We start from the raw sequence: 54,272 nt of genomic DNA on the forward strand, positions 1-54,272 counted from the left end.
TGGAGGATTAGCTCAGCTGGGAGAGCATCTGCCTTACAAGCAGAGGGTCGGCGGTTCGAGCCCGTCATCCTCCACCATATTTATTCTTACATAATGTTAGGATAGATAAAGCCGGTGTAGCTCAACTGGTAGAGCAACTGACTTGTAATCAGTAGGTTGGGGGTTCAAGTCCTCTTGCCGGCACCACTTTCATATGGTAAGATAGACAAGTCGCTTTAAAAGCGAGCCATTAGCTCAGTTGGTAGAGCATCTGACTTTTAATCAGAGGGTCGAAGGTTCGAGTCCTTCATGGCTCACCATTTTCATGCGGGTGTGGCGGAATTGGCAGACGCGCTAGACTTAGGATCTAGTGTCTTTATGACGTGGGGGTTCAAGTCCCTTCACCCGCATTGCCAAACAACATAAAAAAATCCTGTAATGCGGAAGTAGTTCAGTGGTAGAACACCACCTTGCCAAGGTGGGGGTCGCGGGTTCGAATCCCGTCTTCCGCTTATACCATCCACGCCGGGGTGGTGGAATTGGCAGACACACAGGACTTAAAATCCTGCGGTAGGTGACTACCGTGCCGGTTCAAGTCCGGCCCTCGGCATTATAAAATAAGCGCCCGTAGCTCAATTGGATAGAGCGTTTGACTACGGATCAAAAGGTTAGGGGTTCGACTCCTCTCGGGCGCGCCATTAAGATCGGGAAGTAGCTCAGCTTGGTAGAGCACTTGGTTTGGGACCAAGGGGTCGCAGGTTCGAATCCTGTCTTCCCGACCATCTTTTATGGGGCCTTAGCTCAGCTGGGAGAGCGCCTGCCTTGCACGCAGGAGGTCAGCGGTTCGATCCCGCTAGGCTCCACTGGGACGTTTGGCACCAGATAAATGTGGAAATAATATTGTTAGTTGAGCGATTATCTTGAAAAATCGATCGAAAAAATTTATAGTAAGATTAAAGTCAAATATAGTCAAAGTCAATGGAGGAGGAGGCGGAGTGGCACAAAATATTTCTGATATCATCGAGCAGTATTTGAAGGAAGTCTTGGATCAGAATGGTCGAGAAATATTAGAAATTAAACGCAATGAAATTGCAGATAAGTTTCAATGCGTACCTTCACAAATTAACTATGTTATCAATACACGCTTTACGAGCGAAAGAGGTTATATCGTTGAAAGTAAGCGTGGCGGCGGTGGCTATATCCGTATCATTAAAGTCAAAATGAATGATGAAGTCGATTTATTGAACAACATTATTTCCCAAATATATCATCGTTTATCACAGGCTGCATCTGATCATATCATTATGCGTCTTGTTGAGAACAACATTTTATCCGAAAGAGAAGCAAAGATGATGATTAGTGTCATGGACCGTTCTGTTTTACACATTGATTTACCTGAACGAGATGAACTGCGGGCTCGGATGATGAAAGCGATGTTAAATGCTTTGAAATTAAAGTAAAGCGGGTGAAAAGATTGATTTGTCAAGAATGCAATGAGAGACCAGCCACTTTTCACTTTACGAAAGTAATAAATGGAGAAAAACAAGAAATGCACATATGTGAACAATGTGCAAAAGAAAACAGTGATTCATATGCTATGAGTGGAAACCAAGGTTTCTCGATTCACAACTTATTATCAGGCTTATTGAATATTGATCCTAGCTTTACCACAAGTGCGAATAAAGGATCATCTATTTTTCAAGAGGCAAGAGAAGTGGATCAATGTCCTAAGTGTGGCTTAACTTTTCAGCAATTCAGGAAAACAGGCCGTTTTGGCTGTGCAGAATGTTATCGAACCTTTGATCAGTATTTAAATCCTGTTTTAAGGAAAGTCCATAGTGGAAATACAGTCCATAATGGAAAAGTTCCTAAACGGATTGCCGGCAGTCTGCATGTTCGCCGGAAACTTGAGTTGATGCAGCAAGAACTGAAGCAGCTGATTGAACAGGAAGAGTTTGAAAAAGCAGCGGAAGTTCGAGATCAAATTCGTGCATTAGAGCATGAGCAATCTCAGCAGAGGGAGGGAGATTAACGACATGTCGCTCCAGCATTTTATTCAAGACGCATTAAGTCAATGGATGAAACAGAAAGGACCAGAAAGTGACATTGTTCTAAGCAGTCGTATTCGACTGGCACGCAATCTAGAGCATGTTCGTTTCCCAACTCAGTTTTCTCAAGAGGAGGCTGAAGCTGTTCTTCAGCAATTCGAGCAAAAGTTTGCGAGCCAGGAAGTGAAGGACATTGGAAACTTTGTTCTGATTCGAATGAATGACACGCAGCCTTTGGCTAAAAGGGTACTTGTTGAAAAGCATTTGATTAGCCCCAATTTAGCAGAATCAAGATTTGGTGGCTGTTTGCTTTCAGAAAATGAAGAAATCAGTGTCATGCTGAATGAGGAAGACCATATTCGTATTCAATGCTTGTTCCCAGGATTTCAGCTGGCTAATGCACTAAAAGCAGCTAACCAAATAGATGACTGGATTGAAGAGCAAGTGGATTATGCGTTTTCTGAAAAGCGAGGATACTTAACGAGCTGTCCGACCAATGTAGGTACAGGTATTAGGGCTTCAGTCATGATGCACTTACCAGCATTAGCCCTGACAAGACAAATGAATCGCATTATTCCTGCAATTAATCAATTAGGTCTTGTGGTCAGAGGAATTTATGGTGAGGGTAGCGAAGCAATAGGAAACATCTTTCAAATTTCAAATCAAATGACACTGGGTCAATCAGAAGAAGATATTGTAGATGACTTGAATAGTGTGACGGCACAGCTCATTGAACAAGAGCGATCTGCACGTAAGGCATTATATCAGACGTCTAAAATTGAACTTGAAGACAGAGTGTACCGTTCCTTGGGGATTTTGGCTAATTGTCGCATGATTGAATCTAAGGAAACGGCTAAGTGTTTGTCAGATGTGCGACTTGGAATTGATTTAGGTATCATTAAGGGGCTTTCAAGTAATATACTGAATGAACTCATGATTTTGACACAGCCTGGCTTCCTTCAGCAATATTCAGGAGGAGCCTTGGAACCAAATGAAAGAGATATAAAACGAGCAGCAATTATTAGAGAAAGGCTGCGCTTAGAAATGCATAGGAATGGACAGGAGGATGAAACGATATGATGTTTGGAAGATTCACTGAAAGAGCTCAAAAGGTATTAGCACTTGCACAAGAAGAAGCCATTCGCCTAGGCCATAAGAACATCGGAACAGAGCATATTTTACTTGGTCTTGTACGTGAAGGTGAGGGCATCGCCGCAAAAGCATTAGAAGCACTGGGCCTTGTTTCAGATAAAATCCAAAAAGAAGTCGAGAGCTTGATTGGAAGAGGGCAAGAGGTGTCTCAAGCTATTCCTCATTACACACCTAGAGCGAAGAAGGTTACGGAGCTTTCTATGGATGAAGCGAGAAAGCTTGGTCATTCCTATGTAGGGACAGAACATATTCTTTTAGGTCTTATTCGTGAGGGAGAGGGGGTAGCTGCCCGTGTCTTAAATAACCTCGGAGTAAGCTTAAATAAAGCACGCCAGCAAGTATTGCAGCTTCTAGGCAGCAATGAAACGGGTGCATCTGCGGCAGGATCTAATAGCAATGCCAATACACCAACTTTAGATAGCTTGGCAAGAGACTTAACGGCTATTGCGAAAGAGGACAGCTTGGACCCTGTGATTGGCCGTAGCAAAGAAATTCAGCGTGTCATTGAGGTCCTAAGTAGAAGAACAAAGAATAACCCTGTCTTGATTGGAGAGCCTGGTGTTGGTAAAACAGCGATCGCAGAAGGCCTCGCACAGCAAATTATTCACAACGAAGTGCCTGAAATTTTGCGTGATAAACGAGTCATGACACTTGATATGGGAACCGTTGTAGCGGGAACGAAATATCGTGGTGAATTCGAGGATCGTTTGAAAAAAGTCATGGACGAAATCCGTCAGGCTGGAAATATCATTCTCTTCATTGATGAGCTTCATACACTGATTGGTGCAGGAGGAGCAGAGGGTGCGATTGATGCCTCTAATATTCTAAAACCATCTTTAGCACGTGGTGAGCTTCAATGTATCGGGGCAACAACGTTAGATGAGTACCGTAAATATATTGAAAAAGATGCTGCACTTGAACGTCGATTCCAGCCAATTCAAGTGGACCAGCCATCTGTTGATGAAAGTATTCAAATTTTAAGAGGGCTTAGAGACCGTTATGAAGCACATCACCGTGTGTCTATTACAGATGAAGCCATTGAGGCGGCGGTAAAGCTTTCTGATCGTTATATCTCTGATCGTTTCCTTCCAGATAAGGCGATTGACTTAATTGATGAGGCGGGTTCAAAAGTTCGTTTACGTTCTTTCACAACACCGCCTAATCTAAAGGAACTTGAGCAAAAGCTGGATGAAGTACGCAAGGAAAAGGATGCAGCTGTTCAAAGTCAAGAATTCGAAAAAGCCGCTTCTCTTCGTGATACGGAGCAACGTTTGCGTGAAAAGGTAGAAGTGACGAAGAAATCTTGGAAAGAAAAGCAGGGACAAGAGAATTCAGAGGTTTCTGTGGATGATATCGCAATGGTTGTTTCTAGCTGGACGGGAGTACCTGTTTCAAAAATTGCTCAAACAGAAACAGATAAGCTTCTAAACATGGAACAATTGCTCCACTCTCGCGTCATTGGACAGGATGAAGCAGTTGTTGCTGTTGCAAAAGCTGTAAGACGTGCCCGTGCTGGACTAAAAGATCCGAAACGTCCGATAGGCTCCTTTATTTTCTTAGGGCCAACAGGTGTTGGTAAGACTGAGCTTGCAAGAGCACTCGCTGAGTCTATCTTCGGTGATGAAGAAGCGATGATTCGTATTGATATGTCTGAGTACATGGAAAAACACTCGACTTCAAGACTTGTTGGATCACCTCCAGGCTATGTGGGCTATGATGAGGGCGGTCAGCTGACTGAAAAAGTGAGAAGAAAGCCGTATTCTGTCGTGCTTCTAGATGAGATTGAAAAGGCGCACCCTGATGTGTTTAACATCTTACTTCAAGTGTTAGAAGATGGTCGTCTCACTGATTCTAAAGGTCGTACTGTTGACTTTAGAAATACGATTTTGATTATGACTTCAAACGTTGGAGCTAGTGAGCTGAAGCGCAATAAATATGTTGGCTTTAACGTGCAGGATGAAAGTCAAAATTACAAAGATATGAAAGGCAAAGTAATGGGTGAGTTGAAACGTGCGTTTAGACCGGAGTTCATCAACCGTATTGATGAAATCATTGTCTTCCACTCACTCGAAAAGAAACATCTAAAAGAGATTGTGTCTCTCATGTCTGATCAATTGACAAAACGACTAAAAGAGCAGGACCTTTCAATTGAATTGACGGAAGCAGCAAAAGCCAAGATTGCCGACGAAGGCGTAGATCTTGAGTATGGTGCTCGTCCGTTAAGAAGAGCGATTCAAAAGCACGTCGAGGATCGACTTTCTGAGGAATTGCTGAAAGGCAATATTGAAAAGGGCCAACATATCGTATTAGATGTAGAAGATGGAGAAATTGTCGTAAAAGCAACGGCTGCTACGAACTAATATAGTAAGAAAAAAGTGTGAGGCATACCAGTAAGTTGGATGCCTCCCTTTACTTATTTTCTGACCAGTATAAGGAGTTGTATTCTTCAATCTATGGCTAAGTCAAAATCAAAATTTATATGCCAATCGTGCGGTTATGAGTCAGCCAAATGGATGGGGAAATGTCCCGGCTGCGGCACTTGGAACAGTATGACAGAAGAGGTCGTTCGTAAAGAGCCGGCAAATCGTCGAAGTGCGTTTAATCATTCTGTTCAAACCATTCAAAAACCTTCACCTATATCTGCAATTGAAACATCCGAAGAACCCCGAATTAAAACGAATTTAGAAGAATTTAACCGAGTATTAGGAAGTGGAATTGTCAAAGGTTCACTCGTTCTTATTGGCGGTGATCCTGGGATTGGGAAGTCCACACTATTATTACAAGTTTCAGCACAGCTATCAGATCAAAATCAGAATGTGTTATACATATCTGGTGAGGAATCAATCAAACAAACGAAGCTTAGGGCGGACCGTCTCGGTATTGAAAGTGCCTCTTTACATGTTTTGGCTGAAACCGATATGGAGTATATAACGTCTGCTATACAAGAGATGAAACCCGCTTTTGTTGTGGTCGATTCAATTCAAACCGTTTATCAAAGCGATATCACGTCAGCTCCTGGATCTGTTTCTCAGGTGAGGGAATGCACTGCCCAGCTGATGAAAATTGCCAAGACGAATGGTATTCCTATTTTTATCGTTGGTCACGTGACGAAGGAAGGCTCGATTGCTGGGCCGCGCCTTTTAGAGCATATGGTGGATACAGTTCTTTATTTTGAAGGGGAGCGCCATCATACGTTTCGTATTTTACGGGCAGTGAAAAACCGTTTTGGTTCAACGAATGAATTAGGGATTTTTGAAATGAGAGAGGAAGGGCTCACAGAGGTATTAAACCCATCAGAAATCTTCTTAGAAGAGCGGTCAGCAGGTGTATCTGGATCGTGTGTTGTTGCCTCAATGGAAGGAACAAGACCTGTTCTAGTGGAGATACAAGCACTTATTTCACCGACGAGCTTTGGGAATCCACGGAGAATGGCTACTGGCCTTGATCATAACCGAGTGTCATTGCTTATGGCCGTTTTAGAAAAACGGGTAGGGCTGCTGCTGCAAAATCAAGATGCCTATTTAAAGGTCGCAGGTGGTGTGAAACTTGATGAACCAGCGATAGACTTGGCTATTGCCGTTAGTATTGCATCAAGCTTTAAAGATGCAGCGCCGCATCAAGCAGATTGCTTTATAGGAGAAGTGGGTCTGACGGGAGAAGTCAGAAGAGTATCAAGAATTGAACAGCGTGTGCAGGAAGCTGCTAAACTAGGATTTAAACGAATGTTTATTCCTCAGGCGAATATAGATGGATGGAAAAAACCGAGAGGGATTGAATTAGTCGGTGTAGAAAATGTAGCAGAGGCACTTCGTATTTCACTAGGGGGATCATAGAAATGGAAAAAGAGAAAAAAGGAGCGAGAGAAGTCGATCTCTTAGATATTGTCCAGTTTGTGGCACCGGGGACACCCCTGCGGGCAGGGATTGAAAACGTCCTAAGAGCCAATACTGGAGGGCTCATTGTTGTTGGTTATAACGATAAAGTGAAAAGTGTGGTAGATGGAGGATTTCATATTAATTCTGCATTCTCCCCAGCACATTTATATGAATTGGCGAAGATGGATGGGGCGATTATTTTAAGTGACTCTGGTCAAAAAATCTTGTATGCGAATACACAGCTCATGCCGGATGCAACCATTCATTCATCAGAAACAGGCATGAGACACCGAACGGCTGAACGTGTAGCAAAGCAGACAGGTTGCTTAATCATTGCCATTTCTGAACGTCGGAATGTTATTACCTTATACCAAGGGAATCGACGATATACGCTGAAAGATATTGGTTTTATTTTGACGAAGGCCAACCAAGCGATACAAACACTGGAGAAATATAAAACCATTTTAGATCATGCCATTTCTGCGTTAAGCGCCTTAGAATTTGAAGAGCTTGTGACCTTTGGTGATGTATTATCCGTGCTACATCGTTATGAAATGGTACTTAGAATCAAAAATGAAATCAATATGTATATCAAAGAGCTTGGGACAGAAGGACACTTGATCCGTCTGCAAGTCAATGAGCTGATTACAGATATGGAGCAGGAAGCGGCGTTATTTATTAAAGATTACGTGAAAGAAAAGATCAAAGATCCATATGTGCTGCTGAAACAGCTCCAAGATATGTCGAGCTTTGAACTTTTAGATGACTCTATTTTGTACAAGTTACTCGGCTATCCAGCATCTACAAATATTGACGAATATGTGTACACAAGAGGGTACAGATTACTTCATAAAATCCCTAGATTGCCTATGCCGATCGTTGAAAACGTGGTCGAAGCATTTGGTGTGCTAGATCGAATTATGGAAGCAGATGTACAAGATTTGGATGAAGTAGAAGGAATTGGAGAAGTAAGAGCGAAAAAGATAAAAAAAGGATTAAAAAGACTGCAAGAAAAACATTATATCGACCGTCAGCTATAAAAAGAGAAATTTTTCTTAAATACGGTTAAAAATGGATGAATATGGGTATATTAATGATGGTTTTGTTTTCTGTTCATGATGATAGGAAACTTAAGCATATATCAATGTCAGATGAAGGTGGATTGACAGATGAAAAATAAAGGAGGTGAAGGTATGTTAAAAAGAATCGTTCAGGCGTTTTTTATCATTTTCGGTGCAGTTGTAGGGATTTTTATCATTCCAGAGTTATTTCTGCTGTTAAATGTGAAGGACATACCTTTCATAACAAATGCTTACTCTTCAGCACTAATAGGAGCCGCTGTGTTCTTTATCATTGGTAAATGGTGCACAGGCTATGTGGTTAATTGGGTGAAATGGATCGAGGATTCTCTATTGAAGGCGCCTCTTCCTGATCTTATATCTGGAAGTTTCGGTTTAGTATTTGGACTTATTCTAGCATATCTTATTGTAAACGTGATCCCGCTAAACAATATCCCATATCATATTTTTGGTACCATTATTCCGATTTTCCTGGCTTTCTTTTTAGGATACCTTGGATTTCAGGTAGGGTTTAAGAAGAAGGATGAAATGATGGGGCTGTTCTCTCGATCTGCAAAGGTCACAAAGAAAAAAGGAGCAGCTGATGATGAACCTGAAATAGAAGATAAAAAGCTGAAAATTTTAGACACAAGTGTTATCATTGATGGAAGAATCGCAGATATTTGTCAAACTGGATTCCTAGAAGGTGTGATGGTCATTCCTCAATTTGTACTCGAGGAATTACAGCATATTGCAGACTCTTCTGATGTATTAAAGAGAAATAGAGGCCGAAGAGGTCTTGATATTTTAAATCGTATCCAAAAAGAACTGGATATTAAAGTTGAAATTTACGAAGGTGACTTTGAGGATATTCAAGAGGTTGACAGCAAGCTTGTGAAACTCGCTAAGTTAACTTCAGGTGTTGTTGTGACAAATGATTTTAATTTAAATAAAGTATGCGAACTTCAAAAAGTAGCAGTGTTAAACATCAATGATCTAGCCAATGCAGTCAAACCGGTTGTACTGCCTGGGGAAGAAATGAAGGTACAGGTCATCAAAGATGGGAAAGAGCATAACCAAGGTGTTGCTTACTTAGATGACGGTACGATGATTGTGGTCGAAGAAGGACGCAATTATATTGGAAAAGACATTGATGTGCTCGTCACGAGTGTGCTGCAAACTGCTGCTGGAAGAATGATTTTTGCGAAGCCAAAACTTCTGGAGAAGGCGCTCTAAAGGGAGAACGAACATGTATTATGAAGTAGTTATTCCGGCTGCGGGGCAGGGGAAGCGAATGAAGGCCGGCCGCAATAAACTTTTTATTGAATTGAAAAGAATGCCGGTCATCATCCACACACTGAAGGTGTTTGACGCTCATTCACAATGTAGACGCATGATCTTAGCGATCAATGAGGAAGAGCGTCGTGACTTTGAACGGCTACTGAAGGTACACGCTTTTCAAACGCCTGTTTCACTTGTCACTGGCGGTGAAGAACGGCAGCAAAGTGTATACGAAGGATTGAAGGCTGTGCAAGATGCGGACATCGTGCTTGTTCATGATGGCGCAAGGCCTTTTATTAAGCATACACAGATTGACTTGCTCGTTAAAGCAGCGATTGAAAAAGGCTCCGCAGTCGTAGCGGTACCAGTGAAAGACACAATCAAACGCGTTCAAGAAGGCAAAGTGGAACAAACCATTGAACGTCAGAGCTTGTGGGCAGTCCAGACCCCACAAGCTTTTCGTCATTCTATTTTAAAAGAAGCGCATGAACATGCGGAGCGGACAGGCTTTCTTGGAACAGATGACGCCAGTCTTGTGGAACAATTACACGGTGAGAGTGTGTATATTGTCCAAGGAGACTATACCAATATTAAACTGACAACACCGGATGATTTATTGGTTGCCAAGGCAATTATGGATGCGGAAAGAGGGTACTAGAACATGTTTAGAATAGGACAAGGTTTTGATGTACATCAATTAACAGAGGGAAGACCTCTTATTATTGGCGGTGTGACGATCCCTTATGAAAAGGGTCTACTTGGGCATTCAGATGCGGATGTACTGCTTCATACTGTGGCGGATGCCTGCCTAGGTGCGATTGCAGAAGGAGATATCGGCAGACATTTCCCAGACACGGATCCTGAGTTTAAAGATGCAGACTCTTTTAAATTACTTCAGCACGTGTGGGCACTTGTAAAAGAAAAAGGCTATACACTGGTGAATATCGATTGCACCATCATGGCGCAAAAACCAAAGATGGCACCATACATTCAGCCAATGTGTGAGAAAATCGCAGAAGCCCTTGAGGCAGATGTCACACAGGTGAATGTCAAAGCAACAACGACAGAGAAACTTGGATTTACAGGAAGAGGCGAAGGAATTGCCTCTCAAGCAACCGTACTTCTTCAGAAAAAGTAAAATCCATTTTGATGAGAATGGGTTTTGATGATAAAATACGTTTATAAAAAATTGGTGTCAGACAATATGATGCAGATGAAAGGAAGTTAAACTCATGGGAAATGAAGTGCGTGTTCGTTATGCACCGAGTCCAACTGGTCATTTACATATTGGGAATGCTAGAACGGCTCTTTTCAACTATTTGTTCGCACGCAGCCAAGGCGGCAAATTTATTATTCGAATCGAGGATACGGATCAAAAGCGTAATGTAGAAGGCGGAGAAGAAAGCCAGCTTCGCCACCTGCAGTGGCTCGGAATTGATTGGGATGAGAGCATTGATAAAGATGGGGGCTACGGTCCTTACAGACAATCAGAGCGTAATGATATTTACAAAAAATATTATGACGAGCTGCTAGAGAAAGACTTGGCGTATAAGTGCTATTGTACGGCTGAAGAACTAGAAGAAGAGCGTGAAGCACAAATTGCCCGCAGTGAAATGCCTCGATACTCTGGTAAATGCAGTCATTTATCAAAAGAAGAAGAGGACAAGCTGATTGCTGAAGGAAGAGAGCCAAGCATCCGCTTCCGAGTGCCTAAAGGAGAAATCATCAAATTTGACGATATGGTCAAAGGCGAGATTTCATTTGAAACAGACGGCATCGGTGACTTTGTTATTGTGAAGAAAGATGGTACGCCAACGTATAACTTCGCTGTAGCAGTGGATGATCATTTGATGAAAATGACTCACATTCTTCGTGGTGAGGATCACATCTCGAATACACCTAAACAAATTATGGTCTTCAATGCATTTGGCTGGGATGTTCCGCTGTTCGGACATATGACGCTGATTGTAAACGAGAACCGCAAGAAATTAAGCAAGCGTGATGAATCAATTATCCAGTTCATCGAACAGTATAAGAACTTGGGCTATTTACCAGAAGCTTTGTTTAACTTCATTGCACTACTTGGGTGGTCTCCAGTTGGTGAAGAGGAACTATTTACAAAAGAGCAGTTCATCGATATTTTCGATGTCAATCGACTTTCTAAGTCACCAGCTCTCTTCGATATGCATAAACTAAAATGGGTGAATAACCAATACGTAAAAGCACTTGATCTTGATCAAGTTGTGGCACTTACACTTCCACATCTTCAAAAGGCAGGTAAGGTAAGCGAGCAGCTGTCAGAAGAAGAAAACACGTGGGTGCGCAAACTCATTTCTCTATACCACGAGCAATTGAGCTACGGAGCAGAAATTGTTGAGTTAACAGAGTTGTTCTTTAAGGAACAAATTGAGTATAATCAAGAGGCAAAGGAAGTTCTTGCAGAAGAGCAAGTACCAGAAGTGATGGCTTCGTTTGCAGGTCAGCTTGAACGTCTTGAGTCTTTCACACCTGATGAAATCAAAGCTGCCATTAAAGCGGTACAAAAAGAAACAGGGCATAAAGGCAAGAAACTATTCATGCCAATTCGTGTGGCTGTCACAGGACAAACGCATGGCCCAGAGCTTCCGCAAAGTATTGAACTACTAGGTAAAGAGACGGTATTAAACCGCATTAAACAAATATAAGGAAAATCGTTGCGAGGGAGAAGTACAATGTTTTCGCCTATCACAGAAAGAGTCTTCACCGGCTGAAAGAGACTTATGGGCAGACGTTGGAAATGCACCCTCAAGACCCTTGAGGAACACGTATGTTAGTATGCAAGGGCGGTACCCTCCGTTATGGGATGAAGTTGAGAAGGCTGCGAAATGAGGGCTTTCTAAACAGAGTGGAACCGCGTTTTCAAAACGTCTCTGTCATATGGCAGAGGCGTTTTTTATTTGTCCAAAAAAGAGAGTAAGTCCTAAGAGAGATTGATGGGGAAGAACGGGGGGAGCATGTGTTTTTCAAAATGCTGAAAGAAGATATTGATACTGTGTTTGATCAAGATCCTGCTGCTAGAAGCTATCTTGAAGTAGTGCTAACCTATTCAGGGCTTCATGCGATTTGGGCTCATCGTGTTGCGCATGCATTTTACAAGCGTAAGCTGTATTTTCTTGCGCGGATCATTTCTCAGGTCAGCCGGTTTTTCACAGGGGTTGAGATTCACCCAGCAGCAACCATCGGCCGGCGGTTCTTTATTGATCACGGCATGGGCGTCGTGATTGGGGAAACATGTGAAATTGGCGATAACGTCACTGTTTTCCAAGGCGTGACATTAGGGGGAACAGGGAAAGAAAAGGGAAAGCGGCATCCAACTATTTTGGACGATGCCCTAATTGCGACTGGTGCTAAGGTGCTCGGTTCCATTACTGTAGGAAAAGGGTCCAAGATTGGTGCGGGGTCTGTTGTGTTAAAAGACGTACCAGACCATTCTACTGTTGTAGGTATACCTGGGCGAGTGGTCGTTCAAAATGGAAAGAAAATCAATCGTGATCTCAATCATCAAGATTTGCCAGATCCCGTTTCTGATCGTTTCAAAGAATTGGAGCGAGAAATGGAAAAGCTAAAACGTGAGCTGGCTTCATTGAGCAGAAAGGAAGAACAATCATGACAATCATTATTTATAATACATTGACACGTAAGAAGGAAGAGTTTGTCCCGCTTGAACCAGGAAAGGTCAAAATGTATGTATGCGGACCAACCGTTTATAACTACATTCATATCGGGAATGCAAGACCGGCCATTGTATATGACACGGTACGTAAGTATTTAGAATATAGCGGCTATGATGTGAATTTCGTATCCAACTTTACTGATGTGGATGATAAACTCATCAAAGCAGCAAACGAATTAGGCGAAGATGTCCCAACGATTGCTGATCGATTTATCCAAGCATACTTTGAGGACGTCAGTGCATTAGGCTGCAAAAAAGCAGACCTTCACCCGCGAGTGACAGAAAATATGGATGATATCATTGCGTTTATCGCCACATTGATTGAAAAAGGCTACGCCTATGAAGCAGATGGTGACGTGTATTACAGCACACGCTCATTTGAAGGCTACGGAAAACTGTCTCACCAATCGATTGATGAATTAAAGACAGGTGCCCGTATTCGTGTAGGTGAAAAGAAAAGGGATGCACTCGACTTTGCATTATGGAAGGCCGCAAAGGATCAGGAGATTTCTTGGGACAGTCCATGGGGTGAAGGGCGTCCAGGCTGGCACATCGAGTGCTCTGCGATGGTCAAAAAATATTTAGGCGATACGATTGACATTCATGCTGGCGGACAGGATTTAACGTTCCCTCATCACGAGAATGAGATCGCACAATCTGAGGCTTTGACAGGAAAACCTTTTGCGAAGTATTGGATGCATAACGGGTATATTAATATTGAGAACGAAAAAATGTCAAAATCACTTGGGAACTTTGTGCTCGTACATGACATTATTAAAGAACAAGATCCAGATGTGCTTCGTTTCTTTATGCTGTCGGTTCACTATCGTCATCCAATCAATTACTCCATTGACTTATTGGAAAGTACAAAGAGTGCATTTAACAGACTCAAAACATCTTATTCAAATCTACATCATCGCCTTGAGAGCAGTACCAATTTAACAGAGGATAACACGGAATGGCTGACAAAGATTGAAGAGCAGCGAGCGACATTTATTTCTGAAATGAATGATGACTTCAATACGGCAAATGCCATCTCTGTTTTATTTGAACTAGCGAAACAAGCAAATTACTATATGGAAAATGATCATACTTCCGAGGAAGTGATCAAGACATTTATTGGCTTGTTCCAAGAAATCACATCCGTCCTCGGCTTCTCACTAGAAGAAAAGCACACGCTTGACGAAGAGGTAGAAGCATTAATTGAGAAGCGGAATGAAGCTAGAAGGAATCGTGACTTCGCATTGTCTGATCAAATTCGTGATCAGCTAAAGAGCATGAATATTGTATTGGAGGACACTCCTCAAGGTACGCGCTGGAAAAGAGGAGAATAGGTCATGTTGAATTTTGAAAAGCTGAAAGACGGAAAACAGTTGAACGGACTTGCGCTTGCTTATATGGGTGATGCCATTTTTGAAGTATACGTGAGGTATCACCTCCTCCAAACAGGGGCGACCAAACCAAATGAGCTTCATAAACGTGCAAGTAAGATCGTTTCAGCTAAATCTCAGGCCGCTATTTTATTTGAGCTTCAGCAGAAGGGCTTTTTCACAGAAGCGGAAGAAGCGGTGCTGAAAAGAGGAAGAAATGCAAAATCAGGCACAGTGCCTAAAAACACAGACGTTCAAACGTATCGTTATAGTACAGCGTTTGAAGCGCTCATGGGTTATTTATTTATCGAGAAGCAGGACGAACGCTTAGAAGAGTTAATTAGTCAGGCGATTGAAATCGGAACGTCAGGGAGGAAGACAAATGAGTCAGCAACATGATTATGTGATTGGGAAAAATGCAGTGATTGAAACACTGAAGTCAGATCGGGAGTTATACAAGCTCTGGATGGCAGAAAACACTGTAAAAGGACAAGCCCAGCAGGTCATTGAACTCGCGAAAAAGCAAAATATCACCATTCAGTATGTTCCGAGGAAAAAGCTTGATCAGATGGTAACAGGTCAGCACCAGGGAATCGTTGCACAAGTAGCAGCATATGAATATGCAGAATTGGACGATCTGTATCAAATTGCTGAAAAGCGGAATGAACAACCATTTTTCATCATCTTAGATGAAATTGAAGATCCGCACAATTTAGGGTCGATCATGCGTACGGCCGATGCTGTTGGTGCACATGGAATCGTCATTCCAAAACGACGAGCGGTAGGCTTGACGACAACTGTTGCGAAAGCATCTACTGGAGCCATTGAACATATCCCGGTCGCAAAAGTAACCAATCTTTCCAGAGCTCTTGATGAAATGAAAGAAAGAGGAATCTGGGTCGCAGGAACAGATGCATCTGCGAAGCAGGACTACAGACAATTTGACGGCACGATGCCTCTCGCTCTTGTCATTGGCAGTGAAGGAAAAGGAATTGGCCGATTGATTAAGGAAAAATGTGATTTCTTGATTAAATTGCCAATGGCCGGGAAGGTCACTTCATTAAATGCATCAGTTGCCGCTAGTCTATTGATGTATGAAGTGTATCGAAAACGTTATCCGTTAGGAGAATAGAGATGGACATCCTCTTAGTCGATGGATACAACATGATAGGTGCATGGCCTCGTTTGCAGCACTTAAAAGAAAACAGCTTTGAAGAAGCCAGAGACGTGCTGATTCAACATTTAGCAGAATATCAAGCATATACAGGGTATCGAGTCATTGTCGTATTCGATGCCCATATGGTCAAAGGAATCGAAAAGAAGCGGACAAACCACCGAGTAGAGGTCATCTTTACAAGAGAAAATGAAACGGCTGATGAGCGGATTGAAAAACTGGCACAAGACTTAAATAACATTCGGACGCAAATTCATGTGGCGACCTCTGATTATACAGAACAATGGGCGATTTTTGGACAGGGTGCACTTCGTAAGTCAGCACGAGAACTCTTAAGAGAGATAGAAGTGATTGAACGAAAGATTGAAACACGTGTCAAAAAGATTACTTCTGATAAACCAGCATCCAAAATTGAATTGTCAGAAGATGTATTGAAAACGTTTGAAAAATGGCGGCGGGGAAACTTGGAATAGCTTGACGATATTTCAACCATTATTGTATAATATTTCTATCTAGGTGCGGTCGGGGGGATCGAAGTGAATCTAAACAACAGCAAGGGTAAGTCCATCAGAGAGCAATTTTGCCAGTTGGAAGATGAACAAGTCATTGAAAGGGTTCATGTCGGAGATAGTGATGCGCTAGATTATTTAATAACGAAATACCGCAATTTTGTACGTGCGAAAGCAAGATCTTATTTCTTGATTGGAGCGGATCGAGAGGACATTGTCCAAGAGGGGATGATCGGACTTTATAAGTCTATCCGCGATTTCAGAGAGGACAAGCTTACTTCATTTAAGGCTTTTGCAGAATTATGTATTACCCGCCAAATTATCACCGCAATTAAAACAGCTACTCGCCAAAAACATATCCCGTTAAATTCCTATGTATCATTAGACAAGCCGATATACGATGAAGAATCGGACAGAACATTATTGGACGTCATTTCCGGTGCTAAAGCGCTTAACCCAGAAGATTTAATCATTAGCAAAGAAGAATTTGATGATATTGAAATGAAAATGGGTGAATTACTAAGCGAGCTGGAAAGAAAGGTACTTGTGCTTTATCTTGATGGTAGGTCCTATCAGGAGATTTCTGAAGATTTAAACCGTCATGTGAAATCAATTGATAACGCACTCCAAAGAGTAAAGAGAAAGTTAGAGAAATATTTAGAGCTGCGCGAGATCAGTCTCTAATCAAACCTATATTGACAGCTTTTTCGACACTGTGATAAGGTACTAAGGAAATGATGTCGAGAAAATAGGTGTAAATATGAGGAAAAAGATTACTCTAGCCTGTAAAGACTGCGGAAGCCGCAATTATACGACAATGAAAAGTGTTGCTTCAGCAGCTGAAAGATTAGAAGTTAAGAAATATTGCAAGACTTGTAATTCACATAAAACACATTTAGAAACGAAGTAGGATTTGCGTTCTTTAATCTGTGGAGGTCTTTTACATGCGTATTATCAGTTTCTTAAAAAGTGTCGGGAAAGAAATGAAAAAGGTCAGCTGGCCAAAGAAAAACGAAATGGTCCGCTACACGATCACTGTTATTTTAACAGTCGTATTTTTTGCCATCTTTTTCTCTTTTCTTGATATAGGAATCTCACAATTAATCGAATTAATTCATTAATACTTGAATAATGGTCTGCTGAACGTGCTATAATAGATCATAATATGACTTGCCAAAAAACCCGTTTTACGGGTTTTTTCAATTGCTTGAAAATATTTACCGGTACTCGAGATTCGTCAAATAGACATTACGAAATGTGGGGAGGGAAGGACTAAATAGTCCTGAACGAAAATGGAAAAGAATTGGTATGTTGTGCATACGTACTCTGGCTATGAAAACAAAGTGAAAGCAAACTTGGAAAAGCGTGTTGAATCAATGGGCATGCAGGATAAAATTTTCCGCGTTGTTGTACCAGAAGAAGAAGAAACGGACATTAAAAACGGTAAGAAAAAAGTAGTGAAAAAGAAAGTATTCCCTGGATATGTGCTAGTAGAAATCGTCATGACTGACGATTCTTGGTATGTCGTTCGTAATACACCAGGTGTGACAGGATTCGTTGGATCAGCTGGATCAGGCTCTAAGCCGACAGCGTTATTACCTGGCGAAGCGGAAACCATTCTGAAGAGAATGGGACTTGAAGAGCGCAAGACAGAAATCGACTTTGAACTAAAAGAAACAGTCAAGGTCATCGATGGACCATTTGCTAACTTCACAGGCTCTATCGAAGAGATTGATTATGATAAAAGCAAAGTCAAAGTATTCGTTAATATGTTTGGTAGAGAAACTCCTGTGGAACTTGAGTTCACACAGATCGATAAATTGTAATTTAAAAGAGCTTGAAATGAGTGTATAGAAGTGGTAATATAGCAAAGGTACGTCTTGAGTTCGCTCAAGATCGCTAGCTAGTTATTTCGTCATTCATATAAAGAATGAAGTTGTTGAGTGGGAGGGGGATTCCCCTATTACCACATCACGGACTTTAAGGAGGTGTGTCTCGTGGCTAAAAAAGTAGTTAAAGTTGTTAAATTGCAAATTCCTGCTGGAAAAGCTAACCCAGCTCCACCAGTTGGACCTGCACTAGGTCAAGCCGGTGTTAATATCATGGGATTCTGTAAGGAGTTTAACGCTCGTACAGCTGACCAAGCTGGTCTTATCATTCCTGTTGAAATTTCGGTTTTTGAAGACCGTTCATTTACATTTATTACTAAAACTCCACCTGCTGCAGTTTTACTTAAAAAAGCAGCTGGTATTGAGTCTGGTTCTGGTGAACCTAACCGTAATAAAGTGGCAACTGTTAAGCGTGATAAAGTACGCGAAATCGCGGAAACAAAAATGCCTGACTTAAACGCTGCTAGCGTTGAATCAGCTATGCGCATGGTTGAAGGTACTGCACGCAGTATGGGTATTGTCATCGAAGATTAATTTTTTGTCTTGTTGGGTTGCGAGTTTGGTTTTGACAAGTTCGCAACCCTTATTCGTGGGAGGTTATTCCGCTAAAACCACATAAGGAGGATTTTTATAATGGCTAAAAAAGGTAAAAAGTATGTAGAAGCTGCTAAGCTAATCGAACGTACTAAAGCGTATGATGTAGCTGAAGCTGTTTCTCTTACAAAAAAAGCAAATACAGCGAAATTTGATGCGACTGTAGAAGTTGCTTTTCGTTTGGGCGTAGACCCTCGTAAAAACGATCAACAAATCCGCGGTGCAGTTGTACTTCCTAACGGAACTGGTAAAACTCAACGCGTTCTTGTGTTCGCTAAAGGCGAAAAAGCAAAAGAAGCAGAAGCTGCTGGAGCAGACTACGTTGGAGATTCTGATTACATCACTAAAATCCAACAAGGCTGGTTCGAATTCGATGTAATCGTTGCGACACCTGACATGATGGGTGAAGTTGGTAAGATCGGTCGTGTACTTGGACCAAAAGGTCTTATGCCAAACCCTAAAACAGGAACTGTAACTTTCGAAGTAGAAAAAGCAATCAATGAAATCAAAGCTGGTAAAGTAGAATACCGCGTTGATAAAGCTGGTAACATCCACGCGCCAATCGGAAAGGTTTCTTTCGAGGACGAAAAGCTTGTTGAGAACTTTGCAACAATCTATGACACAATCCTTAAAGCAAAACCTGCAGCGGCTAAAGGTGTATACGTGAAAAACGTTTCTGTTACATCTACTATGGGCCCTGGCGTGAAAGTGGATCCATCTTCTTTCTCTGCAAAATAATTCTTGACTTGTCACAACCGTTTTGATAATATCAAAATGTTGTAAAATAGAATAATCATTTATACCGTAGACAGCAGGGGCCTTATGGCTTAATTAACCCGCCGAGGTGTATATGTCACAGTCTTACGTTAACGTATGCTTGTATATACAGCCTCCATGTCTTAATGGAGGCTTTTTATATGGAGAACCGTTCGTTAGGAACGTGATGGCCTGATCGGTATAAGTGTTACACAAAGAATGTACAGGAGGTGTAACCATGAGCAATGCAATCGATACTAAAAAAGTTGTCGTTGATGAAATTACTTCTAAATTTAAAGACAGTTTGTCTACTGTAATCGTAGATTACCGCGGTCTTTCAGTTTCTGAAGTGACTGAACTTCGTAAACAACTTCGTGATGCTGGCGTAGAATTCAAAGTTTACAAAAACACTTTGACTCGCCGTGCAGTTGAACAAGTTGAACTAACGGGTTTAAACGATTTCTTAACAGGTCCAAACGCTATCGCATTCAGTAACGAAGATGTTATCGCACCTGCGAAAATCATCAACGAATTTGCGAAAAGCCACGAAGCTTTAGAAATCAAAGCTGGTGTTATCGAAGGAAACGTAGCGACTGTAGAAGAAGTGAAGGCTCTTGCGGAACTTCCGTCTCGCGAAGGCTTACTATCTATGTTGCTTAGCGTTCTTCAAGCTCCAGTTCGTAACCTTGCTCTTGCTACTAAAGCAGTTGCAGATCAAAAAGAAGAACAAGGCGCTTAATGCGTACTTGACGTAAATAACTTAAAAATGGAGGAATTACAAATGGCTTTAAATATCGAAGAAATCATTGCTTCAGTTAAAGAAGCAACTGTACTTGAGTTAAACGACTTAGTAAAAGCAATCGAAGAAGAATTTGGCGTAACTGCTGCTGCTCCTGTAGCTGTAGCTGCTGGTGGCGGTGCTGCTGCTGAAGAAAAAACTGATTTTGATCTAGTACTTGCTGGTGCTGGAGACCAAAAAATCAAAGTTATCAAAGTGGTTCGTGAAATCACTGGTCTTGGCTTGAAAGAAGCTAAAGAACTTGTTGACAACACTCCAAAACCACTTAAAGAAGGTATTGCTAAAGAAGAAGCTGAAGAACTTAAAGCTAAGCTTGAAGAAGTTGGCGCTTCTGTAGAAGTTAAGTAATCTTCGCCTAATCTTTTGGGAAAGCTCGCTTTTACTGGCGGGCTTTTTCTTTTCTTATCTCCTGAAACGATTGAATCCAGAGGAGGTCCATTCACCATGAGTGACCACTATTATACGGAAAAGCCATCAGTGAAAAGCAATAAACAGACATGGGACTTCACCTTGAGAAACCGTAGCTTTACTTTTACAAGTGACAGTGGAGTGTTTTCTAAGAAAGAAGTCGACTATGGTTCGAGGCTTTTAATTGAAGCTTTTGAAGAACCTGACTTGGATGGCGACGTCTTAGATGTCGGTTGCGGTTATGGACCGATCGGCTTATCGTTAGCAAACGAAATGACAGGCCGCACCATTCATATGATTGATGTGAACGAAAGAGCAGTCGAACTTTCAAAGGAAAACGCTAAGCATAATCGCATTGATAATGTCCGCATCTATCAAAGTGATTTGTTCTCGAATGTTCATTCATCAGCTGCTTTTGCCTCTATACTGACCAATCCCCCAATACGGGCAGGGAAGAAAGTAGTACATGCGATCTTTGAAAAAAGTGCTGATCATTTATTGCCGGAAGGTGAGTTGTGGGTGGTTATTCAGAAAAAACAAGGTGGACCATCTGCGATTGAGAAATTAGAGCAGCTTTTTGGAGAAGTGACGGTCGTTATGAAAAAAAAGGGCTACTATATTATCAAAGCTAAAAAAGTTTGACGCAGTTTCCTAGCTGTGTTAACATTATAAAATGCCAATGTGTATATTTTGCTTGATAGGCTTAAAAAACAACTATTTTGTATAAATTATGCATACTTGGGAAAACTAATAAAATCGGTATTTGTTTTTGGATGTGGTTTTCTTATTTTAGAAACCCTTTTTTCTTTTGTCTTGTAAAAGTATTTCTTTACTGACATTTGAAAGACAGAAATACTTTTTACACATATAATACGCATGATTTGAGGGGTGAATCAGTTGACAGGTCAACTAGTTCAGTATGGACGACACCGCCAGCGCAGAAGCTACGCACGCATAAGCGAAGTGTTAGAATTACCAAATCTCATTGAAATTCAAACCTCTTCTTATCAGTGGTTTCTTGATGAGGGTCTTAGAGAGATGTTTCAAGATATATCCCCAATTGAGGATTTTACTGGTAACCTTTCTCTTGAATTCATTGATTACAGCCTAGGGGATCCTAAGTATCCTGTAGCAGAATCAAAAGAACGTGATGTAACTTACTCTGCTCCACTAAGAGTAAAAGTTCGTTTAATTAACAAAGAAACTGGAGAAGTAAAAGACCAAGATGTGTTTATGGGTGATTTCCCAATCATGACAGACACAGGTACTTTTATCATTAATGGTGCGGAACGTGTAATCGTTTCTCAGTTAGTACGTTCTCCAAGTGTATATTTCAGTGGTAAAGTAGACAAAAACGGTAAAAAAGGTTTTACTGCGACTGTCATTCCAAACCGTGGCGCATGGTTAGAATACGAAACTGATGCGAAGGATGTAGTCTATGTACGCATCGATCGCACACGTAAGTTGCCGGTTACGGTTCTTTTGCGTGCTCTCGGCTTCAGCTCTGATCAAGAGATTCTTGACCTCATTGGCGAGAATGAATACTTACGCAACACGTTGGAAAAAGACAATACAGAGAATGCCGATAAAGCACTTCTCGAAATCTACGAGCGTCTTCGTCCCGGAGAGCCACCAACTGTTGAAAATGCGAAAAGCTTGCTAGACTCTCGCTTCTTTGATCCGAAGAGATATGACTTAGCAAATGTTGGACGCTACAAGATTAATAAGAAGCTTCATATTAAAAATAGACTATTCAATCAAAAATTGGCTGAAACGCTAGTTGATCCTGAAACAGGTGAAATCCTAGCAGAAAAAGGTCAAATTTTAGATAGAAGAGTGCTTGATAAAGTTCTCCCATACTTAGAAAACGGCATCGGATTTAGAAAGCTTTATCCAAACGGTGGCGTAGTAGAGGATGAAGTAGAACTTCAATCTATCAAGATTTATGCACCAACTGATCAAGAAGGCGAGCAAGTGATCAACGTGATTGGTAACGCATATGTAGAGGAAGCTGTGAAGAACATCACGCCTTCTGACATCATTGCTTCAATCAGTTACTTCTTTAACCTGCTTCATGGAGTAGGTGACACAGATGATATCGATCACCTTGGTAACCGTCGTCTGCGTTCTGTAGGTGAACTTCTGCAAAACCAATTCCGTATTGGTTTGAGCAGAATGGAGCGTGTTGTTCGTGAAAGAATGTCGATTCAAGACACGAACACGATCACACCTCAGCAGCTGATCAACATTCGTCCTGTGATCGCTTCTATCAAAGAGTTCTTTGGTAGCTCTCAGCTTTCTCAGTTCATGGATCAAACAAACCCGCTTGCTGAATTGACGCACAAACGTCGTCTGTCAGCGCTTGGACCGGGTGGTTTGACACGTGAGCGTGCAGGAATGGAAGTTCGTGACGTTCACTATTCTCACTATGGTCGTATGTGTCCGATTGAAACACCAGAGGGTCCAAACATTGGTTTGATCAACTCTCTATCTTCATTTGCGAAAGTGAATCGCTTCGGCTTTATTGAAACACCTTACCGCCGGGTTGACCCTGAAACAGGTAAAGTGACGCCGAGAATCGATTACTTAACGGCTGATGAAGAGGATAACTACGTTGTAGCACAAGCGAACGCTATATTAGGTGAAGATGGTTCGTTTATCGATGATAATATCATTGCTCGTTTTAGAGGGGAAAACACAGTTGTTCCTCGAAACCGCGTTGACTACATGGATGTTTCGCCAAAGCAGGTTGTTTCTGCGGCGACAGCATGTATCCCATTCTTAGAAAACGATGACTCTAACCGTGCTCTAATGGGAGCAAACATGCAACGTCAGGCTGTGCCTTTGATGCAGCCGGAATCACCGATTGTTGGTACAGGTATGGAGTATGTATCAGGTAAAGACTCTGGTGCTGCTGTGATCTGCCGTTACCCAGGTGTTGTAGAACGTGTTGAAGCGAAGAATATTTGGGTTCGCCGTTATGAAGACGTTGACGGACAACAAGTCAAAGGAAACCTAGACAAATACAGCTTGCTGAAATTTGTCCGCTCTAACCAAGGGACTTGCTACAACCAGCGCCCAATTGTAAGTGTTGGAGATGAAGTCGTCAAAGGAGAAATCCTTGCAGACGGTCCTTCTATGGAAAAAGGTGAATTGGCTCTAGGACGTAACGTCATGGTCGGCTTCATGACTTGGGACGGTTACAACTATGAGGATGCGATCATTATGAGTGAGCGCCTTGTAAAAGATGACGTCTACACTTCTATTCATATTGAAGAATATGAATCAGAAGCTCGTGATACAAAGCTTGGACCAGAAGAAATTACGCGTGATATTCCAAACGTTGGGGAAGATGCTTTACGCAACCTTGACGAGCGTGGAATCATCCGTATTGGTGCAGAAGTAAAAGACGGAGACCTTCTTGTCGGGAAAGTAACGCCTAAAGGTGTAACAGAACTAACAGCTGAAGAACGTCTATTACATGCAATCTTCGGTGAAAAGGCTCGTGAAGTACGTGATACGTCTCTACGTGTACCACACGGCGGCGGCGGAATCATCCACGATGTCAAAGTCTTTAACCGTGAAGATGGAGATGAATTACCACCAGGTGTTAACCAGTTAGTCCGTGTATACATCGTTCAGAAGCGTAAAATTTCTGAAGGTGACAAAATGGCCGGACGACATGGTAACAAAGGGGTTATCTCCAAGATCCTTCCAGAAGAAGATATGCCGTATCTTCCAGATGGAACACCGATTGATATCATGTTAAACCCTCTAGGGGTACCATCTCGTATGAATATCGGTCAGGTACTTGAGCTTCATATGGGTATGGCTGCACGTTACCTAGGCATCCACATTGCGTCACCAGTATTTGATGGTGCTCGTGAGGAAGATGTTTGGGAAACGCTTGAAGAAGCAGGTATGTCCCGTGATGCGAAAACAGTCCTTTATGACGGTCGAACTGGTGAACCATTCGACAACCGTGTATCTGTTGGAATCATGTATATGATCAAACTGGCTCACATGGTTGACGATAAACTTCACGCACGTTCAACTGGACCATACTCACTTGTTACGCAACAGCCACTGGGCGGTAAAGCACAGTTTGGTGGACAGCGTTTCGGAGAGATGGAAGTATGGGCACTTGAAGCTTACGGTGCAGCATATACACTTCAAGAAATCTTAACTGTAAAATCGGATGACGTTGTGGGTCGTGTAAAAACATACGAAGCGATCGTCAAAGGGGATAACGTACCTGAACCAGGTGTCCCTGAATCATTCAAAGTATTAATTAAAGAACTTCAAAGTTTAGGTATGGATGTGAAAATCCTATCTGGCGATGAAGAAGAGATAGAAATGAGAGATTTAGAAGACGATGAGGAAACGAAGAAAGCAGACGGATTAGCGTTATCTAATGACGAAGATGCTGCAGACCTCGCACCTGTCGATCTTGAACGTGACGCAGTCACAAAAGAATAGCAGAAACGATTAGAGCAAGTGACTAGGGTATAACCCGAAGATTAAAAGGGAGGTAGGCCCCTTGCTAGATGTGAACAATTTTGAGTATATGAACATCGGTCTCGCATCACCTGATAAAATCCGTTCTTGGTCTTTTGGTGAAGTGAAAAAGCCTGAAACGATTAACTATCGTACACTGAAACCGGAAAAAGATGGTCTCTTTTGTGAACGTATCTTCGGACCGCAAAAAGACTGGGAATGTCATTGTGGAAAGTATAAACGCGTTCGTTATAAGGGTGTTGTATGTGACCGTTGTGGTGTAGAAGTAACACGGGCAAAAGTCCGTCGTGAGAGAATGGGGCATATTGAACTGGCTGCCCCAGTTTCCCACATTTGGTATTTCAAAGGTATCCCAAGCCGTATGGGTCTTGTTCTAGATATGTCACCACGTGCGTTAGAAGAAGTGATTTACTTCGCTTCTTACGTCGTGACTGATCCGGGCAACACACCGCTTGAGAAGAAACAACTTCTTTCTGAGAAAGAATTCCGTGCTTATTTAGATAAATACGGTAACACCTTCCAAGCAGCTATGGGTGCAGAAGCAATTAACAAACTTCTTCAAGATATCGATCTTGTGAAAGAAGTAGATACACTCAAAGAAGAGCTAAAAACAGCTCAAGGACAGCGTCGTACACGTGCGATCAAACGCCTTGAAGTTTTGGAAGCTTTCCGTAACTCAGGAAACAAACCGTCTTGGATGATCCTTGATGTACTTCCGGTGATTCCACCAGAATTACGTCCAATGGTTCAGCTTGATGGCGGACGTTTTGCTACTTCTGACTTGAACGACCTTTATCGTCGTGTCATCAACCGTAACAATCGTCTGAAACGTTTATTAGATCTTGGCGCGCCAAGCATCATCGTTCAGAACGAGAAACGTATGCTTCAAGAAGCTGTCGATGCCTTGATTGATAATGGACGTAGAGGCCGACCAGTAACAGGACCAGGAAATAGACCATTGAAATCTCTTTCTCACATGCTGAAAGGGAAACAAGGGCGTTTCCGTCAAAACTTGCTTGGTAAACGTGTTGACTATTCTGGACGTTCCGTTATCGTCGTTGGACCACATTTGAAAATGTATCAGTGTGGACTTCCGAAAGAAATGGCTCTTGAACTATTCAAACCATTCGTGATGAAGGAGCTTGTTGAAAAAGGATTAGCTCACAACATTAAGAGCGCGAAACGTAAGATTGAGCGCGTGCAGCCGGAAGTTTGGGATGTTTTAGAATCAGTGATTCGTGAGCATCCAGTCTTACTAAACCGTGCACCAACTCTTCACAGACTTGGTATTCAAGCGTTTGAACCTACACTTGTGGAAGGACGCGCAATTCGTCTGCATCCACTTGTATGTACTGCCTACAACGCTGACTTTGATGGTGACCAAATGGCGGTTCACGTACCATTATCTGCTGAAGCTCAAGCTGAAGCTCGTATCTTAATGCTTGCTGCTCAAAACATTTTGAACCCGAAAGATGGAAAACCTGTTGTTACGCCATCTCAGGATATGGTGCTAGGTAACTACTACCTTACACTTGAGCGTAAAGGTGCTATCGGAGAAGGTATGGTCTTCAAAGATACGAACGAAGCCCTTCTAGCTTATCAAAATGGGTATGTGCATCTTCATACACGTGTAGCTGTTGCAGCTAACTCGTTGAAGAATGTGACATTCACTGATGAACAGCGTTCTAAATTGTTGATTACAACAGTTGGAAAACTAATCTTTAACGAAATCTTACCGGAATCATTCCCTTACATGAATGAGCCGACAAAGAGCAATATTGAAGAAAAAACGCCTGACCGCTTCTTCCTTGAAAAAGGTGAAGATGTCAAAGCTGCGATCAAGAAACAAGAAATCAATGCACCGTTCAAAAAAGGTATTTTAGGTAAAATCATTGCGGAAATCTTTAAGAGATTCCATATCACTGAGACATCTAAAATGCTTGACCGCATGAAAAATCTTGGTTTCAAATACTCTACTAAAGCGGGTATTACGGTTGGGGTGTCTGATATCGTCGTATTAGATGATAAACAGAAGATCCTCGAAGAAGCGCAAGCAAAAGTAGATAACGTCATGAAGCAATTCAGACGTGGTTTGATTACTGAAGAAGAGCGTTATGAGAGAGTCATTTCGATCTGGAGTTCTTCTAAAGATGTCATCCAAGGTAAACTGATGAAGTCCCTTGATGAAGTCAACCCTATCTACATGATGAGTGACTCTGGAGCGCGTGGTAACGCATCTAACTTCACTCAGCTGGCTGGTATGCGTGGTCTGATGGCCAACCCGGCTGGACGTATCATTGAACTTCCGATTAAATCTAGTTTCCGTGAAGGTTTAACAGTATTGGAATACTTTATTTCCACTCACGGAGCGCGTAAAGGTCTTGCCGATACAGCTCTTAAAACAGCTGACTCAGGTTACCTCACGCGTCGTCTCGTTGACGTTGCACAGGATGTTATCATCCGTGAAACAGATTGCGGTACAGACCGTGGAATCTTGGCGAAGTCCATTAAAGAAGGAAATGAAATTATTGAGAAACTTGAAGAACGTCTGATTGGACGTTTTGCAAGAAAACCAATTGTTCATCCTGAAACGGGCGAAGTCATTGTTGGCGAAAACGAACTAATTGATGAAGATAAAGCACTCGAAGTAGTTGAAGCAGGAATCGAGGAAGTATGGATCCGTTCTGCATTTACATGTAACACGCCTCATGGTGTATGTAAACGATGCTACGGCCGTAACCTTGCAACTGGTACTGACGTTGAAGTCGGTGAAGCAGTTGGAATCATCGCTGCACAATCGATCGGTGAGCCAGGAACACAGCTTACAATGCGTACGTTCCACACCGGTGGGGTAGCAGGAGACGATATCACTCAAGGTTTACCTCGTATCCAAGAGTTATTTGAAGCGCGTAATCCGAAAGGGCAGGCAACCATTTCTGAAATTGATGGTGTCGTTGCTGAAATTAACGATGTTCGTGACAAGCAACAGGAAATTGTGGTTCAAGGCGAAGTTGAAACTCGCTCTTACACAGCTCCTTACAATGCACGTCTGAAAGTTGTTGAAGGTGACAAAGTCACTCGTGGTCAAGTACTGACAGAAGGTTCAATCGATCCGAAAGAACTTCTTAAAGTGACTGATATGACAGCTGTTCAAGAATATCTGCTTCATGAAGTACAAAAAGTATACCGTATGCAAGGGGTAGAAATCGGAGATAAGCACGTAGAAGTAATGGTTCGCCAAATGCTTCGTAAAGTGCGTGTCGCTGATGCAGGGGATACAGATGTATTACCAGGCACACTTCTTGATGTACACCAATTCACAGAAGCGAACAAAAAAGTACTATTCGAAGGCAAACGTCCTGCAACAGGCCGTCCAGTTCTTCTTGGTATTACAAAAGCATCGCTTGAAACAGACTCATTCTTGTCTGCAGCATCCTTCCAAGAAACGACTCGTGTCCTAACAGATGCGGCGATCAAAGGAAAACGTGATGAACTGCTTGGCTTGAAAGAGAATGTCATCATCGGTAAACTTGTTCCTGCTGGAACTGGAATGCCAAACTACCGTAAAGTTAAGCCGGTTTCACAAGTGCAGCCGTCTGACGATATGGTTCCTGTAGAGTAATCTTTCTCTTAAGATTTCTATAAAAATCATCAAAAAATGGTGAAGGATGTCAAGATAATCTGTCAAACGATATTGACATCCTTCTGCCATGATGATAATATAACCAAGGTGCTCAAAATAAAACCTGTTACTTTGGAGGATATTCGATGTCTTATGATAAAGTATCACAGGCTCAATCCATTATTATTGGTACGAAGCAAACAGTAAAAGCTCTGAAACGAGATTCAGTGAAGGAAATCGTCGTAGCGAAAGATGCTGATCCTGCTTTAACCGCTAGTGTAATGAAACTAGCGCAAGAGAAGGGTGTAGACATTTTAGTGGTAGATTCCATGAAAAAGCTCGGCAAGGCCTGCGGAATTGAAGTTGGGGCAGCAGCTGTTGCCATTATGTTATAGCGTACTTGTTTTGTTTTTGCATGCTTAAAATGCAAAAACATTGTTTTTTGCCTTTTGATGAACCACCTGGGTATGTGGGTTATAAAAAAAGTAATGAAGGGAGGAATAACAACATGCCTACAATTAATCAGCTAATACGCAAAGGACGCGTGAGTAAAGTTGAAAACTCAAAGTCTCCTGCACTTAACAAAGGATACAACAGTTTCAAAAAAGAGCACACTAACGTAACATCTCCACAGAAGCGCGGGGTTTGTACTCGTGTCGGTACAATGACACCGAAAAAACCAAACTCAGCACTACGTAAATATGCTCGTGTACGTTTGTCTAACCTGATTGAGGTAACAGCTTACATTCCTGGTATCGGACATAACCTACAAGAGCACAGTGTAGTACTTATCCGTGGCGGACGTGTAAAAGACTTACCGGGTGTACGTTACCACATCGTTCGTGGTGCGCTTGATACTGCCGGAGTTGACGGTCGTATGCAAGGACGTTCTAAATACGGAACAAAACGCCCTAAACAAAGCAAATAATATAAACAAACATAAGGGTTTTTAGAAGTTGAGTTCAGATCAGTGGAGTCAGGTAGCTGACAATGAAATTGAGATGAAAGACAGATAGAAATCCTTTTAAAAGAGAAGGGAGGCTATTCAGATGCCACGTAAAGGTCCTGTAGCAAAAAGAGACGTTTTGCCAGATCCAATTTACAATTCTAAACTTGTATCTCGTTTGATCAACAAAATGATGATCGACGGTAAAAGAGGAAAGTCACAAACTATTCTCTACAAGTCATTTGATATCATCAAAGAACGTACTGGTAATGAAGCGATGGAGGTTTTCGAACAAGCCTTGAAAAACATCATGCCAGTTCTTGAAGTTAAAGCACGTCGTGTAGGTGGAGCTAACTACCAAGTTCCTGTAGAAGTTCGCCCAGATCGTCGTACGACTTTAGGTCTTCGCTGGTTAGTAAACTACGCTCGTCTTCGTGGAGAAAAAACGATGGAAGAGCGTCTTGCTAATGAAATCCTTGACGCAGCTAACAACACTGGTGCTGCTGTTAAGAAACGTGAAGATACACACAAAATGGCAGAAGCGAACAAAGCATTCGCTCACTACCGCTGGTAGGATTTATACCAAACTAAAAAAACTATTCCCTAATAAGGAAGGAGAAATTACCCAATGGCAAGAGAGTTCTCCTTAGACAAAACTCGTAATATTGGTATCATGGCTCACATCGATGCCGGTAAAACGACAACGACTGAGCGTATCTTGTACTACACTGGTCGTATCCATAAAATTGGTGAAACTCACGAAGGAGCTTCACAAATGGACTGGATGGAGCAGGAGCAAGAACGTGGTATTACAATCACTTCTGCTGCTACTACAGCACAATGGAAAGGTTACCGTGTAAACATCATTGATACACCAGGACACGTAGACTTCACTGTTGAAGTTGAACGTTCTTTGCGTGTACTTGATGGTGCGGTTGCTGTTCTTGATGCACAATCAGGTGTAGAGCCTCAAACTGAAACAGTTTGGCGCCAAGCAACAACTTACGGAGTACCTCGTATCGTATTCGTTAACAAAATGGATAAAACCGGTGCGGACTTCCTTTACTCTGTAAGCACATTAAGAGATCGTCTTCAAGCGAACGCTCATGCAATTCAATTGCCGATCGGCGCTGAAGATCAATTCGAAGGAATCATCGACCTTGTAGAAAACGTAGCATACTTCTACGAAGATGACCTTGGAACTCGCTCTGATGCACAAGAAATCCCTGCTGAGTATAAAGACAAAGCTGAAGAGCTTCGCAGCAGCTTAATTGAAGCTGTCGCTGAGCTTGATGAAGAGCTTATGGAAAAATACCTTGAGGGTGAAGAAATCACAATTCCTGAATTGAAAGCTGCAATCCGTAAAGGAACGTTGAATGTTGAATTCTACCCAGTTCTTGTTGGATCTGCTTTCAAAAACAAAGGTGTTCAGCTTGTACTTGACGCTGTGCTTGACTACCTTCCTGCACCAACTGATGTTGCTGCAATCAAAGGTACATTGCCAGATACAAATGAAGAGGTTGTACGTGAGTCTACTGATGACGCACCATTCGCAGCTCTTGCATTTAAAGTTATGACTGACCCTTATGTTGGGAAACTAACATTCTTCCGCGTATACTCTGGAACACTTGATTCTGGTTCTTACGTGAAGAACTCTTCTAAGAACAAGCGTGAGCGTGTTGGACGTATCCTTCAAATGCACGCAAACAGCCGTGAAGAAATCTCTACTGTATATGCAGGGGATATCGCAGCAGCTGTTGGTCTTAAAGATACATCTACTGGTGATACTCTTTGTGACGAGAAAAATCTTGTTATCCTTGAGTCTATGGAATTCCCAGAGCCAGTTATCGATGTAGCTATCGAGCCTAAATCTAAGGCTGACCAAGATAAAATGGGTATCGCTTTAGCTAAACTAGCTGAAGAGGATCCAACATTCCGTACACAAACAAACACTGAAACTGGTCAAACGATCATCTCTGGTATGGGTGAGCTTCACCTTGATATCATTGTTGACCGTATGAAGCGTGAGTTCAAGGTTGAAGCTAACGTAGGAGCTCCTCAAGTTGCGTACCGTGAAACATTCCGTTCTAGTGCAAAAGTTGAAGGTAAATTCGTACGTCAGTCTGGTGGACGCGGTCAGTTCGGACACGTTTGGATCGAATTCGAACCTAACGAAGAAGGCGCAGGCTTCGAATTCACAAATGCAATCGTCGGTGGGGTTGTTCCACGTGAATACATTCCAGCAATTCAAGCAGGTCTTGAAGATTCACTAGAAAATGGTGTATTAGCTGGATTCCCATTAATCGACATCAAAGCAAAATTATTCGATGGATCTTACCACGATGTTGACTCTAACGAAATGGCGTTTAAAATTGCTGCATCTATGGCATTGAAAAATGCTGTCAGCAAATGCAACCCAGTTCTACTTGAGCCAATGATGAAAGTAGAAGTCGTTATCCCAGAAGAATACATGGGAGACATCATGGGTGATATCACATCTCGTCGTGGACGTGTAGAAGGTATGGAAGCTCGCGGTAACGCTCAAGTTGTTCGCGCTATGGTTCCACTTTCTGAAATGTTCGGATATGCAACTGCACTCCGTTCTAACACACAAGGACGCGGTACTTTCACTATGCACATGGATCACTACGAAGAAGTGCCTAAGAGCATCAGTGAAGAAATCATCAAAAAAAATAAAGGTGAATAATTGATTTTGCCTTTAAACTAAAGTATAACTACTATTGAAGATCAGAAAGTGGGAGGTAACTCTTCACTTTCTATCACTCATACCAAATACAATGAACCTTTAAGGAGGATTTTTAGAATGGCTAAAGAAAAATTCGACCGTTCCAAATCGCATGCTAACATTGGTACAATTGGACACGTTGACCATGGTAAAACAACTCTAACTGCTGCTATCTCAACAGTTCTTCATAAGAAATCTGGTAAAGGTACAGCTATGGCTTATGACCAAATCGATGGTGCTCCAGAAGAGCGCGAGCGTGGAATCACAATCTCAACTGCACACGTTGAGTATGAAACTGAAACTCGTCACTATGCACACGTAGACTGCCCAGGACACGCTGACTATGTTAAAAACATGATCACTGGTGCTGCTCAAATGGACGGCGCGATCTTAGTAGTATCTGCTGCTGATGGTCCAATGCCACAAACACGTGAGCACATCCTACTTTCTCGTAACGTAGGTGTTCCTTACATCGTAGTATTCCTTAACAAATGTGACATGGTTGACGATGAAGAGTTACTTGAACTTGTTGAAATGGAAGTTCGTGACCTTCTTTCTGACTATGACTTCCCTGGTGACGATGTACCAGTTATCAAAGGTTCTGCTCTTAAAGCTCTTGAAGGTGATGCTGATTACGAAGCAAAAATCTTCGAACTTATGGATGCGGTTGATGAGTACATCCCAACTCCAGAGCGTGACACTGAGAAGCCATTCATGATGCCAGTTGAGGACGTATTCTCAATCACTGGTCGTGGAACAGTTGCTACTGGTCGTGTTGAGCGTGGACAAGTTAAAGTCGGTGACGAAGTTGAAATCATCGGTCTTCAAGAAGAAAACGGTAAAACAACTGTTACAGGTGTTGAAATGTTCCGTAAACTTCTTGACTATGCTGAAGCTGGTGACAACATCGGTGCACTACTTCGTGGTGTATCTCGTGAAGATATCCAACGTGGTCAAGTACTTGCTAAACCAGGTACAATCACTCCACATAGCCGTTTCAAAGCTGAAGTTTATGTACTTTCTAAAGAAGAGGGTGGACGTCATACTCCATTCTTCACTAACTACCGTCCGCAGTTCTACTTCCGTACAACTGACGTAACTGGTATCGTACATCTTCCAGAAGGTACTGAAATGGTAATGCCTGGCGATAACACTGAGATGGAAGTTGAACTTATCTCTACTATCGCTATCGAAGAAGGAACTCGTTTCTCTATCCGTGAGGGTGGACGTACTGTAGGTTCTGGCGTTGTTTCTACTATCATTAAGTAATAACAGTTAAAAAGAGACTCCTTGCAAAAGGGTCTCTTTTTTTGCTTTTCCAGTGCATAACGGCTACTATAAGCTATAGAATCTAAATGGAACCGAGAGGATCACTGGAATGGCGAAGACAATGTTGAAAAAGTGGCTGATTGGCGGGCTTGATCAATGGATTATGATAAAAGAAGATCAAGCGAAAAAAACAAAACCTGTTTTATTATTTTTACACGGTGGCCCAGGGTCAGCTCAAATGAGTTATATCGATTCCTTTCATAAGGAACTTGATCAAGACTTCACTGTTGTTCATTGGGACCAACGCGGTGCAGGACTGTCTTATCAAAAAAACATTCCTGAGTCTTCTATGACCATTGGGCAATTCATAGAGGATACGATTGAGCTTACAGAAAAACTGCTTTCTTATAATGATCAAACGAAAATATACATTGCGGGTTATTCATGGGGATCATTAGTTGCGATACAAGCTGTACATAAACGACCAGATTTGTATCATGCCTATTATGGAATTAGTCAGGTGGTTGATGTATTAAAAGAGGATATTGTATCGTACGAACTTCTTCTAAAAAAATATCAAGGCAAGCATTTCATCAGTAGATGTCTAAGATTGCTGACACCACCCCCTTGGAAACGCACCTCTGCTCATGCTTTGTTCTCTCTATACAAAGAGTTCGCAAAAGTAGGGCTCACGCATAGGTGGAAGCCACTTTTTCAAATGCTGTATGCATTTCTTGTTAGTAAGCATTATCAGCTAAAAGATAAGTGGAAATTCCTTATGGGACAGAAGTATAGCCAGGATATGCTGTGGGACGAGCTAATGAACGAAAGCATTCAATACCGAGTTTCTTCTATATTAATACCCTGCTACTTTATCATCGGGGAACATGACATGATTACACCAGCTGCTGTATCAAAACCATATGTTGATCAACTTACAGCACCAATAAAAGAGTGGTTTACTTTTAAAGAATCTGCGCATTCTCCGCATATTGAAGAGCCAGAAGAATTTATTCGTATCGTCAGGAAGACAGCTACACATCATCTTCAGGGAAAGCTTGATTTATAGGCTGAACCCCTGTATAATATGAAAAGTGTGCAAATCATAAATTTATCCGATTTATTATTGCAACACACAGGCCAATTTGGTACAATAGTGCATGTTGGTCTTTGACTGCGATGAAGTGAGAGGTTGCTGACACACCCGGCCGCTTTGCCATGGCAAGGTGATCAGGTTTTTCTCACGGAGAACTGTCTAACGTAAGTAGGCGAAAAGGAGGGAAAATAATGGCAAAACAAAAAATTCGTATTCGTTTAAAAGCATATGATCATAGAATTCTTGATCAATCTGCTGAGAAGATTGTTGAAACGGCTAAGCGTTCTGGTGCTAGTGTATCTGGTCCAATCCCGCTTCCAACTGAAAAATCAGTTTACACAATCCTTCGTGCGGTGCATAAGTACAAAGATTCTCGTGAGCAATTCGAGATGCGTACTCACAAACGTCTAATCGACATCGTGAATCCAACTCCGCAAACAGTTGATGCACTTATGCGTTTAGATTTACCATCCGGTGTAGATATCGAAATCAAACTTTAATTCAAATAGAAAACACATATTATAGGAGGTGTGACGAATGACCAAAGGAATCTTAGGTAGAAAAATTGGTATGACGCAAGTATTCGCAGAAAACGGTGATCTTATCCCTGTAACTGTTGTTGAGGCTGCTGCTAACGTTGTTCTTCAGAAGAAGACTACTGACACGGATGGCTATGAAGCAATCCAAATCGGTTTTGACGACAAACGTGAGAAGCTTTCTAACAAACCAGAGAAAGGCCACGTTGCTAAAGCGGAAACTGCTCCTAAGCGCTTCGTAAAAGAATTACGCGGTGTGGAGTTAGATGCGTATGAAGTTGGTCAGGAAGTCAAAGTTGATATTTTCGCAAATGGAGATATCGTAGATGTAACAGGAACATCAAAAGGTAAAGGATTCCAAGGGGCTATCAAACGCCACGGACAATCACGCGGACCAATGACTCACGGTTCACGTTACCACCGTCGTCCTGGTTCAATGGGACCTGTTGATCCAAACCGAGTATTCAAAGGTAAACTTCTTCCAGGACGTATGGGCGGAGAGCAAATCACTGTCCAAAATCTTGAGATCGTTAAAGTTGATGCAGAACGCAATCTTCTTTTGATCAAAGGTAACGTACCAGGAGCTAAAAAATCTCTAGTAACTGTAAAGAGTGCAGTTAAAACTAAATAACTCTCTTAGGAAAGGAGGAAACAAGTCATGCCAAAAGTAGCATTATTTAACCAAAACGGTTCTACTAACGGTGAAATCGAATTAAACGCTTCTGTGTTTGGAATTGAGCCAAACGAAAGCGTAGTATTCGATGCTATTCTTATGCAAAGAGCTTCCTTACGTCAAGGAACTCACAAAGTAAAAACTCGTTCTGAAGTACGTGGCGGAGGTCGTAAACCTTGGAGACAGAAGGGTACAGGTCGTGCTCGTCAAGGTTCTATCCGTTCACCACAATGGCGCGGAGGCGGTATCGTATTCGGTCCAACACCACGCAGCTATTCTTATAAATTACCTAAAAAAGTTCGCCGCTTGGCTATCAAGTCAGTATTGTCTTCTAAAGTAATCGACAACAACATCATCGTTCTTGAAGATCTTACTCTTGATGCAGTGAAAACGAAAGAATTCGCAGGCATCCTTAAAGGGTTATCTGTTGAGAAGAAAGCGTTGATCGTCACTGCGGATGCAAACGAAACAGTTGCTTTATCTGCTCGTAACATCCCTGGAGTAACAGTTGTTGAAGCTAACGGTATCAACGTTCTTGACGTTGTCAACCACGACAAACTTCTGATCACTAAAGCAGCGGTTGAAAAAGTAGAGGAGGGACTTGCATAATGAAAGATCCTCGTGATGTTCTAAAGCGCCCTATCATTACTGAACGTTCTGCTGATCTAATGACAGAGAAGAAGTACACGTTCGAAGTTGATGTCAGAGCTAACAAGACAGAAGTGAAAGACGCTGTTGAAGAGATCTTTGGAGTGAAAGTTGAGAAAGTCAACGTTCAAAACTACAAAGGTAAATCAAAACGCGTTGGACGCTACACTGGTATGACTAGCCGTCGCAGAAAAGCGATCGTGAAATTAACTGCTGACAGCAAAGAAATCGAAATTTTTGAAGCGTAAATCTTAAAAAGAAGGAGGGAAATTCAAAATGGCGATTAAAAAGTATAAACCAACCAGTAATGGTCGTCGTGGCATGACTACTTCAGATTTTGCTGAAATCACGACTGACAAACCAGAAAAATCGTTGCTTGCACCGCTTCACAGAAAAGGCGGACGTAACAACCAAGGTAGATTGACTGTTCGTCATCAAGGTGGCGGTCACAAACGTCAATACCGTATCATCGACTTTAAGCGTGATAAAGACGGTATACCTGGACGCGTTGCTACAATCGAGTATGATCCAAACCGTTCAGCGAACATCGCTCTTGTAAACTATGCAGATGGTGAGAAACGTTACATTCTTGCTCCGAAAGGAATCCAAGTTGGTACTGAAGTTACTTCTGGACCAGAAGCTGACATCAAACCAGGTAATGCTCTTCCGCTTATCAACATCCCAGTTGGTACAGTTGTGCATAACATTGAATTAAAACCAGGTAAAGGTGGACAATTAGTTCGTTCTGCTGGTACTTCTGCTCAAGTTCTAGGTAAAGAAGGTAAATACGTTCTTGTACGTTTGAACTCTGGTGAAGTACGCATGATCCTTTCTGCTTGCCGTGCGACTATCGGTCAAGTTGGAAACGAACAACACGAACTAATCAACATCGGTAAAGCTGGACGTTCTCGCTGGAAAGGCGTACGCCCAACAGTTCGTGGTTCTGTAATGAACCCTAACGATCACCCACACGGCGGTGGTGAAGGACGCGCTCCAATCGGACGTAAATCACCAATGTCTCCATGGGGTAAACCGACTCTTGGATTCAAGACTCGTAAGAAAACCAACAAGTCTGATAAATTCATTGTACGTCGTCGTAAAAACAAGTAACGGGGTTGTCTACGGTTCATTTAGGACCGTAGTTCAATCACGAAGGGAGGTTCCACAATGGCTCGCAGCTTAAAAAAAGGACCATTTGTTGATGATCATTTGATGGCTAAAGTCGAGAAATTGAATGAAACTGACAAAAAGCAAGTCGTAAAAACTTGGTCTCGTCGTTCTACAATTTTCCCACAATTCATCGGTCACACAATCGCTGTCTATGACGGACGCAAACATGTACCTGTTTTCATTTCTGAAGATATGGTAGGTCACAAATTGGGCGAATTCGCACCAAGCCGTACTTACAAAGGTCATGCTAGTGACGATAAAAAAACAAGACGCTAATGAGAGGAGGCTTTTAAATGCAAGCTAAAGCTGTCGCAAGAACAGTCCGTATTGCTCCTCGTAAAGCACGTCTAGTAATGGACCTGATCCGAGGTAAGCAAGTAGGAGAAGCAGTTTCTATCTTAAACCTTACACCTAAGGCTGCTTCACCAATTATTGAAAAAGTATTAAAATCTGCTATCGCAAATGCTGAGCACAACTACGAGTTGGACGCTAACAGCCTAGTGATTACTCAAGCATTCGTTGACGAAGGTCCAACACTTAAGAGATTCCGTCCACGTGCTATGGGTCGTGCGAGCGCAATTAACAAACGTACTAGCCACATTACAATCGTTGTATCAGAAAAGAAGGAGGGATAATCCGTGGGTCAAAAGGTAAATCCAGTAGGTCTTCGTATTGGCGTCATTCGTGATTGGGAATCTAAATGGTTCGCAGGAAAAGATTACGCTGACTTCTTACATGAAGACTTGAAAATCCGTGAATTCATCAGCAAGCGTTTGTCTGACGCGTCTGTTTCTAAAGTAGAAATCGAACGTGCTGCAAACCGCGTAAATATCACAATCCACACGGCTAAACCAGGTATGGTAATTGGTAAAGGCGGATCTGAAGTTGAAGCACTTCGTAAAGCTCTTAACAGCCTAACTGGCAAACGTGTACACATCAACATTCTTGAAATCAAGAGAGCAGATCTTGATGCTCAGCTAGTTGCTGAAAACATCGCTCGTCAACTTGAAAATCGTATTTCATTCCGTCGTGCACAAAAACAAACAATCCAACGCACAATGCGTGCTGGAGCACAAGGAATCAAAACAATGGTTTCTGGTCGTCTTGGCGGTGCAGATATTGCTCGTTCTGAATATTACAGTGAAGGTACTGTTCCATTGCACACACTTCGTGCTGACATCGACTATGCTACTGCTGAAGCTGATACTACTTATGGTAAGCTTGGCGTAAAAGTATGGATCTATCGTGGAGAAGTCCTTCCAACTAAGAAGAATACTGCGGAAGGAGGAAAATAATATGTTATTGCCAAAACGCGTGAAGTATCGCAGAGAACATCGTGGAAAAATGCGTGGTCGTGCAAAAGGCGGCACTGAAGTACATTTCGGTGAGTTCGGTATCCAAGCTCTTGAAGCTTCTTGGATCACTAACCGTCAAATCGAAGCTGCTCGTATTGCTATGACTCGTTACATGAAACGTGGCGGTAAAGTTTGGATCAAAATTTTCCCTTCTAAGCCATACACAGCTAAACCTCTAGAGGTCCGCATGGGTTCCGGTAAAGGTGCTCCAGAAGGCTGGGTAGCTGTAGTAAAACCGGGCAAAGTTTTATTTGAAATTTCTGGTGTGTCTGAAGAAGTTGCTCGTGAAGCTCTTCGTCTTGCATCTCACAAATTGCCAATTAAAACGAAGTTCGTAAAACGTGAAGAAATTGGTGGTGAATCAAATGAAAGCTAATGAAATTCGTGACCTTACCACTGCTGAAATTGAACAAAAAGTAAAGTCTCTTAAAGAAGAACTTTTCAATCTTCGTTTCCAATTAGCGACTGGGCAGCTTGAAAACACTGCTCGCATTCGTGAAGTGCGTAAATCAATCGCACGCATGAAAACTGTGATTCGTCAAAGAGAAATCGCTGCTAATAAATAATAATTAGAGGGGAGGCCCCGCAAACATGAGCGAACGTAACCAACGTAAAGTGTATCAAGGTCGTGTTGTTTCTGACAAAATGGATAAAACCATCACTGTTGTAGTTGAAACATACAAAAAGCATTCACTTTATGGCAAACGTGTAAGATACTCTAAAAAGTTCAAAGCACATGATGAAAACAACCAAGCAAAAATCGGAGACATCGTAAAGGTCATGGAAACTCGTCCATTATCTGCGACTAAACGCTTTCGTCTAGTTGAAGTTGTCGAAGAAGCTGTTATTATCTAATAAAGTTCGGATTTCTTTTTCCGAAGGGAGGTAACATTAATGATTCAACAGGAGACTCGTTTAAAAGTAGCTGACAACTCTGGCGCACGCGAAGTACTAACGATTAAAGTTCTTGGTGGCTCTGGACGTAAAACGGCTAACATCGGTGATGTCATTGTTTGTACGGTTAAACAAGCAACACCAGGAGGCGTTGTCAAAAAAGGTGAAGTTGTGAAAGCAGTTATCGTTCGTACTAAGAGCGGAGCTCGCAGAAACGATGGATCTTACATCAGTTTTGATGAAAATGCATGTGTCATCATTCGTGACGACAAGAGCCCACGTGGAACTCGTATCTTCGGACCAGTAGCACGTGAACTTCGTGAAAACAACTATATGAAAATTGTTTCTTTAGCACCAGAAGTACTTTAATGAATACAATCCGCGACTCAAGGAGGTGCGATTAAATGCATGTTAAAAAGGGCGATAAAGTAGTGGTTATCTCTGGTAAAGATAAAGGTAAACAAGGTGTCATCCTTGCTGCTTTCCCTAAAAAGGACCGTGTTTTAGTAGAAGGTATTAACCTTGTGAAAAAACACTCTAAACCAACCCAAGCTAACCCTCAAGGCGGAATTTCTGAACAAGAAGCGCCGATCCACGTATCAAACGTAATGCCGCTTGATCCTAAAACGGGTGAAGTGACACGTATTGGATATAAAGTTGAGGACGGAAAGAAAGTCCGTGTAGCGAAAAAATCTGGGCAAGTTCTAGATAAATAGTAAATAAGGAAGGGAGGTCTTTCTCATGAACCGCCTTAAAGAAAAGTATGTAAAAGAAATTACACCTGCATTAGTTTCTAAGTTTGAATACAAATCAGTAATGCAAGTGCCAAAAATCGAAAAAATCGTGATCAACATGGGTGTTGGTGACGCCGTTCAAAACGCTAAAGCAATCGATACTGCTGTTGAAGAATTAACGTTTATCGCTGGTCAAAAACCTGTCGTTACTCGTGCGAAGAAGTCTATTGCTGGATTCCGTCTACGTGAAGGAATGCCAATCGGTGCGAAAGTAACACTTCGCGGAGAGCGCATGTACGATTTCCTTGATAAACTTATTTCTGTATCTTTACCACGTGTACGTGACTTCCGCGGGATTTCTAAGAAATCTTTCGACGGTCGTGGAAACTACACGCTTGGTATTAAAGAACAGTTAATCTTCCCAGAAATTGATTACGATAAAGTAACAAAAGTCCGCGGTATGGATATCGTTATCGTTACGACTGCCAACACGGACGAAGAAGCACGTGAGTTATTAACTCAAGTAGGTATGCCGTTCCAGAAATAATCAATGAAAGGGAGGCGAAATCGTGGCTAAAAAGTCTATGATTGCGAAACAACAACGCAAACAAAAGTTTAAAGTTCAAGAGTATACGCGCTGCGAACGTTGTGGACGTCCACATTCAGTAATTCGCAAGTTTAAACTTTGCCGTATTTGTTTCCGCGAACTTGCATATAAAGGACAAATTCCTGGCGTTAAAAAAGCCAGCTGGTAATCCCCATAAATGGGAAGGAGGTTATTAAATAATGGTTATGACAGATCCGATTGCAGATTTGCTGACTCGTATTCGCAATGCGAACATGGTACGTCATGAGAAGCTAGAAGTACCGGCTTCAAAAATCAAAAGAGAAATTGCTGAAATCTTAAAGCGTGAAGGTTTTATCCGTGACGTTGAGTACGTCGAAGACAGCAAACAAGGAATTATCCGTTTGTTCCTTAAATACGGCCAAAACAACGAACGTGTTATCACTGGTCTTAAAAGAATCAGTAAACCTGGTTTACGCGTATATGCGAAATCAAATGAAGTACCACGTGTACTTAACGGACTTGGAATCGCAATTATTTCTACATCACAAGGTGTTTTATCGGACAAAGAAGCCCGTGCTAAACAAGCTGGTGGAGAAGTACTTGCTTACGTATGGTAAAAAAAGTTTAAGATGAATGGAGGTGCTTGGTATGTCTCGTATAGGTAAAAAGCTAATCGAGATCCCTTCAGGAGTAACTGTGACAAACAACGATAACACAGTGACAGTAAAGGGACCAAAAGGTGAACTAACTCGTGCATTTCACCCTGATATGGAAATTAAAATTGAGGACAACGTCTTAACTGTAAGCCGTCCGTCTGAAAATAAAGAACACCGTGCATTACATGGTACAACACGTAGCTTAATTGCAAACATGGTTGAAGGTGTATCTAAAGGTTTCGAAAGAGGTTTAGAACTAATCGGTGTCGGTTACCGTGCAGCTAAATCTGGAAACAAACTTGTTCTTAACGTTGGATACTCTCACCCAGTTGAAATCGTTCCTGAGGCTGGAGTTGAAGTAGAAGTTCCATCTCAAACGAAAGTAATCGTTAAAGGTATCGATAAAGAGCGTGTAGGAGCTCTAGCTTCTAACATCCGCGCTGTCCGTGCTCCAGAGCCTTACAAAGGTAAAGGAATTCGTTACGAAGGTGAATTCGTTCGCCGTAAAGAAGGAAAAACTGGTAAGTAAGATCGCTTAATGTGAAGAAAGGAGTGACTCGGATGATTACGAAAACTAGCAAAAACGCTACTCGTCTTAAAAGACACGCTCGTGTTCGTGCGAAACTTTCAGGTACTGCTGAAAGACCTCGCCTTAACGTTTTCCGTTCTAACAAGAACATCTACGCTCAAGTAATTGATGATGTTAACGGTGTAACACTTGTAAGTGCTTCTACTCTTGATAAAGAGTTAAAGATCGAGAATAGTTCTGACGCTGCAGCTGCTACTAAAGTTGGCGAACTTGTTGCAAAACGTGCTGTTGAAAAAGGCATCTCTAACGTGGTATTTGACCGCGGAGGATACTTATATCATGGACGTGTAAAAGCTCTAGCTGAAGCTGCTCGTGAGGCTGGACTTAAATTTTAATAAAAGAAGGAGGGACACATCCGAATGAGTCGTATTGACCCAAGCAAATTAGAGTTAGAAGAACGCTTAGTTACGGTTAACCGGGTAGCGAAAGTTGTTAAAGGTGGACGTCGTTTCCGTTTTGCAGCTTTAGTTGTTGTCGGTGACAAAAACGGTCATGTAGGATTCGGTACTGGTAAAGCACAAGAAGTACCAGAAGCGATCCGCAAAGCTGTTGAAGACGCGAAAAAGAATTTAATTGAAGTACCAATGGTTGGAACTACAATTCCACATGAAATCATCGGTCGATTCGGTGCAGGAAACGTTCTATTGAAGCCTGCTTCAGAAGGTACAGGAGTTATCGCTGGAGGCCCAGTGCGTGCGGTACTTGAGCTTGCTGGTCTAGCTGATATCCTTTCTAAATCTCTAGGTTCTAATACACCGATCAACATGATCCGCGCAACACTTCAAGGTTTAAGTGAACTTAAACGTGCTGAAGATGTAGCGAAGCTTCGTGGAAAATCTGTAGAAGACCTGTTAGGATAAGGAGGGAACAATAATGGCAAATAAATTAGAAATTACCCTCAAACGCAGTGTAATCGGTCGCCCGGAAGATCAGCGTGTCACTGTTCGTACTCTTGGTCTAAAGAAAACAAACCAAACAGTCGTACATGAAGACAATGCAGCGATCCGCGGCATGATTAACAAGGTGTCTCATTTAGTTTCTGTTAAAGAACAATAAAACATTTTTAATCGATAAGGAGGTGCCCAAATGAAACTTCATGAATTGAAGCCTTCAGAAGGTTCACGTAAAGTACGCAACCGTGTTGGTCGTGGTATTGGATCAGGTAACGGTAAAACTTCTGGTAAAGGTCATAAAGGTCAAAACGCTCGTTCTGGCGGCGGTGTACGCCCTGGATTCGAAGGTGGTCAAATGCCTTTATTCCAACGCCTTCCAAAACGTGGTTTTACAAACATCAACCGTAAAGATTACGCGGTAATCAACTTAGACAGATTAAACAGTTTTGACGAAGGAACGGAAGTCACTCCTGAACTTCTTCTAGAGACTGGTGCAATAAGCAAGTTAAAAGCAGGAGTAAAAATTCTTGGCAACGGTAAATTAGAAAAAAAATTAACTGTAAAAGCCAATAAATTCTCTGCTTCTGCTAAAGAAGCGATTGAAGCTGCTGGCGGTACAGCCGAGGTGATCTAACTTGTTTAAGACAATCTCCAATTTTATGCGTGTGAAAGATATACGGAATAAGATTATATTTACACTTTTAATGTTAGTCGCCTTTCGTATAGGTGCTTTCATCCCTGTGCCTAATGTGAACGCCGAAGTTCTCCAGGCACAGGATCAAATGAGTGTTTTCGGAATCCTCAACACGTTTGGGGGCGGGGCACTTTTCCAATTCTCCATTCTTGCAATGGGGATTATGCCGTATATCACTGCTTCGATCATCATCCAGCTCTTGCAGATGGATGTTGTACCGAAGTTTACTGAGTGGTCAAAGCAAGGAGAGGTTGGCCGCCGAAAATTAGCACAATTCACAAGGTATTTTACAATTGTTCTAGGATTTATCCAGGCGTTAGGAATGTCATATGGATTTAACAATATGGCAGGAGGCATGCTGATTGAAAACCCAGGTGTTTCAACGTATCTCTTAATTGCGGTCGTACTCACTGCGGGAACAGCATTTTTAATGTGGCTGGGAGAGCAGATTACTGCTCACGGTGTTGGTAACGGTATTTCGATTATTATCTTTGCCGGTATCATCGCAGGTATCCCTCAAACATTAAAGCAAGTGTACGCTCAGCAATTTGTAGGTGGAGATGGACAGCTGTTCATGCAAATCCTGAAAATTGCCCTTATTGTGATTGCTATTCTTGTCATTGTTATCGGTGTTATTTACATTCAAATGGCAGTGAGAAAGATTGCGATTCAATATTCAAAAGGAACTGGCCGTGCACAAATGTCTGCTAGTCAAGCAACGCACCTTCCATTGAAAGTGAATCCAGCAGGGGTGATTCCAGTCATCTTTGCCGTTTCGTTCATTATCACTCCGCAGACGATCGCATCGTTCTTCGGAACAAATAATGTGACAACCTGGATAACTAACAACTTTGACTATACTAAGCCAATCGGTATGACGATTTATGTAGCACTGATTGTTGCTTTCACATATTTTTATGCCTTTGTCCAAGTAAACCCTGAACAAATGGCTGAAAATCTGCAAAAGCAGGGTGGCTATATCCCGGGAGTTCGTCCAGGGAAAATGACTCAAGATAGAATTACGAGCATTTTGTACCGACTCACGTTTGTGGGCGCCATTTTCTTAGCCGTGATTTCAATACTTCCTATCTTTTTCATTCAATTCGCTGGATTACCTTCCGCTGCACAAATTGGCGGCACAAGTCTTCTCATTGTTGTAGGTGTTGCACTTGAAACAATGAAGCAGCTTGAAAGCCAATTAGTGAAACGAAACTACCGTGGATTTATGAAATAAAACAGAGGGCTGGGCTCCTGCCCAACCTCTCTAAGTAAGGAAGGGGAAATCCGAAATGAACTTAGTCTTAATGGGGCTTCCGGGTGCTGGTAAAGGCACTCAGGCAGAACGAATTGTTGATGATTATGGGATCCCTCATATCTCAACAGGAGATATGTTCCGTGCTGCTATGAAAGAGGAGACACAACTTGGACTCGAAGCAAAATCCTTTATCGATAAAGGAGAGCTTGTTCCTGATGAGGTCACAATCGGTATTGTTAGAGAAAGACTTGGCAAGAATGATTGTGAACAAGGTTTTCTTCTGGACGGATTTCCGCGAACTGTCGCTCAGGCTGAAGCTTTAGAAGACATTCTAAAGGACCTTGGCAGAACGATTGATTATGTCATTAATATTAAAGTCGATAAAGATGCTTTGATGGAGCGTCTGACTGGCCGAAGAATTTGCAAAGATTGCGGAGCAACATATCATTTAGTATTTAATCCACCTGCGAAAGAAAATGTTTGTGACAAGTGTGGAGGCGAGCTTTATCAACGTGCAGATGATAATGCAGAAACCGTTTCGACAAGACTTGAAGTGAACTTAAAGCAGACTGAACCTTTACTGAATTTCTATTCAGAAAAAGGATATCTTGCAAACATTGATGGTGCGAAGCACATTAACGATGTTTACGCTGATATCAAGGACCTGCTTGGGGGATTAAATAAATGATTATCTGTAAAACTCCTCGCGAGCTTGAGATTATGAGAGAAGCTGGACGCATTGTCGCACTGACTCATGAAGAGCTGAAGAAACACATAAAACCAGGTATTTCGACAAAAGAATTGGATCAAATTGCCGAACGTTTTATTACAAAGCAGGGTGCAATCCCATCTTTTAAAGGGTATAATGGTTTTCGCGGGAGCATTTGCGTTTCGGTGAATGAAGAACTCGTTCACGGTATTCCTGGTAAACGGGTTTTACGTGATGGAGACATCATTAGTATCGATATCGGCGCAAAGTTAAATGGCTATCATGGTGACTCTGCTTGGACATATCCAGTTGGGGTAATCAGTGATGAGGACCGCAAACTACTGGAAGTCACAGAGGAATCTCTATATAAGGGCTTACAGGAAGCAAAGCCAGGTGAACGTCTGTCAAACATTTCCCATGCCATACAAACGTATGTTGAAGGTGAGAATTTCTCAGTTGTTAGAGAATATGTTGGACATGGGGTCGGACAGGATCTTCATGAGGACCCTCAAATTCCTCATTATGGTCCGCCGAACAAAGGCCCACGGCTCAAACCTGGAATGGTGTTGGCCATCGAACCGATGGTGAACGCAGGCAGCCGATATGTGAAAACACTGGCTGATAACTGGACGGTTGTAACGGTTGATGGGAAAAAGTGTGCTCACTTTGAGCATACGATTGCGATTACAGATACAGGTTTTGATATACTGACTAAGATTTAGGTCTTCACTGAAGCCTTTCAGGCCCAAATCGGGCAGGTTGTCTGTATAGTCCAAGGAAAGAACAAGATCAGTATACAGTTGTCATCGGCGTGTTCGATGGCTGCCATGTACTAATCGCAGACGGAGAAAAGCGTAAATTCATTCTCCTAAGAAAAAATATCAATCATTTAACCTTTTATGATTGCGTATCTCCGGAAGTTCAGAACAGTATATTCAAAACAGGTCGGGTGATAGATGGACAATTGAGAACATCTCATTTGGACATTTATCAGAGAGCAAGTTACTGATTTGAAGAAGGGAGAACACTTGAATGGCGAAAGACGATGTAATTGAAGTGGAAGGTACTGTAGCAGAAACTTTGCCAAATGCAATGTTCAAAGTTGAACTAGAGAATGGTCATACAGTTTTGGCTCATGTATCAGGAAAAATCCGTATGCACTTCATTCGCATTTTACCTGGAGACAAAGTTACGGTAGAATTATCTCCATATGACTTAACTCGTGGTAGAATTACGTACCGTTACAAATAAAGCAACTCCGGAAGAAGGAGGTTGGAAACACATGAAAGTGAGACCATCTGTTAAACCTATCTGTGAAAAATGTAAAGTGATTCGCAGAAAAGGAAAAGTAATGGTGATCTGTGAAAACCCAAAACATAAACAAAAACAAGGCTAATAACAAGGAGGTGCCCAAATCATGGCTCGTATTGCTGGTGTAGATATTCCACGTGATAAGCGTGTTGTCATTTCTTTAACATATGTTTTTGGAATTGGTCGTACGACGGCTCAACAAGTCCTTAAAGAAGCAGGTGTTTCTGAAGACACTCGCGTTCGCGATCTAACTGAAGACGAACTAGGTAAAATCCGTGATATCATTGACAAACTTAAAGTAGAAGGTGACCTTCGTCGTGAAGTTTCACTTAACATTAAGCGTCTAATTGAAATCGGAAGCTACCGCGGAATCCGTCATCGTAGAGGACTTCCTGTTCGTGGACAAAACACAAAAAACAACGCGCGCACTCGTAAAGGTCCGCGTCGTACTGTAGCTAACAAGAAAAAATAAGTAAAGGAGGTAGTTAAAGAATGGCTGCTGCTCGTAAACAAAATACGCGTAAACGTCGCGTGAAAAAGAATATTGAAGCTGGAATCGCTCATATCCGTTCCACTTTCAACAACACGATTGTAACGATTACTGATGTTCATGGAAACGCAATTTCTTGGTCAAGTGCTGGTGCATTAGGATTCAGAGGTTCTCGTAAATCTACTCCTTTCGCTGCACAAATGGCTGCTGAAACTGCTGCTAAAGGTTCTATCGAACATGGTCTTAAAACACTTGAAGTAACTGTTAAAGGTCCTGGTTCTGGTCGTGAAGCTGCAATTCGTGCGCTTCAAGCTGCAGGTCTTGAAGTTACTGCAATCAGAGACGTAACTCCAGTTCCTCATAACGGATGCCGTCCACCAAAACGTCGCCGCGTGTAATTTGTTTGTATAGATTTTGTGTCCCTGTCAATAATGGGTTATGATACAGTTATTTATGAGACGAATACACGACTCGTTGCCTGAGCACATACGGGACTAAACAATGAGGAATTTCGGATGGAATCTCATATGATTCTATTCGAGGTTTCGACGTTTTGAAGGAGGGTTTTATTAGATGATCGAAATTGAAAAACCAAAAATCGAAACGGTTGAAATCAGCGACGATGCCAAGTATGGCAAGTTTGTCGTAGAGCCACTTGAGCGTGGATATGGTACCACTTTAGGGAACTCCCTTCGTCGTATCCTTTTATCCTCACTTCCTGGTGCAGCTGTAACATCGATCCAGATAGATGGTGTCTTACACGAATTCTCAACGATCGAAGGCGTGGTTGAAGATGTTACAACGATTATCTTAAACATTAAAAAGCTTGCACTCAAAATCTACTCTGAAGAAGAGAAGACGCTTGAAATTGATGTACAAGATGAAGGAACTGTAACAGCTGCTGATATTACACACGACAGCGATATTGAAATCTTAAATCCAGATCTTCACATCGCAACTCTTGGCAAAAATGCGAGCTTCCGTGTTCGTTTGACTGCACAAAGAGGTCGCGGGTATAATCCTGCTGATGCAAACAAAAGAGACGATCAGCCTATCGGCGTGATTCCGATCGACTCAATCTATACACCTGTATCTCGTGTAACTTATCAAGTGGAGAACACCCGTGTTGGGCAAATCACAAACTATGATAAATTAACACTAGATGTATGGACTGATGGAAGCACAGGACCGAAAGAAGCGATCGCTCTAGGTTCTAAGATTTTAACTGAACACCTAAATATTTTCGTTGGGTTAACTGACGAAGCTCAGCATGCAGAAATCATGGTTGAAAAAGAAGAAGACCAAAAAGAAAAAGTGCTTGAAATGACAATTGAAGAGCTTGATCTTTCTGTTCGTTCTTACAACTGTTTGAAGCGTGCGGGTATTAACACTGTTCAAGAGCTTGCTAACAAGACAGAAGAGGATATGATGAAAGTTCGTAACCTTGGACGTAAATCTCTTGAAGAAGTGAAAGCGAAACTAGAAGAACTTGGACTGGGTCTTCGTAAAGACGATTGACTAGTTTCATTGTGAACTAGGATTTTCGTGTGTTTTTTATTCATACAGCATCTCTAATTAAGGAGGGGACATCACATGGCATACAGAAAGCTAGGACGCACTAGTGCACAACGTAAAGCAATGCTTCGTGACCTAACGACTGATTTGATCATCAACGAACGCATCGAAACAACTGAAACACGTGCGAAAGAACTTCGCTCTGTAGTTGAAAAAATGATCACTCTTGGCAAACGCGGAGATCTTCATGCTCGCCGTCAAGCTGCAGCTTACATTCGTAACGAAGTAGCTAACGCTGAAACAAACCAAGATGCACTTCAAAAATTATTCGCTGACGTTGCAACTCGCTACGAAGATCGCCAAGGTGGATACACTCGTATCATGAAGCTTGGACCTCGTCGCGGCGATGGCGCACCAATGGCTGTCATTGAATTAGTTTAATCACATATCGTGTATCTAAGAAAGGGCGGGACAGTTCATAACTGGATCTATGCCCTTTTTTAGATACTACGGCTTTTTATCAATAGGCAAAGTAGAGGTTGAGCTGAGAGGAGGTCCGGTAGAGATGGAGAAGACATTAATTGACGTAAAAGACATTGTATTTCGTTATCACAAAGATGCGGACAAGCCCGCTTTAGACCAAGTGTCATTGCATGTGAATCAAAATGAATGGCTTGCCATTGTTGGCCACAACGGTTCAGGTAAATCCACACTTGCCCGTGTACTGAATGGGCTCATTTTACCGGATGCAGGAACGGTCAAGGTTGGTGAGATTGAGCTGAAAGAAGAAAGTGTTTGGGATATTCGCAAAAAGGTCGGCATGGTCTTTCAAAACCCAGACAACCAATTTGTTGGCTCGACGGTTCGTGATGATGTGGCTTTTGGTTTAGAAAATAACGGGGTTGAGCGGGAATTGATGATAGAGCGTGTAGATTGGGCTGTCAAACAGGTCAATATGCAGGAGTTTCTTGATCAAGAGCCGCACCATCTATCAGGCGGGCAAAAGCAGAGAGTAGCGATCGCTGGTGTACTTGCCGCAAGCCCTGACATCATGATCTTGGATGAAGCAACATCAATGCTTGATCCGATTGGCCGTGAAGAAGTGTTAGAAACCGTCAGACTACTGAAGGAACAAGGAACGGTCACGGTCATTTCCATCACACATGATTTAGACGAGGCTGCGAAGGCAGACCGTGTCATTGTGATGAATGGCGGGAAGAAATTTGCCGAGGGAACACCAGAGGAAGTATTTGAACTAGATGAACAGCTGGTTCAGATTGGACTTGATCTGCCATTTTCCTACCGGTTGAGTAAGCAATTGAAGCAGCAAGGTGTGCCGCTTGCAAATGCCCATTTGACACAAGAAGGATTGGTGAAAGAGCTATGGACATTACGATCAAAGAATTAGAGCATCGTTATCAAATGAAAACGCCGTTTGAGCGTCTCGCTTTGTATGATGTCAATGCTTCCATCAAAGAAGGCAGCTATGTTGCTGTCATTGGTCATACGGGTTCTGGCAAGTCGACATTGCTGCAACATTTAAATGGACTGCTCAAACCAACAAAAGGGAGCATTGCGCTTGGAGATACGGTCTTACAAGCCAATAAGAAGCAGAAGGAACTGAAATCTCTTCGCAAAAAGGTAGGTATCGTGTTTCAGTTTCCTGAACATCAGCTCTTTGAGGAGACGATTCTGAAGGATATCTGTTTTGGTCCGATGAACTTCGGCGTTCCAAAAGAAAAGGCAGAAGCCAAGGCTAAAGAGATGCTGAAGCTTGTAGGCCTTCCTGAATCCTTGTTATCTCGATCACCCTTTGAATTAAGCGGTGGTCAAATGAGACGTGTGGCGATTGCAGGTGTACTAGCGATGGAGCCAGAAGTGCTTGTGCTTGACGAGCCGACTGCGGGATTAGATCCACGCGGACGTAAAGAAATCATGGACATGTTCTATGAGCTTCATCAAAAAGCCAACCTGACGACGATCCTTGTGACACACAGTATGGAAGATGCCGCTCATTATGCGGATCAAATGATTGTGATGCACAAAGGAACAGTGAAGGCGACAGGTACGCCGAGGGAGCTATTTGCCAATCGTACAGACATGTCTTCTTTCGGACTGGACCTCCCGGAAACGATAAAATTCCAGCAGGCTGTCGAGGAAAAGCTTGGGATGACGTTTCCGAGACCGCTTCTGACCATGGATGAAATGGCAGAAGCCTTAACAGCTTTATATCAGGGGGACACGACATCATGATGGATAGTATGATTATCGGCAAATATGTGCCGGGTACATCTTTTGTCCATCGTCTTGATCCAAGGACAAAGCTGTTATCAATTTTCTTTTTTGTCTTTATTGTCTTTTTTGCGAATAACTACATTACTTACGGGCTTCTAGGGGTCTTTACGATCCTTGTGGTGATGGTGTCTCAGGTGCCGCTGTACTTTATTCTCAAAGGAATGAAACCCATCCTGTGGATTGTTCTGTTTACCTTTATTCTGCATATCTTCATGACAAAGGAAGGCGCTTTGCTCTTTCACTTTGGTTTTCTGAATATTTATGAAGAAGGTCTAAAACAGGGGATTTTCATTTCACTCCGTTTTGTCTATCTCATCATGATGACAACACTTCTGACGTTGACCACAACGCCTATTGAAGTGACAGACGGTATGGAGAAGCTGCTGCATCCTTTCCGTAAAATCAAGCTACCTGTTCATGAACTTGCTCTTATGATGTCTATCTCTCTTCGATTTATTCCGACTTTACTCGAAGAAACAGACAAAATCATGAAAGCACAAATGGCAAGAGGTGTTGATTTTACAAGCGGACCCGTGAAAGATCGTTTAAAAGCGATTGTTCCATTGCTTGTCCCGCTTTTCGTCAGTGCGTTTAAGCGTGCGGAGGAATTGGCGACCGCTATGGAAGCGAGAGGCTACCGCGGGGGAGAAGGGCGTACGAAATACCGTCAGCTTGTCTGGGGCATGAAAGACACGTTCACGTTGCTTTTATTCATCCTGTTAACAGCACTCCTTGTGCTGCTTAGAAATTAGGTGATGCCTAGATGAAAGTAAAATGTACCGTATCATACGATGGGACACATTTTAAAGGGTATCAAGTGCAACCAGGACAGCGAACCATTCAGACGGAGATTGAATCTGCCCTTGCTAGAATGCATAAACAAGACGAACTGATTCCGATTGTGGCTTCTGGCCGGACAGACAGTGGCGTTCACGCAAAGGGGCAGGTCATCCATTTTGACACCCCGCTTGCCATCCCGATGGAGAGATGGCCGTTTGCCCTCAACAGCTTGCTGCCAGATGACATTCGTGTTCTAAAGGCTGAAGAAGTGGATGAGTCGTTTCATGCCAGATTTGGTGTTGTGTCGAAGGAGTACCGTTATAGGGTCTCAACGGAAACGCACCAAAATGTGTTTACGAGACAGTATGCCTGTCACTATCCTTACCCGTTGGATGTCGACAAAATGAGAGAAGCTGCTGGGCACCTCATTGGCACACACGATTTCACAAGCTTTTGTGCGGCCAATACAGAGGTTCAAGACAAGGTGAGGGAGATTTACGCCCTTGAGTGGAAAAACGTCTCAGACGGGCTTGAAATGCGTGTGAGAGGGAATGGCTTTTTATACAACATGGTGCGAATTATAGCCGGCACGTTACTTGAAATTGGTTCTGGTAAATTTCACCCTGAGGAGATAAAAGCCATGCTTGCCGCCCGAAATCGCGAAGCGGCAGGCAAGACTGCGCCCAGTCACGGACTGTATTTATGGGAAGTTTTCTATGACAACTAAACCAGGTGTAACATGTTCTTGACACAGGAAGCAGAAAGTTATAAGATATCATATGGTATGTATTTCAACCCCACAAATAAGCCCCGGAAGACTTATCTGTGTTTTGAAATAGAACGTAGCATTTGATTCAGGAAAATTCATTGATTTATTTAGGAGGGAAACTCATGCGTACAACACCAATGGCGAACGCAAGCACAATTGAGCGCAAATGGCTAGTGGTTGATGCGGCAGGCAAGACTCTAGGTCGTCTTTCTACTGAAGTAGCATCACTTTTGCGCGGTAAGCACAAACCAACTTATACACCACACGTTGACACAGGTGATCACGTGATCATCATCAATGCTGAGAAAATCGAATTAACTGGTAAGAAATTGACGGACAAAATTTACTACCGTCATACGATGCACCCAGGTGGTTTGAAACAAAGAACTGCTCTTGAGATGCGTACAAACTACCCTGAAAAAATGTTGGAGCTTGCTATCAAAGGTATGCTTCCAAAGGGTCCACTAGGTCGTCAAATGTTCAAAAAATTAAATGTGTACCGTGGTTCTGAGCATCCACATCAAGCACAACAACCTGAAGTTTACGAACTTCGCGGTTAATTATAAGGGAGGTTAACAATTTGGCACAGGTTCAATATTACGGTACAGGTCGTCGTAAAAGTTCTGTAGCGCGCGTTCGCTTAGTTCCAGGTGAAGGCCGTATCGTCGTTAATAATCGTGAAATTACTGAATACATTCCATTCGCTGCTTTAATCGAAGACGTGAAACAGCCTTTGAACATCACAGAAACAGCTAACAGCTACGATGTTCTTGTAAATGTTCACGGTGGTGGATTCTCTGGTCAAGCTGGAGCAATTCGTCACGGTATCTCTCGTGCTCTTCTAGAAGTAGATCCTGAGTACCGTACACCACTTAAACGTGCTGGACTTCTTACTCGTGACTCTCGTATGAAAGAGCGTAAGAAATACGGTCTTAAA

General features: G+C 42.3%; 68 protein-coding genes, 9 tRNA genes and 2 other annotated features (1 of these 79 cut by a window edge). All 77 genes read left to right on the plus strand.

The window, feature by feature from the left end; genetic code table 11:
- Position 1: 1 nt before the first annotated feature.
- Positions 2-77, plus strand: a tRNA-Val gene (locus tag ACNO7B_RS00420).
- 33 nt (positions 78-110) lie between these two features.
- Positions 111-186, plus strand: a tRNA-Thr gene (locus ACNO7B_RS00425).
- 37 nt (positions 187-223) lie between these two features.
- Positions 224-299 (plus strand) — tRNA-Lys (locus ACNO7B_RS00430).
- Positions 300-306: 7 nt separating this feature from the next.
- A tRNA-Leu gene (locus tag ACNO7B_RS00435) sits at positions 307-389 on the plus strand.
- Between the two features lie 30 nt (positions 390-419).
- Positions 420-491: transfer RNA gene (locus tag ACNO7B_RS00440), tRNA-Gly, on the plus strand.
- A 12-nt stretch (positions 492-503) separates the two neighbouring features.
- Positions 504-589: transfer RNA gene (locus ACNO7B_RS00445), tRNA-Leu, on the plus strand.
- A gap of 11 nt (positions 590-600) precedes the next feature.
- Positions 601-677 (plus strand) — tRNA-Arg (locus ACNO7B_RS00450).
- A 7-nt stretch (positions 678-684) separates the two neighbouring features.
- Positions 685-761, plus strand: a tRNA-Pro gene (locus ACNO7B_RS00455).
- Between the two features lie 8 nt (positions 762-769).
- Positions 770-842 (plus strand) — tRNA-Ala (locus ACNO7B_RS00460).
- 132 nt (positions 843-974) lie between these two features.
- Positions 975-1,439, plus strand: coding sequence for a CtsR family transcriptional regulator (locus tag ACNO7B_RS00465; protein WP_003217184.1), 465 nt, complete (start codon positions 975-977; stop codon positions 1,437-1,439).
- 14 nt (positions 1,440-1,453) lie between these two features.
- The gene (locus ACNO7B_RS00470) at positions 1,454-2,011 is read left to right on the plus strand and encodes a UvrB/UvrC motif-containing protein (protein WP_007496258.1); all 558 of its coding nucleotides are present in this window, start codon (positions 1,454-1,456) and stop codon (positions 2,009-2,011) included.
- Positions 2,012-2,015: 4 nt separating this feature from the next.
- On the plus strand, positions 2,016-3,107 hold the full coding sequence (locus ACNO7B_RS00475; protein WP_008345444.1) for a protein arginine kinase: 1,092 nt from the start codon (positions 2,016-2,018) through the stop codon (positions 3,105-3,107).
- The gene (gene clpC / locus ACNO7B_RS00480) at positions 3,104-5,539 is read left to right on the plus strand and encodes an ATP-dependent protease ATP-binding subunit ClpC (RefSeq protein ID WP_007496263.1); all 2,436 of its coding nucleotides are present in this window, start codon (positions 3,104-3,106) and stop codon (positions 5,537-5,539) included. The genes ACNO7B_RS00475 and clpC overlap by 4 nt, the downstream gene beginning before the upstream one ends.
- Before the next feature lie 93 nt (positions 5,540-5,632).
- Positions 5,633-7,012, plus strand: a complete 1,380-nt coding sequence (gene radA, locus ACNO7B_RS00485) for a DNA repair protein RadA (RefSeq protein WP_017359160.1) — start codon at positions 5,633-5,635, stop codon at positions 7,010-7,012.
- Between the two features lie 2 nt (positions 7,013-7,014).
- Positions 7,015-8,094, plus strand: a complete 1,080-nt coding sequence (gene disA / locus ACNO7B_RS00490; protein ID WP_007496267.1) for a DNA integrity scanning diadenylate cyclase DisA — start codon at positions 7,015-7,017, stop codon at positions 8,092-8,094.
- A gap of 153 nt (positions 8,095-8,247) precedes the next feature.
- Positions 8,248-9,348, plus strand: a complete 1,101-nt coding sequence (locus tag ACNO7B_RS00495; RefSeq protein ID WP_003217214.1) for a PIN/TRAM domain-containing protein — start codon at positions 8,248-8,250, stop codon at positions 9,346-9,348.
- Positions 9,349-9,361: 13 nt separating this feature from the next.
- A complete protein-coding gene (gene ispD / locus ACNO7B_RS00500; RefSeq protein ID WP_008345432.1) occupies positions 9,362-10,051 on the plus strand; it encodes a 2-C-methyl-D-erythritol 4-phosphate cytidylyltransferase in 690 nt (229 codons plus the stop codon).
- Positions 10,052-10,054: 3 nt separating this feature from the next.
- Positions 10,055-10,531, plus strand: a complete 477-nt coding sequence (gene ispF, locus ACNO7B_RS00505) for a 2-C-methyl-D-erythritol 2,4-cyclodiphosphate synthase (RefSeq protein ID WP_007496273.1) — start codon at positions 10,055-10,057, stop codon at positions 10,529-10,531.
- A gap of 94 nt (positions 10,532-10,625) precedes the next feature.
- The gene (gene gltX / locus ACNO7B_RS00510) at positions 10,626-12,077 is read left to right on the plus strand and encodes a glutamate--tRNA ligase (protein ID WP_035391581.1); all 1,452 of its coding nucleotides are present in this window, start codon (positions 10,626-10,628) and stop codon (positions 12,075-12,077) included.
- Positions 12,078-12,307: a binding site (T-box leader), on the plus strand.
- An 81-nt stretch (positions 12,308-12,388) separates the two neighbouring features.
- On the plus strand, positions 12,389-13,042 hold the full coding sequence (gene cysE / locus ACNO7B_RS00515) for a serine O-acetyltransferase (protein WP_017366453.1): 654 nt from the start codon (positions 12,389-12,391) through the stop codon (positions 13,040-13,042).
- Entirely contained in the window at positions 13,039-14,439 is a 1,401-nt protein-coding gene (gene cysS, locus ACNO7B_RS00520; protein WP_417901032.1) for a cysteine--tRNA ligase, read from the plus strand. Before cysE ends, cysS begins: the two co-directional genes overlap by 4 nt.
- 3 nt (positions 14,440-14,442) lie before the next feature.
- The gene (locus tag ACNO7B_RS00525) at positions 14,443-14,874 is read left to right on the plus strand and encodes a Mini-ribonuclease 3 (RefSeq protein ID WP_417901033.1); all 432 of its coding nucleotides are present in this window, start codon (positions 14,443-14,445) and stop codon (positions 14,872-14,874) included.
- Positions 14,858-15,607 (plus strand): 23S rRNA (guanosine(2251)-2'-O)-methyltransferase RlmB, encoded by a 750-nt coding sequence (rlmB, locus tag ACNO7B_RS00530; protein ID WP_017359163.1) that lies wholly within the window; start codon positions 14,858-14,860, stop codon positions 15,605-15,607. Before ACNO7B_RS00525 ends, rlmB begins: the two co-directional genes overlap by 17 nt.
- 2 nt (positions 15,608-15,609) lie before the next feature.
- Positions 15,610-16,122, plus strand: a complete 513-nt coding sequence (gene rae1 / locus ACNO7B_RS00535; protein WP_007496285.1) for a ribosome-dependent mRNA decay endonuclease Rae1/YacP — start codon at positions 15,610-15,612, stop codon at positions 16,120-16,122.
- A 63-nt stretch (positions 16,123-16,185) separates the two neighbouring features.
- On the plus strand, positions 16,186-16,842 hold the full coding sequence (sigH, locus tag ACNO7B_RS00540; RefSeq protein WP_008345424.1) for an RNA polymerase sporulation sigma factor SigH: 657 nt from the start codon (positions 16,186-16,188) through the stop codon (positions 16,840-16,842).
- Between the two features lie 76 nt (positions 16,843-16,918).
- Positions 16,919-17,068 carry a 50S ribosomal protein L33 gene (gene rpmG / locus ACNO7B_RS00545; protein ID WP_008356502.1) on the plus strand — a complete coding sequence of 50 codons (150 nt, stop codon included), beginning with the start codon at positions 16,919-16,921 and terminating at the stop codon, positions 17,066-17,068.
- Between the two features lie 34 nt (positions 17,069-17,102).
- Positions 17,103-17,279, plus strand: coding sequence for a preprotein translocase subunit SecE (gene secE / locus ACNO7B_RS00550; RefSeq protein ID WP_008345422.1), 177 nt, complete (start codon positions 17,103-17,105; stop codon positions 17,277-17,279).
- A 171-nt stretch (positions 17,280-17,450) separates the two neighbouring features.
- A complete protein-coding gene (gene nusG / locus ACNO7B_RS00555) occupies positions 17,451-17,984 on the plus strand; it encodes a transcription termination/antitermination protein NusG (protein ID WP_003217197.1) in 534 nt (177 codons plus the stop codon).
- Between the two features lie 171 nt (positions 17,985-18,155).
- On the plus strand, positions 18,156-18,581 hold the full coding sequence (gene rplK, locus ACNO7B_RS00560; RefSeq protein WP_003216956.1) for a 50S ribosomal protein L11: 426 nt from the start codon (positions 18,156-18,158) through the stop codon (positions 18,579-18,581).
- A 99-nt stretch (positions 18,582-18,680) separates the two neighbouring features.
- On the plus strand, positions 18,681-19,379 hold the full coding sequence (rplA, locus tag ACNO7B_RS00565) for a 50S ribosomal protein L1 (RefSeq protein WP_007496292.1): 699 nt from the start codon (positions 18,681-18,683) through the stop codon (positions 19,377-19,379).
- A 46-nt stretch (positions 19,380-19,425) separates the two neighbouring features.
- Positions 19,426-19,566, plus strand: a sequence feature (ribosomal protein L10 leader region).
- Positions 19,567-19,635: 69 nt separating this feature from the next.
- Positions 19,636-20,136: a 50S ribosomal protein L10 gene (gene rplJ, locus ACNO7B_RS00570; RefSeq protein WP_007496293.1), complete on the plus strand. Its 501-nt coding sequence runs from the start codon at positions 19,636-19,638 to the stop codon at positions 20,134-20,136.
- Positions 20,137-20,178: 42 nt separating this feature from the next.
- On the plus strand, positions 20,179-20,544 hold the full coding sequence (gene rplL / locus ACNO7B_RS00575; protein WP_008345418.1) for a 50S ribosomal protein L7/L12: 366 nt from the start codon (positions 20,179-20,181) through the stop codon (positions 20,542-20,544).
- A 96-nt stretch (positions 20,545-20,640) separates the two neighbouring features.
- The gene (locus ACNO7B_RS00580) at positions 20,641-21,246 is read left to right on the plus strand and encodes a class I SAM-dependent methyltransferase (RefSeq protein WP_007496296.1); all 606 of its coding nucleotides are present in this window, start codon (positions 20,641-20,643) and stop codon (positions 21,244-21,246) included.
- A 255-nt stretch (positions 21,247-21,501) separates the two neighbouring features.
- Positions 21,502-25,083 carry a DNA-directed RNA polymerase subunit beta gene (rpoB, locus tag ACNO7B_RS00585; RefSeq protein ID WP_007496297.1) on the plus strand — a complete coding sequence of 1,194 codons (3,582 nt, stop codon included), beginning with the start codon at positions 21,502-21,504 and terminating at the stop codon, positions 25,081-25,083.
- Positions 25,084-25,144: 61 nt separating this feature from the next.
- The gene (gene rpoC / locus ACNO7B_RS00590) at positions 25,145-28,744 is read left to right on the plus strand and encodes a DNA-directed RNA polymerase subunit beta' (protein ID WP_417901034.1); all 3,600 of its coding nucleotides are present in this window, start codon (positions 25,145-25,147) and stop codon (positions 28,742-28,744) included.
- A 146-nt stretch (positions 28,745-28,890) separates the two neighbouring features.
- The gene (locus tag ACNO7B_RS00595) at positions 28,891-29,139 is read left to right on the plus strand and encodes a 50S ribosomal protein L7ae-like protein (protein WP_008345416.1); all 249 of its coding nucleotides are present in this window, start codon (positions 28,891-28,893) and stop codon (positions 29,137-29,139) included.
- 113 nt (positions 29,140-29,252) lie between these two features.
- The gene (gene rpsL, locus ACNO7B_RS00600) at positions 29,253-29,672 is read left to right on the plus strand and encodes a 30S ribosomal protein S12 (RefSeq protein WP_003216962.1); all 420 of its coding nucleotides are present in this window, start codon (positions 29,253-29,255) and stop codon (positions 29,670-29,672) included.
- 121 nt (positions 29,673-29,793) lie between these two features.
- Positions 29,794-30,264, plus strand: a complete 471-nt coding sequence (gene rpsG, locus ACNO7B_RS00605) for a 30S ribosomal protein S7 (protein WP_003216884.1) — start codon at positions 29,794-29,796, stop codon at positions 30,262-30,264.
- A gap of 54 nt (positions 30,265-30,318) precedes the next feature.
- Positions 30,319-32,397, plus strand: coding sequence for an elongation factor G (gene fusA, locus ACNO7B_RS00610; protein WP_007496301.1), 2,079 nt, complete (start codon positions 30,319-30,321; stop codon positions 32,395-32,397).
- A gap of 117 nt (positions 32,398-32,514) precedes the next feature.
- On the plus strand, positions 32,515-33,705 hold the full coding sequence (tuf, locus tag ACNO7B_RS00615; RefSeq protein WP_007496302.1) for an elongation factor Tu: 1,191 nt from the start codon (positions 32,515-32,517) through the stop codon (positions 33,703-33,705).
- Positions 33,706-33,814: 109 nt separating this feature from the next.
- Positions 33,815-34,774, plus strand: coding sequence for an alpha/beta fold hydrolase (locus tag ACNO7B_RS00620; RefSeq protein ID WP_417901035.1), 960 nt, complete (start codon positions 33,815-33,817; stop codon positions 34,772-34,774).
- A gap of 218 nt (positions 34,775-34,992) precedes the next feature.
- Positions 34,993-35,301 (plus strand): 30S ribosomal protein S10, encoded by a 309-nt coding sequence (gene rpsJ, locus ACNO7B_RS00625; RefSeq protein WP_003156464.1) that lies wholly within the window; start codon positions 34,993-34,995, stop codon positions 35,299-35,301.
- Positions 35,302-35,338: 37 nt separating this feature from the next.
- Entirely contained in the window at positions 35,339-35,968 is a 630-nt protein-coding gene (rplC, locus tag ACNO7B_RS00630) for a 50S ribosomal protein L3 (protein WP_007496311.1), read from the plus strand.
- Between the two features lie 27 nt (positions 35,969-35,995).
- On the plus strand, positions 35,996-36,619 hold the full coding sequence (rplD, locus tag ACNO7B_RS00635; RefSeq protein ID WP_007496312.1) for a 50S ribosomal protein L4: 624 nt from the start codon (positions 35,996-35,998) through the stop codon (positions 36,617-36,619).
- A complete protein-coding gene (rplW, locus tag ACNO7B_RS00640) occupies positions 36,619-36,906 on the plus strand; it encodes a 50S ribosomal protein L23 (RefSeq protein ID WP_003217016.1) in 288 nt (95 codons plus the stop codon). Before rplD ends, rplW begins: the two co-directional genes overlap by 1 nt.
- Positions 36,907-36,934: 28 nt before the next feature.
- Positions 36,935-37,768 (plus strand): 50S ribosomal protein L2, encoded by an 834-nt coding sequence (rplB, locus tag ACNO7B_RS00645; RefSeq protein ID WP_007496314.1) that lies wholly within the window; start codon positions 36,935-36,937, stop codon positions 37,766-37,768.
- A gap of 57 nt (positions 37,769-37,825) precedes the next feature.
- Positions 37,826-38,104, plus strand: a complete 279-nt coding sequence (gene rpsS, locus ACNO7B_RS00650; protein ID WP_003216920.1) for a 30S ribosomal protein S19 — start codon at positions 37,826-37,828, stop codon at positions 38,102-38,104.
- 17 nt (positions 38,105-38,121) lie between these two features.
- Positions 38,122-38,463, plus strand: coding sequence for a 50S ribosomal protein L22 (rplV, locus tag ACNO7B_RS00655; protein ID WP_007496316.1), 342 nt, complete (start codon positions 38,122-38,124; stop codon positions 38,461-38,463).
- Positions 38,464-38,466: 3 nt separating this feature from the next.
- Positions 38,467-39,123 carry a 30S ribosomal protein S3 gene (gene rpsC / locus ACNO7B_RS00660; protein ID WP_003217241.1) on the plus strand — a complete coding sequence of 219 codons (657 nt, stop codon included), beginning with the start codon at positions 38,467-38,469 and terminating at the stop codon, positions 39,121-39,123.
- A gap of 1 nt (position 39,124) precedes the next feature.
- Positions 39,125-39,559, plus strand: coding sequence for a 50S ribosomal protein L16 (gene rplP, locus ACNO7B_RS00665; protein ID WP_003225801.1), 435 nt, complete (start codon positions 39,125-39,127; stop codon positions 39,557-39,559).
- On the plus strand, positions 39,549-39,749 hold the full coding sequence (rpmC, locus tag ACNO7B_RS00670; protein ID WP_003217155.1) for a 50S ribosomal protein L29: 201 nt from the start codon (positions 39,549-39,551) through the stop codon (positions 39,747-39,749). The genes rplP and rpmC overlap by 11 nt, the downstream gene beginning before the upstream one ends.
- A 25-nt stretch (positions 39,750-39,774) precedes the next feature.
- On the plus strand, positions 39,775-40,038 hold the full coding sequence (gene rpsQ, locus ACNO7B_RS00675) for a 30S ribosomal protein S17 (RefSeq protein ID WP_003216906.1): 264 nt from the start codon (positions 39,775-39,777) through the stop codon (positions 40,036-40,038).
- Positions 40,039-40,077: 39 nt separating this feature from the next.
- Positions 40,078-40,446, plus strand: coding sequence for a 50S ribosomal protein L14 (gene rplN / locus ACNO7B_RS00680; RefSeq protein ID WP_003216882.1), 369 nt, complete (start codon positions 40,078-40,080; stop codon positions 40,444-40,446).
- Between the two features lie 35 nt (positions 40,447-40,481).
- Positions 40,482-40,793, plus strand: coding sequence for a 50S ribosomal protein L24 (rplX, locus tag ACNO7B_RS00685; protein WP_007496325.1), 312 nt, complete (start codon positions 40,482-40,484; stop codon positions 40,791-40,793).
- Positions 40,794-40,818: 25 nt separating this feature from the next.
- The gene (gene rplE / locus ACNO7B_RS00690) at positions 40,819-41,358 is read left to right on the plus strand and encodes a 50S ribosomal protein L5 (RefSeq protein WP_003217159.1); all 540 of its coding nucleotides are present in this window, start codon (positions 40,819-40,821) and stop codon (positions 41,356-41,358) included.
- A 22-nt stretch (positions 41,359-41,380) separates the two neighbouring features.
- A complete protein-coding gene (gene rpsN / locus ACNO7B_RS00695) occupies positions 41,381-41,566 on the plus strand; it encodes a 30S ribosomal protein S14 (RefSeq protein ID WP_008356542.1) in 186 nt (61 codons plus the stop codon).
- Between the two features lie 31 nt (positions 41,567-41,597).
- Complete coding sequence (gene rpsH / locus ACNO7B_RS00700) at positions 41,598-41,996, plus strand: 30S ribosomal protein S8 (protein ID WP_007496327.1); 399 nt, start codon at positions 41,598-41,600, stop codon at positions 41,994-41,996.
- A 31-nt stretch (positions 41,997-42,027) separates the two neighbouring features.
- Positions 42,028-42,564: a 50S ribosomal protein L6 gene (gene rplF / locus ACNO7B_RS00705; RefSeq protein ID WP_008345395.1), complete on the plus strand. Its 537-nt coding sequence runs from the start codon at positions 42,028-42,030 to the stop codon at positions 42,562-42,564.
- A 32-nt stretch (positions 42,565-42,596) separates the two neighbouring features.
- The gene (gene rplR, locus ACNO7B_RS00710) at positions 42,597-42,959 is read left to right on the plus strand and encodes a 50S ribosomal protein L18 (protein WP_003216951.1); all 363 of its coding nucleotides are present in this window, start codon (positions 42,597-42,599) and stop codon (positions 42,957-42,959) included.
- Positions 42,960-42,983: 24 nt separating this feature from the next.
- Positions 42,984-43,484 carry a 30S ribosomal protein S5 gene (rpsE, locus tag ACNO7B_RS00715; protein WP_007496332.1) on the plus strand — a complete coding sequence of 167 codons (501 nt, stop codon included), beginning with the start codon at positions 42,984-42,986 and terminating at the stop codon, positions 43,482-43,484.
- A gap of 13 nt (positions 43,485-43,497) precedes the next feature.
- The gene (gene rpmD / locus ACNO7B_RS00720; RefSeq protein WP_003217067.1) at positions 43,498-43,680 is read left to right on the plus strand and encodes a 50S ribosomal protein L30; all 183 of its coding nucleotides are present in this window, start codon (positions 43,498-43,500) and stop codon (positions 43,678-43,680) included.
- Between the two features lie 30 nt (positions 43,681-43,710).
- A complete protein-coding gene (rplO, locus tag ACNO7B_RS00725; RefSeq protein WP_003216888.1) occupies positions 43,711-44,151 on the plus strand; it encodes a 50S ribosomal protein L15 in 441 nt (146 codons plus the stop codon).
- Position 44,152: 1 nt separating this feature from the next.
- A complete protein-coding gene (secY, locus tag ACNO7B_RS00730; RefSeq protein ID WP_417901036.1) occupies positions 44,153-45,445 on the plus strand; it encodes a preprotein translocase subunit SecY in 1,293 nt (430 codons plus the stop codon).
- Between the two features lie 55 nt (positions 45,446-45,500).
- Positions 45,501-46,154 (plus strand): adenylate kinase, encoded by a 654-nt coding sequence (locus tag ACNO7B_RS00735; protein ID WP_007496336.1) that lies wholly within the window; start codon positions 45,501-45,503, stop codon positions 46,152-46,154.
- Positions 46,151-46,897 carry a type I methionyl aminopeptidase gene (gene map, locus ACNO7B_RS00740; RefSeq protein WP_007496338.1) on the plus strand — a complete coding sequence of 249 codons (747 nt, stop codon included), beginning with the start codon at positions 46,151-46,153 and terminating at the stop codon, positions 46,895-46,897. Before ACNO7B_RS00735 ends, map begins: the two co-directional genes overlap by 4 nt.
- 310 nt (positions 46,898-47,207) lie before the next feature.
- Positions 47,208-47,426 (plus strand): translation initiation factor IF-1, encoded by a 219-nt coding sequence (gene infA / locus ACNO7B_RS00745; protein WP_003217190.1) that lies wholly within the window; start codon positions 47,208-47,210, stop codon positions 47,424-47,426.
- A gap of 31 nt (positions 47,427-47,457) precedes the next feature.
- Positions 47,458-47,571: a 50S ribosomal protein L36 gene (gene rpmJ / locus ACNO7B_RS00750; RefSeq protein ID WP_003156543.1), complete on the plus strand. Its 114-nt coding sequence runs from the start codon at positions 47,458-47,460 to the stop codon at positions 47,569-47,571.
- A 21-nt stretch (positions 47,572-47,592) separates the two neighbouring features.
- On the plus strand, positions 47,593-47,958 hold the full coding sequence (gene rpsM, locus ACNO7B_RS00755) for a 30S ribosomal protein S13 (protein ID WP_003217023.1): 366 nt from the start codon (positions 47,593-47,595) through the stop codon (positions 47,956-47,958).
- Between the two features lie 20 nt (positions 47,959-47,978).
- Positions 47,979-48,374 carry a 30S ribosomal protein S11 gene (gene rpsK, locus ACNO7B_RS00760; protein ID WP_003217231.1) on the plus strand — a complete coding sequence of 132 codons (396 nt, stop codon included), beginning with the start codon at positions 47,979-47,981 and terminating at the stop codon, positions 48,372-48,374.
- Positions 48,375-48,549: 175 nt separating this feature from the next.
- Positions 48,550-49,494, plus strand: a complete 945-nt coding sequence (locus tag ACNO7B_RS00765) for a DNA-directed RNA polymerase subunit alpha (RefSeq protein ID WP_003217009.1) — start codon at positions 48,550-48,552, stop codon at positions 49,492-49,494.
- A gap of 75 nt (positions 49,495-49,569) precedes the next feature.
- Positions 49,570-49,932, plus strand: a complete 363-nt coding sequence (gene rplQ / locus ACNO7B_RS00770; RefSeq protein ID WP_003216944.1) for a 50S ribosomal protein L17 — start codon at positions 49,570-49,572, stop codon at positions 49,930-49,932.
- A gap of 124 nt (positions 49,933-50,056) precedes the next feature.
- Positions 50,057-50,899: an energy-coupling factor ABC transporter ATP-binding protein gene (locus ACNO7B_RS00775; RefSeq protein WP_008345218.1), complete on the plus strand. Its 843-nt coding sequence runs from the start codon at positions 50,057-50,059 to the stop codon at positions 50,897-50,899.
- A complete protein-coding gene (locus ACNO7B_RS00780) occupies positions 50,875-51,744 on the plus strand; it encodes an energy-coupling factor ABC transporter ATP-binding protein (RefSeq protein WP_052320839.1) in 870 nt (289 codons plus the stop codon). The genes ACNO7B_RS00775 and ACNO7B_RS00780 overlap by 25 nt, the downstream gene beginning before the upstream one ends.
- Positions 51,741-52,538, plus strand: coding sequence for an energy-coupling factor transporter transmembrane component T family protein (locus tag ACNO7B_RS00785; RefSeq protein WP_060831994.1), 798 nt, complete (start codon positions 51,741-51,743; stop codon positions 52,536-52,538). Before ACNO7B_RS00780 ends, ACNO7B_RS00785 begins: the two co-directional genes overlap by 4 nt.
- Before the next feature lie 11 nt (positions 52,539-52,549).
- Positions 52,550-53,293 carry a tRNA pseudouridine(38-40) synthase TruA gene (gene truA, locus ACNO7B_RS00790; protein WP_035389137.1) on the plus strand — a complete coding sequence of 248 codons (744 nt, stop codon included), beginning with the start codon at positions 52,550-52,552 and terminating at the stop codon, positions 53,291-53,293.
- Between the two features lie 164 nt (positions 53,294-53,457).
- Positions 53,458-53,895, plus strand: coding sequence for a 50S ribosomal protein L13 (rplM, locus tag ACNO7B_RS00795; protein WP_003217042.1), 438 nt, complete (start codon positions 53,458-53,460; stop codon positions 53,893-53,895).
- Between the two features lie 20 nt (positions 53,896-53,915).
- On the plus strand, positions 53,916-54,272 hold the 5' portion of the coding sequence (rpsI, locus tag ACNO7B_RS00800) for a 30S ribosomal protein S9 (protein WP_007496354.1). It continues 36 nt past the right edge of the window; only the first 357 of its 393 coding nucleotides appear in the window; the start codon lies at positions 53,916-53,918; its stop codon lies beyond the right edge, outside the window.

The sequence above is a fragment of the Bacillus sp. AK25 genome, assembly GCF_048270685.1.
Lineage (GTDB): Bacteria > Bacillota > Bacilli > Bacillales > Bacillaceae > Bacillus > Bacillus altitudinis.

What these genes read in the sequence shown, in the direction of transcription:
- ACNO7B_RS00475 (WP_008345444.1), top strand. Translation starts at nt 2,016, where the DNA reads ATGTCGCTCCAGCATTTTATTCAAGACGCATTAAGTCAATGGATGAAA.
- clpC (WP_007496263.1), top strand. Translation starts at nt 3,104, where the DNA reads ATGATGTTTGGAAGATTCACTGAAAGAGCTCAAAAGGTATTAGCACTT.
- radA (WP_017359160.1), top strand. Translation starts at nt 5,633, where the DNA reads ATGGCTAAGTCAAAATCAAAATTTATATGCCAATCGTGCGGTTATGAG.
- disA (WP_007496267.1), top strand. Translation starts at nt 7,015, where the DNA reads ATGGAAAAAGAGAAAAAAGGAGCGAGAGAAGTCGATCTCTTAGATATT.
- ACNO7B_RS00495 (WP_003217214.1), top strand. Translation starts at nt 8,248, where the DNA reads ATGTTAAAAAGAATCGTTCAGGCGTTTTTTATCATTTTCGGTGCAGTT.
- ispD (WP_008345432.1), top strand. Translation starts at nt 9,362, where the DNA reads ATGTATTATGAAGTAGTTATTCCGGCTGCGGGGCAGGGGAAGCGAATG.
- ispF (WP_007496273.1), top strand. Translation starts at nt 10,055, where the DNA reads ATGTTTAGAATAGGACAAGGTTTTGATGTACATCAATTAACAGAGGGA.
- gltX (WP_035391581.1), top strand. Translation starts at nt 10,626, where the DNA reads ATGGGAAATGAAGTGCGTGTTCGTTATGCACCGAGTCCAACTGGTCAT.
- cysS (WP_417901032.1), top strand. Translation starts at nt 13,039, where the DNA reads ATGACAATCATTATTTATAATACATTGACACGTAAGAAGGAAGAGTTT.
- ACNO7B_RS00525 (WP_417901033.1), top strand. Translation starts at nt 14,443, where the DNA reads ATGTTGAATTTTGAAAAGCTGAAAGACGGAAAACAGTTGAACGGACTT.
- rlmB (WP_017359163.1), top strand. Translation starts at nt 14,858, where the DNA reads ATGAGTCAGCAACATGATTATGTGATTGGGAAAAATGCAGTGATTGAA.
- rae1 (WP_007496285.1), top strand. Translation starts at nt 15,610, where the DNA reads ATGGACATCCTCTTAGTCGATGGATACAACATGATAGGTGCATGGCCT.
- rpmG (WP_008356502.1), top strand. Translation starts at nt 16,919, where the DNA reads ATGAGGAAAAAGATTACTCTAGCCTGTAAAGACTGCGGAAGCCGCAAT.
- secE (WP_008345422.1), top strand. Translation starts at nt 17,103, where the DNA reads ATGCGTATTATCAGTTTCTTAAAAAGTGTCGGGAAAGAAATGAAAAAG.
- nusG (WP_003217197.1), top strand. Translation starts at nt 17,451, where the DNA reads ATGGAAAAGAATTGGTATGTTGTGCATACGTACTCTGGCTATGAAAAC.
- rplA (WP_007496292.1), top strand. Translation starts at nt 18,681, where the DNA reads ATGGCTAAAAAAGGTAAAAAGTATGTAGAAGCTGCTAAGCTAATCGAA.
- rplJ (WP_007496293.1), top strand. Translation starts at nt 19,636, where the DNA reads ATGAGCAATGCAATCGATACTAAAAAAGTTGTCGTTGATGAAATTACT.
- rplL (WP_008345418.1), top strand. Translation starts at nt 20,179, where the DNA reads ATGGCTTTAAATATCGAAGAAATCATTGCTTCAGTTAAAGAAGCAACT.
- ACNO7B_RS00580 (WP_007496296.1), top strand. Translation starts at nt 20,641, where the DNA reads ATGAGTGACCACTATTATACGGAAAAGCCATCAGTGAAAAGCAATAAA.
- ACNO7B_RS00595 (WP_008345416.1), top strand. Translation starts at nt 28,891, where the DNA reads ATGTCTTATGATAAAGTATCACAGGCTCAATCCATTATTATTGGTACG.
- rpsL (WP_003216962.1), top strand. Translation starts at nt 29,253, where the DNA reads ATGCCTACAATTAATCAGCTAATACGCAAAGGACGCGTGAGTAAAGTT.
- rpsG (WP_003216884.1), top strand. Translation starts at nt 29,794, where the DNA reads ATGCCACGTAAAGGTCCTGTAGCAAAAAGAGACGTTTTGCCAGATCCA.
- fusA (WP_007496301.1), top strand. Translation starts at nt 30,319, where the DNA reads ATGGCAAGAGAGTTCTCCTTAGACAAAACTCGTAATATTGGTATCATG.
- tuf (WP_007496302.1), top strand. Translation starts at nt 32,515, where the DNA reads ATGGCTAAAGAAAAATTCGACCGTTCCAAATCGCATGCTAACATTGGT.
- ACNO7B_RS00620 (WP_417901035.1), top strand. Translation starts at nt 33,815, where the DNA reads ATGGCGAAGACAATGTTGAAAAAGTGGCTGATTGGCGGGCTTGATCAA.
- rpsJ (WP_003156464.1), top strand. Translation starts at nt 34,993, where the DNA reads ATGGCAAAACAAAAAATTCGTATTCGTTTAAAAGCATATGATCATAGA.
- rplC (WP_007496311.1), top strand. Translation starts at nt 35,339, where the DNA reads ATGACCAAAGGAATCTTAGGTAGAAAAATTGGTATGACGCAAGTATTC.
- rplD (WP_007496312.1), top strand. Translation starts at nt 35,996, where the DNA reads ATGCCAAAAGTAGCATTATTTAACCAAAACGGTTCTACTAACGGTGAA.
- rplW (WP_003217016.1), top strand. Translation starts at nt 36,619, where the DNA reads ATGAAAGATCCTCGTGATGTTCTAAAGCGCCCTATCATTACTGAACGT.
- rplB (WP_007496314.1), top strand. Translation starts at nt 36,935, where the DNA reads ATGGCGATTAAAAAGTATAAACCAACCAGTAATGGTCGTCGTGGCATG.
- rpsS (WP_003216920.1), top strand. Translation starts at nt 37,826, where the DNA reads ATGGCTCGCAGCTTAAAAAAAGGACCATTTGTTGATGATCATTTGATG.
- rplV (WP_007496316.1), top strand. Translation starts at nt 38,122, where the DNA reads ATGCAAGCTAAAGCTGTCGCAAGAACAGTCCGTATTGCTCCTCGTAAA.
- rplP (WP_003225801.1), top strand. Translation starts at nt 39,125, where the DNA reads ATGTTATTGCCAAAACGCGTGAAGTATCGCAGAGAACATCGTGGAAAA.
- rpmC (WP_003217155.1), top strand. Translation starts at nt 39,549, where the DNA reads ATGAAAGCTAATGAAATTCGTGACCTTACCACTGCTGAAATTGAACAA.
- rpsQ (WP_003216906.1), top strand. Translation starts at nt 39,775, where the DNA reads ATGAGCGAACGTAACCAACGTAAAGTGTATCAAGGTCGTGTTGTTTCT.
- rplN (WP_003216882.1), top strand. Translation starts at nt 40,078, where the DNA reads ATGATTCAACAGGAGACTCGTTTAAAAGTAGCTGACAACTCTGGCGCA.
- rplX (WP_007496325.1), top strand. Translation starts at nt 40,482, where the DNA reads ATGCATGTTAAAAAGGGCGATAAAGTAGTGGTTATCTCTGGTAAAGAT.
- rplE (WP_003217159.1), top strand. Translation starts at nt 40,819, where the DNA reads ATGAACCGCCTTAAAGAAAAGTATGTAAAAGAAATTACACCTGCATTA.
- rpsH (WP_007496327.1), top strand. Translation starts at nt 41,598, where the DNA reads ATGGTTATGACAGATCCGATTGCAGATTTGCTGACTCGTATTCGCAAT.
- rplF (WP_008345395.1), top strand. Translation starts at nt 42,028, where the DNA reads ATGTCTCGTATAGGTAAAAAGCTAATCGAGATCCCTTCAGGAGTAACT.
- rplR (WP_003216951.1), top strand. Translation starts at nt 42,597, where the DNA reads ATGATTACGAAAACTAGCAAAAACGCTACTCGTCTTAAAAGACACGCT.
- rpsE (WP_007496332.1), top strand. Translation starts at nt 42,984, where the DNA reads ATGAGTCGTATTGACCCAAGCAAATTAGAGTTAGAAGAACGCTTAGTT.
- rpmD (WP_003217067.1), top strand. Translation starts at nt 43,498, where the DNA reads ATGGCAAATAAATTAGAAATTACCCTCAAACGCAGTGTAATCGGTCGC.
- rplO (WP_003216888.1), top strand. Translation starts at nt 43,711, where the DNA reads ATGAAACTTCATGAATTGAAGCCTTCAGAAGGTTCACGTAAAGTACGC.
- ACNO7B_RS00735 (WP_007496336.1), top strand. Translation starts at nt 45,501, where the DNA reads ATGAACTTAGTCTTAATGGGGCTTCCGGGTGCTGGTAAAGGCACTCAG.
- map (WP_007496338.1), top strand. Translation starts at nt 46,151, where the DNA reads ATGATTATCTGTAAAACTCCTCGCGAGCTTGAGATTATGAGAGAAGCT.
- infA (WP_003217190.1), top strand. Translation starts at nt 47,208, where the DNA reads ATGGCGAAAGACGATGTAATTGAAGTGGAAGGTACTGTAGCAGAAACT.
- rpmJ (WP_003156543.1), top strand. Translation starts at nt 47,458, where the DNA reads ATGAAAGTGAGACCATCTGTTAAACCTATCTGTGAAAAATGTAAAGTG.
- rpsM (WP_003217023.1), top strand. Translation starts at nt 47,593, where the DNA reads ATGGCTCGTATTGCTGGTGTAGATATTCCACGTGATAAGCGTGTTGTC.
- rpsK (WP_003217231.1), top strand. Translation starts at nt 47,979, where the DNA reads ATGGCTGCTGCTCGTAAACAAAATACGCGTAAACGTCGCGTGAAAAAG.
- ACNO7B_RS00765 (WP_003217009.1), top strand. Translation starts at nt 48,550, where the DNA reads ATGATCGAAATTGAAAAACCAAAAATCGAAACGGTTGAAATCAGCGAC.
- rplQ (WP_003216944.1), top strand. Translation starts at nt 49,570, where the DNA reads ATGGCATACAGAAAGCTAGGACGCACTAGTGCACAACGTAAAGCAATG.
- ACNO7B_RS00775 (WP_008345218.1), top strand. Translation starts at nt 50,057, where the DNA reads ATGGAGAAGACATTAATTGACGTAAAAGACATTGTATTTCGTTATCAC.
- ACNO7B_RS00780 (WP_052320839.1), top strand. Translation starts at nt 50,875, where the DNA reads ATGGACATTACGATCAAAGAATTAGAGCATCGTTATCAAATGAAAACG.
- ACNO7B_RS00785 (WP_060831994.1), top strand. Translation starts at nt 51,741, where the DNA reads ATGATGGATAGTATGATTATCGGCAAATATGTGCCGGGTACATCTTTT.
- truA (WP_035389137.1), top strand. Translation starts at nt 52,550, where the DNA reads ATGAAAGTAAAATGTACCGTATCATACGATGGGACACATTTTAAAGGG.
- rplM (WP_003217042.1), top strand. Translation starts at nt 53,458, where the DNA reads ATGCGTACAACACCAATGGCGAACGCAAGCACAATTGAGCGCAAATGG.